This is a genomic window from Gordonia jacobaea (assembly GCF_965344965.1).
Classification (GTDB): domain Bacteria; phylum Actinomycetota; class Actinomycetes; order Mycobacteriales; family Mycobacteriaceae; genus Gordonia; species Gordonia jacobaea.
Map to the genome: position 1 here is coordinate 55,865 of NZ_CBDRLS010000007.1, position 57,671 is coordinate 113,535.

At 65.5% G+C, this 57,671-nt stretch carries 39 protein-coding genes (2 of these 39 running past the window's edge); 18 read left to right on the plus strand and 21 right to left on the minus strand.

Annotated features, from left to right (window positions below):
- From ACRVY7_RS20760 to ACRVY7_RS20775, 4 genes are all read left to right on the plus strand, one after another.
- A protein-coding gene (locus tag ACRVY7_RS20760; protein WP_431818475.1) for a TetR/AcrR family transcriptional regulator crosses the window boundary here: on the plus strand, window positions 1-67 show its final stretch. Its footprint begins 482 nt before the window's first position; 67 of the gene's 549 nt are visible here — the last part of the coding sequence; its start codon lies off the left edge, out of view; its stop codon occupies window positions 65-67.
- A 52-nt stretch (window positions 68-119) separates the two neighbouring features.
- Window positions 120-1,826 (plus strand): HNH endonuclease signature motif containing protein, encoded by a 1,707-nt coding sequence (locus ACRVY7_RS20765; protein ID WP_431818476.1) that lies wholly within the window; start codon window positions 120-122, stop codon window positions 1,824-1,826.
- 108 nt (window positions 1,827-1,934) lie between these two features.
- A complete protein-coding gene (locus ACRVY7_RS20770; protein WP_431818477.1) occupies window positions 1,935-3,932 on the plus strand; it encodes a galactan 5-O-arabinofuranosyltransferase in 1,998 nt (665 codons plus the stop codon).
- On the plus strand, window positions 3,929-4,681 hold the full coding sequence (locus tag ACRVY7_RS20775; RefSeq protein ID WP_431818478.1) for an MBL fold metallo-hydrolase: 753 nt from the start codon (window positions 3,929-3,931) through the stop codon (window positions 4,679-4,681). Before ACRVY7_RS20770 ends, ACRVY7_RS20775 begins: the two co-directional genes overlap by 4 nt.
- 53 nt (window positions 4,682-4,734) lie before the next feature.
- Here ACRVY7_RS20775 and ACRVY7_RS20780 read toward each other — a convergent pair whose 3' ends face one another.
- Window positions 4,735-5,595, minus strand: coding sequence for an SAM-dependent methyltransferase (locus ACRVY7_RS20780; protein WP_431818479.1), 861 nt, complete (start codon window positions 5,593-5,595; stop codon window positions 4,735-4,737).
- A complete protein-coding gene (gene aroQ / locus ACRVY7_RS20785) occupies window positions 5,595-6,056 on the minus strand; it encodes a type II 3-dehydroquinate dehydratase (RefSeq protein ID WP_049700301.1) in 462 nt (153 codons plus the stop codon). Before aroQ ends, ACRVY7_RS20780 begins: the two co-directional genes overlap by 1 nt.
- A 128-nt stretch (window positions 6,057-6,184) precedes the next feature.
- Between aroQ and ACRVY7_RS20790 the strand changes: the two genes are divergently transcribed.
- From ACRVY7_RS20790 to ACRVY7_RS20815, 6 genes are all read left to right on the plus strand, one after another.
- On the plus strand, window positions 6,185-9,550 hold the full coding sequence (locus tag ACRVY7_RS20790; RefSeq protein ID WP_431818480.1) for an arabinosyltransferase domain-containing protein: 3,366 nt from the start codon (window positions 6,185-6,187) through the stop codon (window positions 9,548-9,550).
- A 63-nt stretch (window positions 9,551-9,613) separates the two neighbouring features.
- On the plus strand, window positions 9,614-12,979 hold the full coding sequence (locus ACRVY7_RS20795; protein WP_431818481.1) for an arabinosyltransferase domain-containing protein: 3,366 nt from the start codon (window positions 9,614-9,616) through the stop codon (window positions 12,977-12,979).
- The gene (locus tag ACRVY7_RS20800; RefSeq protein WP_431818482.1) at window positions 12,969-16,337 is read left to right on the plus strand and encodes an arabinosyltransferase domain-containing protein; all 3,369 of its coding nucleotides are present in this window, start codon (window positions 12,969-12,971) and stop codon (window positions 16,335-16,337) included. Before ACRVY7_RS20795 ends, ACRVY7_RS20800 begins: the two co-directional genes overlap by 11 nt.
- A gap of 172 nt (window positions 16,338-16,509) precedes the next feature.
- Entirely contained in the window at window positions 16,510-17,286 is a 777-nt protein-coding gene (locus ACRVY7_RS20805) for a VIT1/CCC1 transporter family protein (RefSeq protein ID WP_431818483.1), read from the plus strand.
- A 313-nt stretch (window positions 17,287-17,599) separates the two neighbouring features.
- The gene (locus ACRVY7_RS20810) at window positions 17,600-18,040 is read left to right on the plus strand and encodes a hypothetical protein (protein ID WP_049700186.1); all 441 of its coding nucleotides are present in this window, start codon (window positions 17,600-17,602) and stop codon (window positions 18,038-18,040) included.
- A 119-nt stretch (window positions 18,041-18,159) separates the two neighbouring features.
- On the plus strand, window positions 18,160-19,326 hold the full coding sequence (locus ACRVY7_RS20815; protein WP_231894228.1) for a DICT sensory domain-containing protein: 1,167 nt from the start codon (window positions 18,160-18,162) through the stop codon (window positions 19,324-19,326).
- A 24-nt stretch (window positions 19,327-19,350) separates the two neighbouring features.
- Here ACRVY7_RS20815 and ACRVY7_RS20820 read toward each other — a convergent pair whose 3' ends face one another.
- From ACRVY7_RS20820 to glf, 13 genes are all read right to left on the minus strand, one after another.
- Window positions 19,351-20,901 (minus strand): acyl-CoA carboxylase subunit beta, encoded by a 1,551-nt coding sequence (locus ACRVY7_RS20820; protein WP_049700188.1) that lies wholly within the window; start codon window positions 20,899-20,901, stop codon window positions 19,351-19,353.
- Window positions 20,902-20,969: 68 nt separating this feature from the next.
- The gene (gene pks13 / locus ACRVY7_RS20825) at window positions 20,970-26,285 is read right to left on the minus strand and encodes a polyketide synthase Pks13 (RefSeq protein ID WP_431818484.1); all 5,316 of its coding nucleotides are present in this window, start codon (window positions 26,283-26,285) and stop codon (window positions 20,970-20,972) included.
- 234 nt (window positions 26,286-26,519) lie between these two features.
- A complete protein-coding gene (fadD32, locus tag ACRVY7_RS20830) occupies window positions 26,520-28,439 on the minus strand; it encodes a long-chain-fatty-acid--AMP ligase FadD32 (RefSeq protein WP_431818485.1) in 1,920 nt (639 codons plus the stop codon).
- A 274-nt stretch (window positions 28,440-28,713) separates the two neighbouring features.
- Window positions 28,714-29,700 (minus strand): LLM class F420-dependent oxidoreductase, encoded by a 987-nt coding sequence (locus ACRVY7_RS20835; protein WP_152930124.1) that lies wholly within the window; start codon window positions 29,698-29,700, stop codon window positions 28,714-28,716.
- A 210-nt stretch (window positions 29,701-29,910) separates the two neighbouring features.
- Window positions 29,911-30,921, minus strand: a complete 1,011-nt coding sequence (locus ACRVY7_RS20840; RefSeq protein ID WP_049700192.1) for a cutinase family protein — start codon at window positions 30,919-30,921, stop codon at window positions 29,911-29,913.
- The gene (locus ACRVY7_RS20845) at window positions 30,922-31,467 is read right to left on the minus strand and encodes a DUF732 domain-containing protein (protein WP_270485310.1); all 546 of its coding nucleotides are present in this window, start codon (window positions 31,465-31,467) and stop codon (window positions 30,922-30,924) included.
- A gap of 202 nt (window positions 31,468-31,669) precedes the next feature.
- On the minus strand, window positions 31,670-33,211 hold the full coding sequence (locus ACRVY7_RS20850) for an alpha/beta hydrolase-fold protein (RefSeq protein ID WP_431818486.1): 1,542 nt from the start codon (window positions 33,209-33,211) through the stop codon (window positions 31,670-31,672).
- 286 nt (window positions 33,212-33,497) lie between these two features.
- Window positions 33,498-34,514, minus strand: a complete 1,017-nt coding sequence (locus ACRVY7_RS20855) for an alpha/beta hydrolase (RefSeq protein WP_049700194.1) — start codon at window positions 34,512-34,514, stop codon at window positions 33,498-33,500.
- 472 nt (window positions 34,515-34,986) lie between these two features.
- Window positions 34,987-37,326 (minus strand): arabinofuranosyltransferase AftB family protein, encoded by a 2,340-nt coding sequence (locus ACRVY7_RS20860; protein WP_431818487.1) that lies wholly within the window; start codon window positions 37,324-37,326, stop codon window positions 34,987-34,989.
- Window positions 37,316-38,233 (minus strand): decaprenyl-phosphate phosphoribosyltransferase, encoded by a 918-nt coding sequence (locus ACRVY7_RS20865; protein WP_049700195.1) that lies wholly within the window; start codon window positions 38,231-38,233, stop codon window positions 37,316-37,318. Before ACRVY7_RS20865 ends, ACRVY7_RS20860 begins: the two co-directional genes overlap by 11 nt.
- Complete coding sequence (locus tag ACRVY7_RS20870; RefSeq protein ID WP_431818488.1) at window positions 38,230-38,970, minus strand: phosphatase PAP2 family protein; 741 nt, start codon at window positions 38,968-38,970, stop codon at window positions 38,230-38,232. Before ACRVY7_RS20870 ends, ACRVY7_RS20865 begins: the two co-directional genes overlap by 4 nt.
- Window positions 38,951-40,927: a glycosyltransferase gene (locus ACRVY7_RS20875; protein ID WP_431818489.1), complete on the minus strand. Its 1,977-nt coding sequence runs from the start codon at window positions 40,925-40,927 to the stop codon at window positions 38,951-38,953. Before ACRVY7_RS20875 ends, ACRVY7_RS20870 begins: the two co-directional genes overlap by 20 nt.
- The gene (gene glf, locus ACRVY7_RS20880; RefSeq protein WP_431818490.1) at window positions 40,928-42,142 is read right to left on the minus strand and encodes a UDP-galactopyranose mutase; all 1,215 of its coding nucleotides are present in this window, start codon (window positions 42,140-42,142) and stop codon (window positions 40,928-40,930) included.
- A 569-nt stretch (window positions 42,143-42,711) separates the two neighbouring features.
- Here glf and ACRVY7_RS20885 point away from each other — a divergent pair.
- Both ACRVY7_RS20885 and ACRVY7_RS20890 read left to right on the plus strand, forming a co-directional pair.
- Entirely contained in the window at window positions 42,712-43,290 is a 579-nt protein-coding gene (locus ACRVY7_RS20885; protein WP_431818491.1) for a PIG-L deacetylase family protein, read from the plus strand.
- 86 nt (window positions 43,291-43,376) lie between these two features.
- Window positions 43,377-44,099 carry a GAF and ANTAR domain-containing protein gene (locus ACRVY7_RS20890; RefSeq protein WP_431818492.1) on the plus strand — a complete coding sequence of 241 codons (723 nt, stop codon included), beginning with the start codon at window positions 43,377-43,379 and terminating at the stop codon, window positions 44,097-44,099.
- Between the two features lie 165 nt (window positions 44,100-44,264).
- Here the strand turns inward: ACRVY7_RS20890 and ACRVY7_RS20895 are convergent, their stop codons facing one another.
- Entirely contained in the window at window positions 44,265-45,839 is a 1,575-nt protein-coding gene (locus ACRVY7_RS20895) for a SpoIID/LytB domain-containing protein (protein ID WP_431818493.1), read from the minus strand.
- A 454-nt stretch (window positions 45,840-46,293) separates the two neighbouring features.
- On the opposite strand from ACRVY7_RS20895, the gene ACRVY7_RS20900 reads away from it, so the two are divergent.
- Together ACRVY7_RS20900 and ACRVY7_RS20905 are read left to right on the plus strand one after the other, a co-directional pair.
- The gene (locus tag ACRVY7_RS20900; protein ID WP_431818494.1) at window positions 46,294-46,881 is read left to right on the plus strand and encodes a peroxidase-related enzyme; all 588 of its coding nucleotides are present in this window, start codon (window positions 46,294-46,296) and stop codon (window positions 46,879-46,881) included.
- A 79-nt stretch (window positions 46,882-46,960) separates the two neighbouring features.
- Complete coding sequence (locus tag ACRVY7_RS20905; RefSeq protein WP_431818495.1) at window positions 46,961-48,133, plus strand: acyl-CoA dehydrogenase family protein; 1,173 nt, start codon at window positions 46,961-46,963, stop codon at window positions 48,131-48,133.
- A gap of 24 nt (window positions 48,134-48,157) precedes the next feature.
- Here ACRVY7_RS20905 and ACRVY7_RS20910 read toward each other — a convergent pair whose 3' ends face one another.
- Genes ACRVY7_RS20910 through ACRVY7_RS20920 form a run of 3 tightly spaced genes read right to left on the minus strand, consistent with a single transcriptional unit; the run spans window position 48,158 to window position 50,655 of the window.
- The gene (locus tag ACRVY7_RS20910; RefSeq protein WP_331436401.1) at window positions 48,158-49,036 is read right to left on the minus strand and encodes an HAD family hydrolase; all 879 of its coding nucleotides are present in this window, start codon (window positions 49,034-49,036) and stop codon (window positions 48,158-48,160) included.
- A complete protein-coding gene (locus ACRVY7_RS20915) occupies window positions 49,026-49,832 on the minus strand; it encodes a lysophospholipid acyltransferase family protein (protein ID WP_431818496.1) in 807 nt (268 codons plus the stop codon). The genes ACRVY7_RS20910 and ACRVY7_RS20915 overlap by 11 nt, the downstream gene beginning before the upstream one ends.
- Window positions 49,833-49,887: 55 nt before the next feature.
- Window positions 49,888-50,655, minus strand: coding sequence for a lysophospholipid acyltransferase family protein (locus ACRVY7_RS20920; RefSeq protein ID WP_431818497.1), 768 nt, complete (start codon window positions 50,653-50,655; stop codon window positions 49,888-49,890).
- A gap of 208 nt (window positions 50,656-50,863) precedes the next feature.
- Between ACRVY7_RS20920 and ACRVY7_RS20925 the strand changes: the two genes are divergently transcribed.
- From ACRVY7_RS20925 to nhaC, 4 genes are all read left to right on the plus strand, one after another.
- Window positions 50,864-52,507, plus strand: coding sequence for a Rieske 2Fe-2S domain-containing protein (locus tag ACRVY7_RS20925; protein WP_431818498.1), 1,644 nt, complete (start codon window positions 50,864-50,866; stop codon window positions 52,505-52,507).
- A gap of 39 nt (window positions 52,508-52,546) precedes the next feature.
- The gene (locus ACRVY7_RS20930; protein WP_431818499.1) at window positions 52,547-53,170 is read left to right on the plus strand and encodes a TetR/AcrR family transcriptional regulator; all 624 of its coding nucleotides are present in this window, start codon (window positions 52,547-52,549) and stop codon (window positions 53,168-53,170) included.
- Window positions 53,171-53,366: 196 nt separating this feature from the next.
- The gene (locus ACRVY7_RS20935) at window positions 53,367-54,740 is read left to right on the plus strand and encodes a lipase family protein (RefSeq protein WP_431818564.1); all 1,374 of its coding nucleotides are present in this window, start codon (window positions 53,367-53,369) and stop codon (window positions 54,738-54,740) included.
- A gap of 176 nt (window positions 54,741-54,916) precedes the next feature.
- Entirely contained in the window at window positions 54,917-56,434 is a 1,518-nt protein-coding gene (gene nhaC, locus ACRVY7_RS20940; protein ID WP_431818500.1) for a Na+/H+ antiporter NhaC, read from the plus strand.
- Here the strand turns inward: nhaC and ACRVY7_RS20945 are convergent.
- Together ACRVY7_RS20945 and ACRVY7_RS20950 are read right to left on the minus strand one after the other, a co-directional pair.
- Window positions 56,426-57,070, minus strand: coding sequence for a response regulator (locus ACRVY7_RS20945; protein WP_431818501.1), 645 nt, complete (start codon window positions 57,068-57,070; stop codon window positions 56,426-56,428). The two genes, nhaC and ACRVY7_RS20945, sit on opposite strands and share 9 nt — an antisense overlap.
- Window position 57,071: 1 nt before the next feature.
- On the minus strand, window positions 57,072-57,671 hold the 3' end of the coding sequence (locus ACRVY7_RS20950) for a hypothetical protein (RefSeq protein WP_431818502.1). Its footprint extends 1,659 nt past the window's final position; 600 of the gene's 2,259 nt are visible here — the last part of the coding sequence; the start codon falls outside the window, past its right edge — the gene reads right to left on this strand; the stop codon is at window positions 57,072-57,074.

Sequence of the window (57,671 nt, forward strand, 5' to 3'; positions counted from 1 at the left end):
ACTCACCAGACCGGGATTGAACGTCGTCGAGATGATTCGTCACACCGTCCGAAACACCGGCTGCTAACGCTTTCACCTGGTCGGACGGAATTGTCAGACCTCGAATGTATGTTCTGACTATGGCATCGGAGAACCCCGACGGCACCGGCCCGCTGACACCCGACGAATCACCCGTCGTGCCCGCGGCCAACAGTCATGCGCATACGCCAGCAGTTGACGCACCGACCTCCGAAGTCGAGACACAGCTGACACAGCTCGCCGACGACGAACTCCTCTACTCCCGTGAACTCGTCGAGGTGCTCTTCCACACCAACGCGATCAAGGCGTGCGCTGACTATCGCATGCTGCAAGCCGCAATCCTGCTGTACGAAGAACGCGAGGCCGAATACCTCCAGCGCATCGACGCTGAAATCGGAACCGGCGAGCACGCCGTCCCCGACGGCTGTACCGACCCCGAACAACTCGCCGCGCTCCTGACTCGGAACAACCAGAACCCGCTGGCCCGCTTCGGCCCCGATGGCCTGACCACAGCCATCGCCGAGCTCGGCGCCACCCTCTGCCTCACACCCGGCCAAGCCAAGAAGATGATCGAGACCGGCGCAGCACTGCGCTACCGCATACCCCGAACCGCAGAACTGTTGGCAACCGGCCGAATCGACCTACCCCGCTTCCACGAAGTCGTTGCCCGCACCGACAACGTCGACGACGCGCATCTCACCGCGGTCGATACCGCACTCGCCGCAGCAATCAGCGCACGAGAACCGATGTCCATGACCAGGTTTCGCACCATGATCGACGCCACCCTCGAACTCGTCGATCCCGACGGCGCCGCCCGCCGCCGCGACACCGCCATCAGCCGCCGCTACCTCCGCATCCGCCCCCACCGCGACGAGCCCGGTCAGTCCAGAATCGACGGCCAACTCCCTGCCACCGCGGCAGCGATCCTCGATACCCGGCTCGAAGCGATGATCGCCGACATCCACCCCGACGACCCCCGCACGCACACCCAACAACGCGCCGACGCACTCACCGCCCTCGCCCAGGGCCACCAGACCCTCCCCTGCACCTGCCCCGACTGCGCCACCGTGTCCGAGACTCCAAGCAGCCACAACGTCGACGACAAGCAGAACCCCGCAGCCACAACCGTCACGCACCCGGTCGCAGCAACTCAGAGCTCCACCGCCCTCGCACCCCGGCCGATGTTCCACATCGTGGTCAACCTCTCGACTCTCCTCAGCCACGACAACAACCCCGCGTTCCTCGACGGCCATGGCCTCATCGACGCCGACACCGCCCGCCGACTACTCGCCGACGCCACCCGGAACTACATCCATCCCAACCGCGTCACCCCCAACAACAAAGCCGCCTATCGCTATCCCATCCCCGAGAAACTGCGAGCCCTGGTCAAGGCAGGCGAACTCTGCTGCACTTTCCCCGGCTGCACCAACAGAGTCGCCACCGCCGACGTCGACCATGCCAAGCCGTTTAACCACGGCAATCCGAAAGCCGGCGGACTCACCGAGCGCACCAACCTGCGCCCCTTGTGCCGCTTCCACCACCGCCACAAAACCTTCGCCGTCGGCTGGCGCGACCATCAGACACCCATGGGCCGCGCCATCTTCCGGTCCCCGGGCGGCTACCACTTCGTCGGCAACGCGTACAACGGTCGCGACCTCTTCCCCGACCTCGACGAACCCGATCGCCCAGACCGACGCATCCCCGGACGGCTCGCCGCCGCTCATAGCGCGCGCATCAGACAACACCGCGCCGACACCCGCGCCTGGCGGCTCGCCAACGACCCCGACACCGGCGACCCTCCCTTCTGACCCACACCCGCACGAGCGACAGCCCCCAGACACGGTCTCGGGGGCCGCGCGCCGTCGCGCTGCGGCGTCCGGCGTGGGTCAGTACGGCCCCCTGCTAGAAATAGACGCGTGACGTCAACGCAGAGCCCGACCACCGACGACTCCAGTCCTCAGGTTGCTGCGACCCCACAGCGTCGAGCCAATCGCCATGTCCGCACCCTGATCGACCTGGTCATCGCGGTGGTCGTCGGGGCGATCGTGGCATTCGTCGGTCTCAAGGCCATCGACTCGGTGCAGTGGCCGGCGTTCAACTCGTCGAACGTCACCCGCTCGCTCACCACGGCGGGCCAGGTGGTGGCCGTGGCGATCCTGGTGATCGCGGCACTGCTGTACCGCTACGGCAAAGCGCGATGGCTCGTCACACTGCTGTCGGCGGCGGGCATCTCCGGGCTGGTCACCGTCACGCTCGGTATGCCACTCGGGGCGACGCGCCTTTACCTCTTCGGCCTCTCCGCCGACCAGCAGTTCCGCACCGAGTACCTGACCCGGCTCACCAGCAGTCCGCACCTGGCGGACATGACCTATCTGCACCTCGCTCCCTACTATCCGGCTGGATGGTTCTGGGGAGGCGGGCGCTATGCGTCGTTGATGGGTCTGCCCGGCTGGGAGGCGTTCAAACCGTGGGCGATCCTCTCGATGGCGGTCGCCGCGGCAATCGGGGTGGTGCTCTGGGCTCGCATGGTGCGCGCCGACCGCGGCATCGCGACAGCGCTCGCGGTCACCGTGGTGACGCTGATGTACGCGGGTCCCGAGCCGTATGCGGCGGTACTGATCATGGTCGGCGTCCCGATGCTGATCCCGATGCTCTACGGCCTGCGCGGTCGTTCCCGTCACGCCGACGGCCCCACCGCCTCGCTCCGCTCCGGCACGAGCTGGGCGGCGGTGGTGGCGACCGGCCTCTTCCTCGGTCTGAGCGCAACCTTCTACACGCTCTACACGGGACTGTTCGCGGGCGTCGCAATCCTGATGGCATTGGCGCTCATCGTTCACGGCTGGGTCAACGCCTCCAACAAAGCGCTACCCCGCGACGAAGTATCGAAAATTCGACGCGGCGTCGTGCTGGCGGTAGTCGGGCGGCTGGTGGTGATGGGCGTCATCTCCGGCCTCATCGCATTGACCGTGTGGGCGCCCTATCTCCTCGCCCGAGCGCGCAGTGAGCCCGCGAGTGGCGGCACCGCCGAACACTATCTGCCAGAACGTGGTTCGTTCTTGCCGTGGCCGATGTTCCACCTCAGCCTCGTCGGTGCGATCACATTCATCGGGCTCGTCTGGATTCTGCTCCGGTTCCGTGAGCGCACCATCGCCGCGGCGCTGGGCATCGCGGTCATCGGCATCTACCTGATGAGTCTGCTCTCGATGCTGGTCACTGCCGCGGGTACGACGCTGCTCGGTTTCCGGCTCGAACCCATCCTAGTCGCGGTGCTCGCGGCGGCCGGAGTGTTCGGGGTCGTCGAGCTCGCCCACTGGGCAGTCGGCAGGTTCGGTGACGTGCGCGTCGTGGTCGGCGTACTCGCAGCGCTCGCGGCAATCGCTGTGGCACAGAGCATTCCGGCCTATCTCTCCAACGAGATCACGACGGCCTACACCGACACCGACGGCTACGGTGACCGCGCCGACAAGCGTCCGCCTGGCGCCGAGTCGTACTACCCGCAGATCGACAAGCTCATCGGAGAGAAGACCGGACGCCCGGCCACCGACAACGTCGTCCTCACCGCGGACTACGGGTTCCTCTCCGTGTATCCGTACTGGGGCTTCCAAGGACTCACCTCGCACTACGCAAACCCGTTGGCGGAGTTCGACAAACGAGCAGCCACGATCGAGACCTGGTCCAAGGCGACGTCGGCCGACGACTTCGTTCGCCAACTCGACGCCGCGCCGTGGACACCGCCGAACGTCTTCTTGTTCCGCTACTCCGCGGACGGCTACGCACTACGCCTCGCCGCAGACGTCTACCCGAACGATCCAAACGTCAAGCGCTACACGGTGACATTCGACCCGAACCTCTTCAACGACCCCCGTTTCGAGGTCACCGACGTCGGACCGTTCGTCCTCGTGGTGCGCAAGTGAGCGCCTTCGAGATCACCGAGGTCGACGCCGCGTCGTCGACGGCGTATCTGGTGCACACGGCCGCGGTGAATTGGGTTCTGCTGCGCGACGATTCGGGCATCACACTGATCGACGGTGGATACCCAGGCAACGCCGACGACGTGGTGGCCTCGATCGAATCGATCGGCGCGCAGCCCACCGACATCAGAGCAGCACTGCTCACCCACGCTCACGTCGACCACATCGGAGGGCTCGCGAAGCTGGTGGACCGCTTCGGCTTCCCGGTGTTCGTCGACCCCGCCGAAGTGGCACACGCACACCGCGACCTCCTGCAACAAGCGGGTCCACTCGACATCGCCGCGGTCGCGTGGCAGCCACGCGCGTGGCGATGGCTGGCGATGGTCACACCCCTCGGCGTACTCAGCCGGGCCGGAATCGCCACCGCACAACCCTTTTCGACCGACGGCGCCCTCGACCTCCCCGGACGACCACAGCCGGTCGTTGCACACGGCCACACCGACGGACACAGCGCCTTCCTCGTCGCCGACGGCGCGGTGCTCGTCTCGGGCGACGCCCTGATCAGCGGCCATCCACTCTCCGGACACCAAGGGCCGCAACTACTCCCGCGCTTCTTCAACCACGACGACGCCGCGACCCGACGCAGCGTCGAATCGTTCACCGACCTCGACGCGACAGTATTGTTCCCCGGACACGGACCTCGTCTCGACGGCCCCGTCGCCGACCTGGCCCGAGAAGCCCTGACTCGATAACACCCGGCACGATAAACCGGCCCGATAGACCGGGGACAAAACTGAGCGATCCGTCAGGAGCGGTCGATCGTCCCGTGTCCGCGTTGGCGTCGAACACCCGACAGCAGCGTCGCGGACTCTTGCGCGCCGTCGGTCTCGGACAGCGAACGCCCATGAGCGGCAAGCACTTCGCGCGTATCCGAAAGCTCACAGTCCCACCCGGCGGCGTCGACGTGCTGCGCGACGTCAACATCGCTGCGCCACAACTTCCGCACATCAGCGAACGGGTCAGCAGCAGAATCGTCGACTACCGACGACGCGGCGCGGCGCACGGTCACCCCGATCCGTGAGCCGGACTCGGATGCCGCGGTGATGCCCTCGATCACGCGCAGGCCGAGTTCGTCGGGCAGATACACGAACAGCCCCTCGGCGAGCCATGCCGACGGCAAGTCGGCCCGAAAACCCTTGCCCTGCAGAGCGCGCAGCCAGTCGTCGGCCAGATCGGAAGCCACCACACGACGTTCGACGGTCGGAGCAAGACCCGACTGTGCGACGAGATCCTCCTTCACCTCGACCACCGACGGCCTATCGACCTCGAAAAGCTTTGCTCCCGAACCGAAATCGAGTCGGAATCCCCGACCATCCAGCCCCGACCCGAGAATCACGAACTGCGTGATGCCGTCGGCAACTGCGGCCGCGAACACCTCGTCGAGAAACACCGTGCGCGCGACGATCCAGTCGTACATCGCTCGAATCTTGGCCGAACCACGTTCATCGGTGCCGTCATCTCCGCCGAACTCGGAGCCGCGGGGCCGGATTCGCGCGATCGCCTCGGCCAGTGGGTCGTCGAACAATGCGTCGTCCCTCGACGATTCGGCGGCTCGCGCCCACGCGACACCCAGCGCCGTCAGTCCGAGATCGTCGAGATCGGCCATCAGCCCAGGACCTCCACGAGGCGTCGAATCGCGAACTCGTAGCCGCGGATGCCATAGCCGATGATCACACCCGAGGCCAGCGGCGACACGAACGAGTGGTGTCGGAACTCCTCCCGCTTGTGCACATTGCTGATGTGCACCTCCATGATCGGAACGTCGGGGATCACGAGCGCGTCGGCGAGCGCGACAGAGGTGTGCGTCCACGCGGCCGGGTTGATGACGATCCCGCTGATGTTGCCGCGCGCCTCGTGCAGCCAGTCGATCATCTCGCCCTCGTGGTTGGTCTGCGCCGCGCGCAGGCCGTAGCCGAGTTCACCAGCGGTGCGTTCGGCTAGTTCGACGACGTCGGCGAGCGTCGCCGAGCCGTACACCTCGGGCTGTCGAATCCCGAGCGTGTTCAGGTTGGGCCCGTTCAGCAGCAGGATCGGCAGCGGTTCGGTATCCGTGGCGTCGGTCGACATGGTTGCAAGCCTATCCACCGGCACCGGGCCCGCGTCCATACTCTCCGGCGTCCACACCCACGAGCCCGTCAGACCCACGAGCGACCGAGAGTTCGCGACGTCGCATCCGGCCGTTAGGATCACTGCTTGTGCAATCGCAGACCGTGAGACGAGCGAAACTCATCGCGATCGTCACCGGCCTGCTCGGAGTAGTCCTCGCGCTGGCCACGCCATTGATGCCGGTCAAGCAGACCACGGCGGAGATCAACTGGCCCTCCACCGGCAGCGTCGAATCCAGCGAGATCGGGTCGGTCTCGGCACCCCTCATCTCCTATGTACCGATCGACCTCGACGTCTCGGTTCCGTGTTCGGCAGCCGAGCGGCTCGGCACCGACGATTCGGTCTTGCTGTCGACGACCCCCAAGCAGGCTGCCAAGTCGGCCGAGCGCGGCCTGTTCATCCGCCGCACCGGTAACCCCGCCGACTCTCCGGACAAGCAGAGCATCGAAGTCGTGGTCCGTAACGTGCCACTCGTCTCGGCCACGCTCGCCGACATGCGCTCGCAGGGGTGCCGCGACATCGTCGTCCACGCCGATTCCGACGCCGTGACCGCCGAGTTCGTCGGCATGACCGCACCCGCCGACTCTTCCGAATCCGGCAACACCACGCTGATGGGGACCACCAAGGGACGCGAGTCGCAGAGTTACAGCTCCGACCAGCGCCCACAGGTGACAGGACTGTTCACCGACCTGTCCGGAGCGGCGTCGGAACTGCCAGGTCTACGCGCACACGTGACCATCGACTCGCGCTATTCGACGGCCCCGACGATCCTGAAATGGCTCGTCCTGATCGTCGGCATCGTGTGCACGCTGCTGTCGCTGTCGGCACTTGCCGTTCTCGATTCGACGGACGGCCGCAAGCACCGTCGAATCTTCCCTGCGAAGTGGTGGCGACTCAACGCACGCGACTATGTGGTGATCGGCGCCCTGATCGTCTGGCATTTCATCGGACCCAACACGTCCGACGACGGCTACCTGCTGACGATGTCGCGGGTGGCACAGAACAGTGAGTACACGGCCAACTACTTCCGTTGGTTCGGTGCACCCGAGGCGCCCTTCGGCTGGTACTACGAGGTCTTCGGCCTGATGAGCCACATCTCTCTCGCCAGCCCGTGGGTGCGAATACCGGCTCTGCTGTGCGGTATCGCGTCGTGGTTGATCGTCAGCCACGAGGTGCTGCCACGGCTCGGCCGTGCCGCGATCAGCCGACCCGTCGTCGGCTGGACGGCAGCCTTCGTCTTCCTCGCGTCGTGGTTCCCGTTCGACAACGGCCTGCGACCGGAGCCGATCATCGCGCTCGGCGCGCTACTGACCTGGTGTTCGGTCGAACGCGCAATCGCGACCGGACGGATCCTGCCCGCCGCAATCGCGTGTCTCATCGGCGCGTTCAGTCTCGCCGCCGGCCCAACGGGCCTACTCGCCGTCGCCGCGCTCATCGCGGGAGCGAGACCGATCATCTTGGCCCTGATCAAACGTGCCCGGGCGATCGGCGGCGGATTCTGGTCGTACGCAGCACTGCTCGCACCGGTTCTCGCCTCCGGGACGTTCGTCATCTTCGTCGTCTTCTCGAACCTGACCCTGCGCGCGTTCTCCGACTCGTCGAAGATGAAGACCGCATTGGGGCCGTCGGCGCACTGGTACAACGAGATCGATCGGTACTCATCGCTGTTCGCGTTCTCCGCCGACGGTTCGATCGCACGACGCTTCGCCGTCCTCGCGATGATCCTGGGCATGGTGGTCTCGGCAGCGGTACTGATCCGCAAGTCGCGCATCCCCGGCACGGCAGTCGGCCCTGCTCGACGCATCGTCGGCATCACATTCGCGTCGCTGGTGTTCCTGATGTTCACGCCGACCAAGTGGACGCACCACTTCGGCGTGTTCGCCGGACTCGCCGCGGCGTTGGCCGCCATCGCCGCCATCGCCGCGAGCAACAAGGCCATGCATTCGCGGCGCAACCGCACCCTCTTCGCCGCGCTCGTGCTGTTCATCGCGGGTCTGGCGTTCACGGCACCCAACTCGTACTACTACGCGTCGGCGTGGGGCATGCCGTGGGGCGTCGGCCAGGTCAGCTTCGGGTTCTCGGTGAGCAATGCACTGCTCTACGTCTCGCTGCTGCTGTTGTTGGTCGCGCTGTGGTTCCACTTCCGCGAACCGTTCACCGGAACCGACCCCCAGGACACGACGCTCGAAGAGACCGACACCGGACAGCGCTGGTATCGCAGGGCGATCGACTCCGTCGCGGGTGCCCCGCTCGCATATGTCGCCGCCGCCGTGGTGATCTTCGAACTCGTCACCGCGGGATTCGCAGCCGTCAACCAGTCGTCGTCGTTCTCGGTTCCGCGGTCGAACATCGAGGCTCTCGCGGGCAAACAGTGCGGCATGGCCGACAAGGTGTGGGTGGAACGCAACCCCAACGACCACATGCTCTCGCCCGTCGACCCGACTCTGACCGATCCCCTCGCGGGTCCGTCGACCGTGGACCCGAACGCATCCCGGCCGCCGACAACCGGATTCACGTCGAACAGCGTTCCCGAAGACCTCACCACGCAGGCGAGCGCGGGCTCGCTCGGCGTGCTCGCAGGCAACGCGACGTCGACCAACGACGTCCTCACCGCCAACAGCGGCGGAACCGGCGGTGGAGAACTCTCGACGGCCGGGGTCAACGGCAGCCGCGCGCGTCTTCCGTTCATGCTCGACCCGGCCCGCACACCCGTCGAGGGCAGCTACTCGACGACCGATCAGGTTCCCGCTCGTCTGACCTCCGGCTGGTACGCACTGCCTGCCGACTACAAGAAGCAGCCGTTGCTGACCTTCTCGGTCGCCGGACGCTACGACAATCCGAACCTCTTGCTGGAGTACACAACCGACCCCGTCGGGTCGTCGACCCGCGACGCCGACCTCAAGCCGACCGGCGAGACCGAGATGATCGACCCGGGGCCGCAACCGTCGTGGCGCAACGTCCGGATCACCACGTCGTCGCTCCCCGACGACCTCACCGCGGTGCGGATCGTCGCCAACGACGACAATCTCTCGGCGGATCGGTTCATCGTGGTGACCCCACCGCGACTGCCCCACATGGAGACGCTGCAAGAGGTCGTCGGAAGCGAAGACCCGGTACACGTCGACTGGACGTCGGGTCTGGTCTTCCCGTGCCAGCGGCCGTTCACCCACCACTACAGCGTCGCGGAGATCCCGAAGTGGCGCATCAGGCCCGGCGCCGACCTCGCCGCGGCCGTCTCGGCGTGGCAGGACTCCTATGGTGGCGGTCCGCTGGGGTGGCTCGAGGTGTCGCAGCAGCCCGAGACCGTCGCGACCTACCTGCAGGGCGACATCGGCCGGGATTGGGGAGCTCTCGAGCGCTACGAGCCCTACGGAGACGTGACGACCCTCGCTCCCATCACCACGGGCACCGCAACGCGCAGCGGGTTGTGGAGTCCCGCACCGATCAGGCACTGACCCGCAACCGCTGATCGCGGCAGCGGGCGGGTGGCGCGACGTAATCGCCTAACATCAGTGACCGTGCCTGCGACAGCCCCGCCAGCCGAGTCCGATGCTTCGCCACCGGCCGACAATTCGACGATCGGCTCACGTCGCACCGTCGGGCTAATCGCCACGGTCTCCGGACTACTCGGTGCCGTGCTGTGCGTGCTGATCGGATTCCTACCCGTACACAGCACCGACGCGTCGTTCTCCTGGCCGCAGGGTCAACAACTCGCGCCGACGACGTCGTCGGTGACCGCCCCGCTGATCGCGCAGACCTCGCAGTCGCTGGACGTCCGCATCCCGTGCCGCGTCCTCGCCGACGTACCGGCGGGCAAGTCGACGCTCATCATGTCGACGATGGCCGTATCCGCACAGGACTCCAAGGCCTCAGCCCTCTACGTGACCGCGGGCGACACCGTGACCGCGACCTTCCGCAACTCCGTCGCGGCGTCGGCGCCGAGAGCCGATCTGGGTCGCTGTAGCGAGTTGCACGTCTGGTCGTCGCCGGACGGACCCGGCGCGCAGTTCGTCGGCCTCGGTGCCGCCACAACCCTCGACCCGGACAAGCGCCCGCAGATCGACGGTGTGTTCAGCGACCTGACGCCCGACCAGGCTCGAGCAGCCGCCGACGCGGGGATGCGGGTCGACATCCGCATCGACAATCGCTACGAGAGCTCGCCGACGACACTCAAGACCGTCCTCATGGTTCTGGCAGTGCTCGCGGTGCTCGTCTCGCTCGTCGCACTCTTCCTGCTCGACCGGATGAGCGACGACGTGCGGCACCGAGCCCGACGCCGCGCCGGGTGGCTGCGCATCCTGCGTCCCCGCGCCACCGATCTGACGGTCACCGCGGTACTGGTGATCTGGTTGTTCCTCGGGGCGGGCAGTCCCGACGACGGGTACATCCTCAACATGGGGCGCACGGCGTCGTCGTTCGGTTATCTCGCCAACTACTACCGCTGGTACGGAATCCCCGAGGCTCCGTTCGACTGGTACTACTCGTTCCTCTCCCACTGGTCGTCGATCTCGCCGTCGATTCTGTGGATGCACATCCCCGCGCTGATCGCGGGACTCGCCTCGTGGTTCGTGCTGAGTCGAATCCTGTTGCCCCGACTGGGTTCTGCTATTCGACGCAGCGGCTGGGCGCAATGGTCGGCAGCACTGGTCTTCACCGCGTTCTGGCTGCCGTTCTGCTCCGGTCTGCGTCCCGAGGGAATCATCGTGTTGGGCTCGCTGCTCACGTGGTGGGCGGCCGAACAGACTCTGGCAACTCGCAAACTGTTCCCGGGAGCCATCGCAGCGGGTCTCGCGGCATTCACTCTTGCCCTCGCGCCACAGGGCATCATCGGCGTCGCGATCCTCATCGCCTCCTCCCGCGCACTGCTGCACGTACTGCTCGTGCGCAGGCGTTCCGACGGTCTGCTCCCCCTGCTCGCACCTACCATCGCCGCCGGACTTCTCGTGTTGGTCGTCGTGTTCCGCGACCAGACGATTGCCACGGTGATCGAGGCGATCCGCGTCCGCTACGTCGTCGGACCCGTCATCGGTTGGTATCAGGAGTATCTGCGCTACTACTTCATCTCGGTCGTCACCGACGACGGAGCGCTCACCCGCCGCGTCCCCGTACTGCTGCTGTTGGCGGGAATGGTCGTCACCGTCGCAGTGATGTTGCGGCGCGGGCGCATTGCCGGTGTCCACGCCGGCCCGACATGGCGACTGATCGGCGCCGTCGGCGTGACCCTGGTGCTGTTTGCCTTCATCCCGACGAAGTGGACGATTCAGTTCGGGGTGTTCGCCGGACTCGCCGCCGCGATCGCAGCGATCGCGACTCTGGCTGTCGCGCAATCTGCCGCACGCTCGGCACGGAATCTGACGGTCTTCGTCTCGGGACTGTTCTTCGCCCTCGCCGCCGCGATGGCCGGTTACAACGCCTGGCCATTCGCCTACGAATACGGCATCTCGTGGTTCGATCGCGCCCCGATCATCGCGGGCAGACCGGTGTCGACGCTGTTCTTGATCCTCGCCGTGATCGCCGCCGGAATCGCGGTGTGGCAGCACCTGCGACTCGACTATGTTGAGAACAAAGGGCTTTCGCATACGACGGACGGCCCCGGCGAGACGCGGGCTGATCGTCGACGACTCTTCCTCGCGTCGTCGCCCATCGCGCTCATCGCCGGGCTCATGGTGATCGCGGAGCTGCTGGTGTTCGCCAAAGGGGCGGTATCGCGCTATCCGGCGACCACCGTGTTCGCCGAGAACGTGAATACGCTGCGCGGCAACAACTGTGGCATGGCCGACGACGTGCTCGTCGAATCCGATCCCAACACCGGCATGCTGCGACCGGCCGACGGACGCACGGCGACGCAGGCACTCTCGGGAGCGACCAGCGGACCGGACGCGGCAGTCGGATTCTCCCCCAACGGAATTCCCGATGATCTCTCCCCGGAGCCCGGCAGTCAGCGGCCAGGCCAGATGAACGTGGCGGCAAGTCCCGCACGACCGTTCTCGATCACGGGCGGATTGGGCGCGGGCACCACGGGTGGCCGCGGACCCGAAACCGTCAACGGTTCGACCGTCGCACTTCCGTACGGACTCGACCCCGCGACGACGCCTGTCCTCGGCAGCTACGGCTACGCGGGCGAAGCCCGTCTGACCACCGACTGGTACGACCTACCCGCCGATCGCGCGAAGACCCCGCTGCTCGTGGTCTCGGCCGCGGGTGCGATCTCGACGGTCGACACCTTCGGGGTCACCAACTTCGGGCAGAAGCTGGTCGTGCAGTTCGGCACCAGGGGACCCGACGGATCGTTCACCCAGATCGGACCCGACATCCTCCCGATCGACCCAGGACCGGTCATCTCCAACCGGCCGTGGCGCAACCTGCGCGTACCCATGAGTGCCGCGCCGCCGAGAGCATCGGCGATGCGAATGTCGCTGCTGGACAACAATCTCGGGCAGTACCAGTCCATCGGCATCACCCCGCCACGAGCGCCGCAACTGCAGACACTCCAGCAGGTCGTGGGATCACAGACTCCCACACTGATCGACTTCATGGTTGCCGCCCACTTCCCGTGCCAGCAACCGATGCGGGTGACCAACGGGGTGGCGGAGATCCCGCGCTGGCGCATCCTGCCCGACTACCCCTTCGCCAACTCACAGTCGAAGACCTGGCAGGCGGGGGTCGACGGTGGCCTGCTCGGCATCTCGGAGACCACGACGGCCGCGCAGGCCGTCCCGACGTACCTCAAGGACGATTGGACGCGGGAATGGGGTGCGTTGGAACGACTTTCGCCACTGACCCCGGACGCACCGTCAGCACAGCTACAGACGTCACAGACCACCCGCTGGGGATGGTCACACGATGGTTCGATCAGGGTGGAGCCGCAGTCCGATGACAACTGATCCGACACCACAGACGCCGACCGAGACCACGGAGCCCGACGAACCGACCACCGGGGCGCCACGAAGTTACCGCCGAGCGCAGATCATCGCTGCCGTCGCGGGCGTGCTCGGTGTCCTTCTCGCGGTTGCCACTCCGCTGCTGCCGGTCACCCAGTCGACAGCGGCCCTGACATGGCCGCAGGGTGAGGGCGTCGGCAACGTCGCCGCACCGCTCGTCTCGTTCGTTCCCGTCGACATGGATCTGCGGGTTCCGTGCTCACTCGCCCGTGATCTGCCCGCGTCGGGTGGCGTCCTGATGTCGACGACGCCCGCGGGCGGTCAGGACGCCAGCGCGCGCGGATTGTTCGTCCGCGCCGACGCGTCGACGATCACCGTCACCGACCGCGACGTCGTGATTCTCTCGACCGAACGCGCAGCCGCTCAGGACAATTCGTCGTGTGCGGTGGTGTTCCACGCCGACGAGCGCGGGGTGAACGCGAAGATCGACGGTACGTCGGCAGGTGCGGGCAGCCTGTTGACGTACTCGACTCCCGACCACGAGATGCGCCCGCAGATCGTCGGGGTCTACACCGACCTCCCCGAGTCGGCGTCGCGCGACGGCCTGTCGATGCACGCCACGATCGACACCAGATACGTGAGTTCGCCGACGCCGCTCAAACTGGCCGCGATCATCGTCGGCATCATCATGACGTTGCTGTCTCTTGTCGCCCTCGGCGTGCTCGACTCGCGAGATGGCAGGGGCCACAGACGATTCCTGCCCGCCGGCTGGTTCACCATCCGCGGCCCCGACCTCGCGGTACTCGCCATACTCGCGTTCTGGTGGTTGGCGGGGGCCAACACGTCCGACGACGGCTACAACTTCATCGTCGGACGCATCACCGGCGATGCCGGCTACGCCGACAACTACTTCCGCTATTTCGGTGTGCCGCAGGACCCCTTCGGCTGGCACTTCCAGGTGATCTCCGCGATGACGCACGTCAGTCTCGCCACACCGTGGATGCGCCTGCCCGCCTTCCTACTCGGACTTCTCGGATGGTGGCTCATCTCCCGCGAGGTGATCCCGCGGCTGGGACGAGCGGTGCGCACCAGCACTCCGGCCGTGTGGTCGGCGGCATTCGTCTATCTCGCACTCTGGTTGCCCTACAACAACGGTCTGCGGCCCGAACCTGCGGAAGCGGTCGGCGCACTCCTGACGTGGTGCTGCGTCGAACGTGCCATCGCCACACGCAGATTGCTGCCGTATGCGGTCGCCGTCGCCGTCGCCGCGTTCACCCTTGCACTCGCTCCCGGTGGTCTCATGGCCGTGGCCGCCCTGCTCGCGGGTGTCCGTCCCATCGTGCGCACCATCGTGACCCGACGTCGGCGCGACGGCCTGCTCCCCATGCTCGCGCCGATCTTCGCGGCCGGAACCCTTGTGCTGTACGAGATCTTCGCCGATCAGCCGCTCGCCCCGCTCATCGCGGGCAACAAGGTGGCCACCGACGTCGGCCCGACGCTCGAGTGGTGGCAGGAGCCGATTCGCTACTACTACCTCATCCTGCCCACCGCCGACGGCACGCTCGCACGCCGCTACGGCGTGCTGATCATGATCCTGTGCCTCGTCGTCGTACTCCTGCGACTGCTGCGTAAGCAGCATCCCAACGGCATTGCGCGCGCACCGATCTGGCGGCTGATCGCGGTCACGCTCGGCACTATGTTCTTCATCGCTTTCACACCCACCAAGTGGACTCATCACTTCGGTGTCTACGCCGGAATCGCAGGCGGACTCGCCGCCGCCGCGGGCGCAATGATGGCGCCGACCATTCTGCGTTCACGCCGCAACCGCGCATTCTTCGCGGCAGCGGTACTCGCGGTCACCGGAATCTCGTTCGCGGGCACCAACGGCTGGTGGTTCGTCGGCAGCTACGGCATCCCATGGTGGGACAGGCAGCCGTCGATCGGCGGCGTGAGCCTCTGGTGGGTATTCCTGATCGCCGCGGTGCTCACTGCGGCGGCAGGTCTGTGGTTCCACCTGCGCGACGACTACACCGACGAACAGACGCGAACCGGACACTCCGATCACTGGTACAGCAAGCTGAAATTCTCTCCGCTGCCGGTCATCTCGATCTTCATGGTGCTGTTCATGGTGGCCTCGTTCGCGAAAGCCGCCTATGTGCAACGTGATTCGTGGTCGTGGCTGAACTCCAACGCCCGCGCACTCACCGGCAACGAGTGCGGCCTCGCCAATGACGTCCTCGTCGAGGCCGACGTCAACACGGGCATGCTCGCACCAGCTGCCGTCGACGGCCGCCCCGCGCCGAGCATCTCCGACGCTCTCGCAGGTGCTGGGCAGGGCTCTGCGGCTGTCGGATTCACCCCGAACGGTGTAGCGAACAAGCTGTCGGTCGACGCGACCGAGGACACGGACTCGTCGGGATCGTCGGGCGCCGTGAGTTCGGCGCCCACCAACTCTGCACCGACGGGCGCGGGTTCCGACGATCGCGACCAGACAACCGACGCCTCGCAGGGCGGCACCGAGGGCGGGCAGGGCGCGCGCGGCGTCAACGGCTCCACTGTGCGACTGCCCTTCGGACTCAACCCGGCAACCACCCCGGTACTCGGCTCCTACGGCGCGCCGTCGGGAACCGGTTCTGTGACAACCGACTGGTACCAGGTACCCCAACGCAGCGCCGACAAGCCGCTGCTCACGATCGCCGTCGCGGGCTCGGTCGACGCCGTCGACGGCGACGGACTGCGCAGCGACGGTCAGGACGTGACCGTCGAATTCGGACGCGTCGGGGCCGGCGGCACCGTGCAGCGTCTGGGCACGATGTCGCCGCTCGACGTCGGAACAGCTCCGACGTGGCGCAACCTCCGATTCCCCCTCGCCGATGCACCGCCACAGGCGACGCTCGCGCGGGTCGTCGTGCGTGACACGTCCGGAGCACCGTCGGAATGGGTCGCGGTCACCCCGCCACGGGTTCCGGCCCTGCGGACGCTCAACGAGGTTGTCGGAACCACAGATCCGGTCTTCATCGACTGGGTGTCGGGACTCGTCTTCCCGTGCCAGCAGCCGATGAAGGTGCGCAACGGCGTGATGCAGGTACCGCGCTGGCGCATCATGCCCGACGCCGAGGCCACCCAGAAGAACAGCCAGACCTGGATGTCGGGGACCGCTGGCGGGCCGCTCGGTATCACCGAGGCCATGCTCATCCCCACCCTGCTCCCCACATACCTGCGCAACAACTGGGGGCGCGACTGGGGCGGCCTGCAGCGGTTCACCGAGGTCGACCCCGCGCCACCGGCACAGCTCGAACTCGGCACCGCACGCCGATCGGGACTCTGGGACCCGGGTCCCATTCGGTCGAGCGGGTACTGACCGGGCGCCGGCGCGGCGTCGTAGAAACACGTGTTTCTGACAGACGCGAGCAAAGCTTCGCGTGCATGTGTCAGAAACACGTGTATTTGCGGGTCGGGTCGGGCCGTCCAGCGTGGTGAGGACATGATCACCTTGCTTGCGCCGACGCTGTGGGCGCGCATCATTGGTGCTCATGAGCGTCGACGATTCTTCGCACGCGGAACCCCCAGAGCACGCGGGCCCCGCGGAGGAGCCAGGGCACAGCCACGGTCACGGCGACGAGCCGCACGCGGGGTCGCTCGCAAACCGGCTGAACTGGTTGCGGGCTGGCGTGCTCGGGGCCAACGACGGCATCGTCTCGACGGCGGGCATCGTCGTCGGCGTTGCCGCCGCGACCACCGATCGTGCCCCGATCTTCACCGCGGGAATCGCGGGGTTGGCCGCAGGAGCGGTGTCGATGGCGCTCGGCGAGTATGTCTCGGTCAGCACCCAACGCGACACCGAACGCGCACTGCTCGACAAAGAGGCCCGCGAACTGGCCGAGCAACCCGAAGCCGAGTTCGACGAGCTGGTGGGCCTCTACGAAGCGAAGGGACTGACACATTCGACGGCATGTCAGGTCGCGCGTGAGTTGACCGAGCATGATGCCTTCGACGCGCACGTCGAAGCCGAACTGGGCATCGATCCGCACGAGCTCACCAATCCCTGGCAGGCGGCAGTCTCGTCGGCGGTGTCGTTCACGACGGGAGCAGTCCTACCCCTGATCGCAATCCTCGCGCCGCCCGCATCGATCCGGATTCCGGTCACATTTGTCGTTGTCCTGATCGCACTGGCGATAACCGGAGCCCTCGGCGCGATCCTCGGCGGCTCGAAACCGTGGAGACCAATGATTCGGGTCGTGATCGGTGGCGCAATCGCGATGGCCGTGACATTCGGCATTGGTCACCTGGTAGGCCATACCGTTACTTGACAGTCACCTACGACTACCTGTGCGGCGCTTGTGAGTGATCCAAAAATGGACTTCTACCAGCAAGTTCAGGCTTACCTTGCTTGCCGATGACTCACCCGAGACACGCACGCGATCCGATTCCGAAGTGGTCACATTTCAATTAACAAAGATTTGGTTCGCATACCGCAAAGATTCTCGTGGCCTACCGTTGAGTATGTAAAGAAACCGCGTGAAACCGCAACAGAAAAGGCTTGTACGTCCAGCGAACCGAATTCTGCTGAACCGCTTCCGCAGTGGACCTCCGACAAGGGTTCACCCTCCCATTGGAGCGACGATGAGCATCCTGGATCACACCTCACACGACCTCTCCCCGCGCGAGCACGGCTACGAGACAAACGACTTCGGCGAGATCGTCGGGTTCGAGCACGCGGAGCTCGAAAAGACCGCTCCTGAGCACTATTTCGATCCGTTCGTCGAACAAGCAGACACCGGCGACTTCCCCTCGCTACGTGCCGACGCCTCTCCGGTTTCGACCTCTGGTACCGACCCAAAGGTGGGTCGCGAGTCCACCACTGGAACCGTGCCCGCCCCCGACAACCACGAGGAACACAGCACCCTCCTCATCGCCGGACTCCTCCCCATCGGCTGTCTGTGGATCGGCATCACCGTCGACAGCCTCTTTGATTCCGTTGCGCTCACCGCCTCCATCGTCGCGGTGTTTGCTACTCTCACGCTCGGAGTGCTCGTCGCATCAGCACTTCACGACAGCGAATAGCGCGGTCCGACCGCGCCGTAGATGTCGGGGCGACATCGACGCTCCGTCAGAGAGCGTGAGGGATGAGCCAAGGTCTGACGAGTACCAGGGGCGGGGACGCAGCGTCGATCTTCCAGGGTATGGAGTTGAGGCTTCAGTTCAGCCCGGTCTTCGAACTGTCGGGCGGGAGCCTGGTCGGGGCAAGTCTCGAGCTCAGCGGCCCGAAGGGCACCAATTTCGACTCCCCGCGCGCTCTGCGTCGAACCGCGACGCTCATGGAACAGCGAACGGTCCTCGATTCGCGGAAGTTCGCATTCGCCGACTCCGCGGCGGCCAGACGCGTCTCCGCGGCTCTTCCGCTCTTCCTCGCCGTCGACATCGACCTCTACGATCCGGAGCGCACCTACTCAGATGGTGAGACCCTTGCGCTGCTGATCGAACCGCGTAGCGTCTTGCGGCGTCCGCAGTCGCGGCTCGCCCAGGTCGCACGGGCACGGCGAGACGGACGACTGATCGCCGTCGAAGGGGTCAGCGCGGATCGTCGAACGGCGACATTGCTCACGCTCGTCGAACCCGACGTCGTGCTACTGCACCCAGACATCCTCGCGCCGATTCCGACACCCGAAACCGCGCACCTTGCACACACGCTCGCCGCACACACCGAACGCACCGGTGCGATCGTCATCGCAACGGGAGTCGACACCGAGGCCGATCGGCGGACCGCTCAGACCCTCGGCGCCCGTTACGGGTTGGGCGCCCTGCACCCGCCGGTGTCGGATGCCGACGACCGTGTGCTCGGCTCGATCTCCGAACTCCCTCCGCTGCCTGCACGCACAACGCCGTCCACCGACGAGAAGACACCGTTCGCCATCGCATCGAAGTCAGGTGCGCCGCGGCTCGCCGACGAACGACTGCTACTCGAGATGAGCAAGGACCTCGAACGGACCGCGACCGAGGCGAGCGTCGCGGTGGTGCTCGGCACCTTCCAGGATCAACACCGCTTCGCACCGTCGACGTCGCAACGGTGGCGTGCACTCTCGGAAAAGGTGGGCCTCGTCGGCGTGTACGGCGAGGGAATCCGGCCCATGAGCGAGGGCAACATCCATTACGCACCACTGAGTTCCGACGACGCTCTCGTGGAGGAATGGAACGTCGCCGTCCTCGGAATGCACTTCGCCGCACTGCTTTCCGCACGCGAAATCCATGGGCGACGCCCCAGCGGTCGTCGCGAGTTCATGTTCGTCCAGAGCTACGATCGGACGATCGTGACGCAGGCGGTGCGAGTGATCTTGTCCCGCTTCACCTGACGCCCTAACTCTCTGCGAGCGAACTCAGATCGGCATCAGCAGATGCTTACGCGGAGTGCGCATCGTCTGCTTGTCACGCAACTGCGCCAACGCTTTTCGAAGCTGCAGCCTCGTCTGGGCGGGCTCGATGACGGCGTCGATGTAGCCACGCTCTGCGGCGAGATACGGCGTGGCCATCATCGTGTTGTAGAAGTCGATAAAGTCGCGTCGCACCTTGTCGGCGTCGTGCGCCGACATGCCCTCGGTCTGCCTACGTGTCAGCACCGCCGCCGCCGACTCTGCGCCCATCACAGCGATTTTCGCCGTCGGCCACGCGAAGTTGAGGTCGGCACCGAGCTGCTTGGAACCCATCACCGCGTACGCGCCGCCGTACGCCTTACGCAGGACGACGGTGACCTTCGGAACGTCGGCTTCGACGTAGGCGAACAAGAACTTGCCCGAGCGTCGAATGGTGCCCTTCTGCTCCTCCACCAGTCCCGGCAGGATTCCCGGGGTGTCGACGAGGAACACGAGCGGGATGCGGAAGGCGTTGCAGATGCGCACGAATCGCGTTGCCTTCTCGGATGAGTCGGTGTCGAGCGTCCCCGCCATCACGCTCGGCTGGTTGGCGACGACGCCGACGCTGTGCCCGTCGACGCGCGCGTAACCGGTGAGGATGTTGGGCGCGAACAATTCGCCGACCTCGTGGAACGCGCCGTCGTCGAAGAGCTTCACGATGATGTCGCGCATGTCGTACGCGGCGTTGTCGCTGTCGGGCATGAAATCGTTGAGCGCCAAATCGGACTCGGTGATCTCGGGCTCGAGGCCCGGATTGATGACCGGCGGCTCTTCGAAGCTGGTCGACGGCATGTACTGCAGGTACTCGCGTACCCACTCGAATGCCTGCTTCTCGTCCGGCGCGATGTGATGGATGTTGCCCCACCGCGCCTGGTTGTGAGCGCTACCGAGGTCTTCAGCCGAAATCTCTTCGCCCGTGGTCTGTTTGATGACGTCGGGGCCGGTGACGAACATGTACGACTTGTCCTCGACCGCGACAAGGATGTCGGTGTTCGCGGGCGTGTACACCGCGCCGCCCGCACACTTTCCGAGGATCACCGACACCTGCGGCGACAGACCGGAGAGCAGATCGTTTCGTCGACCCATCTCGGCGTACCAAGCCAGTGAGGTCACGGCGTCCTGGATGCGCGCACCTGCCGAATCGTTGATGCCGACCATCGGGCAGCCGATCTTGCCTGCCCACTCCATGAGCGCAGAAACCTTGCGGCCGAACATCTCTCCGACGGTGCCGCCGAAGACGGTCTGGTCATGGCTGAAGGCTGCGACAGGGCGGCCGTGCACCAGTCCGTGACCGGTCACGACGCCGTCGCCGTAGCCCGTGTGTGCCGCCCCGGGCATCTTGGCGAGCGCACCGATCTCGACGAAGGTCCCGGGATCGAACAGCATGTCGAGACGCTCACGCGGAGAACAGATTCCCTTACGCTCACGCTTCTCGATCGCCTTCTCGCCACCGGGTTCACGCGCCTGCTCCAACCGGACGCGTAGATCGGCGAGTTTGGCTGCGGTCGTGTCGGTCACGTAATTCTTCTTCCTCGGTGTCAAGTGCTGCGCGCCGGTTCGCTTCGCGTTCCGTCGCGATGTCGGTGCTAGTTGGTCGCCTTCGCCTCCACGGCGGCCAGACGCTTCGTCAGGTCGGCGCCGATCTTGGCGATGTACGGCTCGTCGACGATCGACAGGTGATCGCCGCCGATATGGATGATCTCCAGGTCGTCGACGACCTCGCCCCACCGACCGTCCTCGTCGATCTCCGCCCACTGGGGCTCGAGTTCGATTGCGCCGTCGTGCATCTTGTCGGCGCGGTAGAGGATCACCTTGCCGCTGTAGGGCTGCGGCGCGATGTTGGTCAAGGCTCGGTTGTCGACGAACGACGTCCGCTGGTGCTCGATGATGCCGCCGGGGATCTTGGTGCCCGACATCGAGACCATCTCCATGATGATCGCGAACTGGCCCTCGTCGTCGGCGTCGACGAGCCGATCCATCGGAATCGGGACGTCGGGGTCGAGATCGTAGTTGCGGATCGCGAAGTCTTTCCAGCGTTCGAGCCGTGCCCGCTTGTTCTCGGGGGTGTCGGGCACATCGTGGCGCGGTCGGACCACGTCGATCAGTCCGACGAACGCGACTTCTTCGCCCTCGTCACGCAAGACCTTGGCGCAGCCGTACGCGAGCGCGCCGCCGAGCGACCACCCGATCAGCACATACGGGCCGTGCGGTTGGACCTCACGCAACCGAGGCAGGTACTGCGCGACCCGCTCCTCGATGGTGCCCTCGACGCGGTCGAAACCGATCACCGGCTGATCTTCGGGAAGCCGCTTGAGCAGTGCCTCGTACGCCGACGTGTTACCGCCCGCGGGGTGGAATAGCAAGGCGGGCACCGGATCTCCCGCGGTGGGGTCGTACGAATTCTTACCGCTCGGCACCAGGCGCAGGTAGCGGATGAAGCCGTCGGTGTCGGCCGCGGCGTCGAGGAACTTGCGGACGTAGTCCGACATCTCCTCGATCGTCTCCGAATCGAGAATGTCCTCGACGTCGATGTCTCCACCGGTGCGCTCGTTGAGCTTGTCGGTCAGCTTCTGTGCGACGTCCTCTTCGAGCACGGGCAGCTTGTTGAAGATGCCCCCGGCCGACTTGCCCGTGATGACCGCGTACACACCGAACGTCAAGCGCTCCGCGGCATCTCGCGGCGGAACGTCGGAACCCGCCGCCTCTGCGACGGCCTGCTGGCTGGTGAGGTCCGGCGCAGGAGCCGCGGCCTCAGTGGCCTTGGCCGGCGCGGCGGTCTCCACCCGCTGATCGGCAGTCTCCCGCTGATCGAGCTCTTCTCGCTGATCGAGCTTGTCGAGATCATCCTTCGCGAGTTGCTCGTCGATGTAGGAGTTGAGCGCTGCGGTGTCGAGCTCGCCTTCGCCTGCGGCCTTGCCTGCGAGGTCGTCGAGCTGGTCGCGGTGGGTGACCGCGAACGCCACGAACTTCTCGACGTCGGACAGGTTCGCTTGGCGCATCGCCTGCAGTTGCAGTTGCGGAATATCGAATTCGTACTCGACACGGTTCTTGATGCGCACCGCCATGAGCGAGTCGAGTCCGAGTTCGATCAGCGGGATCTCGCGCGGTAGATCCTCGGGGTCGTAGCCCATCGACTCACCGACGATGATCGCGAGTCGATCACCAACGGACTCACCCGATTCCGGGTCCCACTTGTTGCCGATGTCGTCGACGACCTCGTCCTCGACCGTCAGCGACGTGTCGGTGTAGCCGACCTTCGCCGGGTCGATGGCACCGTCTGCGCGCTCGGCAGCGCCGTCGGCAGGTTCCGCGCTGCCGCCGCCAGCTTCTGTGGTGCCCGTGACGACCGCCTCGAACAGGAGGTGGAAGTTCTTGTCCCGCTTGGTGTGCACCGTCACCGACGCACCGCCCGGATGCGGACTCAGTGTGGTGGTCAACGAGCCGGTCTTCGGGAACTCGCCGTGGGTAGCTGCAGCGCCGACGCGCGCGTCGTCGAATACCTCTGCGGCCGCGGCACGAACCAACTCACGCGGATCGGTCACCGCAGCAGCATTGACCTCCCACGCGTGGCGGCCATCGGGAAGCGCGACGTGCGAACCGGGAATCCGCCCTGCCGTACCACCACTGGAGATCTGCGCGGTGAGCCAGAAGGGCTTGCGGTCGAAGCGGGTTCGCGGGATGTCGGCGTAATCGCCTGTGCCGAAAAGCGATCCGACGTCGACGGGATGACCGTGGACGTACAGCTTCATCAGTGCGTTGACGACACCGAAGCTCTCGTCCTCCTTGCGCCGCAGCGTCTCGATCAGCTCGGCGTCGTGCAAGCCTGCCGAGAAGGTCACTGCCGCAACGGAGATCAGCACCGCCGGGTTCGGCGAGAGCTCGAGGAAGGTCCGGTGCCCGTTCTCCACCGACTTCGAGATCGCCTGGCTGAACCACACGCTGTGGCGCAGGCCCTTGAGGAAGTAGTCGATGGTGTGCACGGGCTCGTGTCCGGCACGGTAGAAGGCCTCGCGATCGACCGAACTGTAGAAGCCTGTTTCGAGGCGCTTCGGCTCGATTCCGGTGAGCTCGTAAGACAATTCGCCGAGCAGCGGGTCCATCTGCGACGTGTGGCTCGCGCCCTTGGTCTGCAGTTTGCGACCCAACTTGCCCTCGGCCTCTGCGCGCGCGACGATCGCGTCGACCTGGGGCTCGGGTCCACCGATGACGGTGTGCGTCGGTGCCGCGTAGACGCAGATCTCGAGGTCGGGGAAGTCGACGAGTACGTCGTTGATGTCGTCCGCGCTGTACTCGACGAGCGCCATCAGGCGGATGTCGTCGCCGCTGAGCGTCGCCTCGCCCTCGCCCATGAGCCGCGAGCGCTGGCAGATGACGCGCGTGGCGTCTTCGAGCGAGAGCCCCCCACTGATGTACGCGGCCGACGCCTCGCCCATCGAATGCGGCACCAGCACACCGGGTTCGGCGCCGTGGTGACGCAGGAGGTCGGCAAGGGCAACCTGGATCGTGTAGATACCGACCTGGGCGGTCTCGATGCCGTAGGTCTGCTCGTCGTCGACGAACATCTCCGCGATGGAGTATCCGAGTTCGTTCTGCACGTACTCGTCGACGCGGTCGACGTACTTCTTGAAGATCGGATTCTCGAGGTAGAGCTGCTTGGCCATCTTGCGATGCTGCGAGCCGAAGCCCGAGAGCAGCCAGACCGCCGTTGCGGCGTCGGGCGAATCAGCCGAGTACACAAGAGGATTGGCTTTGCCCTCCGCGACGGCGCGCACACCCTTGACTGCGTCTTCGTGAGTGCGGGCCATGACGACCGACCGCGAACGACCGTGGTTACGGTGCGCGAGCGCGCGTCCGATATCGGCGAGGGGCGTCGACGCACCCTCGTCGGATTCGAGCCACTCGAGCAGGTCGGCGGCAGCCTTACGACGCCGCGACGGCAGGAATCCCGAAAGCACCAGCGGCACAACCGATCCCTCGACGGCGCACGGGGCAAAGCCGTCGGCGGGGTCGGCTTCGACGACCTCCGCAGGCGCGTCGTCCTTCTTCGCCTGCGCGGCCAGGACGGCACGCTCGGCGTCGGTGAGGAAGTCCTCGTCGTCATCGTCGGTGGTTTCGACAAGCTCAACCAGCGAGGAGGACTCAGCGTCTCCGGTGGTCGAGGTGTCTTCGCTGGTCGAGCTTGTCGAGACCACGCCCGACAGATCACTCGGCAGCGCCTCACGCACGACGACGTGCGCGTTGGTGCCGCCGAAGCCGAAGCCCGACACACCCGCGACGGCGTGGCCCGAGTAGCGCGGCCAATCCGTCGGCTCCTCGACCACCTTGAGGTGCCCGGCGTCGAACTGGATGTAGGGGTTGGGGCCGGAGTAATTGAGCGATGCCGGCAGCTTGTTGTGCTGCATCGCGAGAACCACCTTGGCGAGCGCACCTGCGCCCGCGGCGGACTCCATATGCCCGAAGTTCGTCTTGGCGGAACCGAGGAGTGCAGGCGCATCGGCCTGTCGACCGCGCCCGACGACGCGCCCGAGGGCGTCGGCTTCGATGGGATCGCCGAGCACCGTGCCGGTTCCGTGCGCTTCGATGTAGTCGACGCCGCGCGGATCGACAGCGGCGTCGGTGTACGCCGAGCGCAGCACCTCGACCTGGGCCTCGGGATTCGGTGCCGGCAGGCCGTTGGAGCGGCCGTCGGAGTTGACCGCCGAACCCGCGACAACCGCGAGCACGGTGTCGCCGTCGCGTCGGGCGTCGGCGATGCGCTTGAGTACGAACAGTCCGCCACCCTCGGCGCGGATCATGCCGTCGGCGTCGGCCGAGAACGCCTTGATGTGGCCGTCCTTGGCCTGCGCGCCGATGCTGTCGAAGCCGAGCGTCGCCGCGGGCGTGATGATCATGTTGACGCCACCGGCGAGCGCGACGTCGGATTCACCCGAGCGCAGGCTGCGTACGGCCTGATGCACGGCGACCAACGACGACGAGCACGCGGTGTCCATCGCGACCGACGGACCGTGGAAGTCGAAGAAGTAGGAGACGCGGTTGGCGACGATCGACGTCGACGTTCCGGTCAGCGCGTAGGCGGCGGTGTCGTGAGCGCCGTCGTCGAGGCCCATGGCCGCGAGAAGCTGGTAGTCGTTGGTCGACGTGCCGATGAAGACACCGACCGGCGCGCCCTTGAGGTCGCTGGCCGGAATGTGGGCGTCTTCGAGTGCCTCCCATGCCAGTTCGAGTGCGAGGCGCTGCTGCGGGTCGACCATCTCGACCTCGCGCGGACTCATCTGGAAGAAGTCCGCGTCGAAGCTCTTGACGTCGTCGAGGTAGCCGCCCTTGACGTTGGACTCGTCGATCACCTTCGCGAGGCGTGGGTCGGATTTGAACTCGGCCCAGCGGTCGTCGGGAAGGTCGGAGATGCCGTCGCGGCCGGAGATCAGGGCTTCCCAGGTGGAGTCCGGGGTCTGCCCGGCCTTGGGGAAGCGTGTCGAGAGGCCGACGATCGCGATGTCGTCGTCGGCGTTGCGCTCGCGAATCCAGAAGGTCTCGGCGTCGAGGTCGAGGCCCTCGTCGGGGTCGCCTTCGATGATGCGCTTGGCGAGCATCGCGATGGTGGGGTGGTTGTAGGCGACCGTCGCGGTCAGTACGACGCCGGTCTTGTCCTCGATGTCGGCGGCAAGGGCCACCGCATCGCGCGACGACAGGCCGAACTCCTCCATCGGACGGTCGTCGGAGATCTGCTCTGCGGAGATTCCGGTCGACGTCGCGACCCACTCCCGCAGCCAGTCGCGCAGTTCCGAGACGGTCAGCCCACCGGCGGTCTCGCCGTCGGTGCTCTCGCTGTTGACGCTGTCGGTGTCGGGGCTGTCGGCGTCGGCCGCAGGCTCGATGTTCGGCTCGTTGTTCAGTTCAGACATCGGTCACCAGACTACTTGGCGGCGCAGCCAGGGCTGCGCGGGTTGTGGGCAGATGTGGTCTCGACAAGCTCGACCAGCGGGGCGGGGGCTCGACCGGCGAGTGGTCTCGACAAGCTCGACCAGCGGGCGGGGGCTCGACCGGCGAGTGGTCTCGACAGGCTCGACCAGCGGTGGCCGCTCGACCAGCGAGTGGTCTCGACAGGCTCGACCAGCGGTGGGCGCCGTGGGGCCCAATCACACCGAATCGGGAAACGCATCCTGCTTGTATCCGCCGCGGAGTCGGCCGTCGACATATGCGGTCTTGGTGGCGCGGCGGGCGATCTTGCCGCTGCTGGTGCGAGGGATCGAGCCGGCGGGCACGAGCAGTACGTCGCGGGCCATGACGCCGTGGCGCTGAGCCACTGCGGCGCGGACGGTGTCGGCGATCTCCTGCGGATCGGTCTTCTTGCCCGGTCCGCGCTCGGCCACGATCACCAACTGCTCCGACGCGTCGTCGGCGTCGAATTTCAGTCCGCTGGCGGCGTTCTCGAAGACGACGCTCGGCAGTTGGTTGGCGGGAACGGCGAAGGCGGCGACAAAGCCGGGGCGCAGCGCGGTGCTGGCCTCCTGCGCGCTGTACTCGAGGTCCTGCGGGTAGTGATTGCGGCCGTCGACGATCACGAGGTCTTTGACGCGACCGGTGATGTAGAGCTCGCCGTCGAGCCAGACGCCGTAGTCGCCGGTGCGCATCCACTGTGCGTCTGCGGGCGCGCCGTCGGTGTGGCTGCCCTGTTCGAGCGGCGTGTCGACGGTGTTGTGGAACGTCGCCTCGCTCTCGTCAGCCTTGTTCCAGTAGCCGGCTCCGATGTTGAGGCCGTGCAGCCAGATCTCGCCGACCTCGCCGTCGGCTTTCTCGACGGCCTTTCCGGTCTCGTCGTATTCAGCGGCGTCGACGATCGTGGCCCACTGGCTCAGCGCGACCTGTCCACACGAGACCTGTGCGACCGCGTTGGGTGCGTGCTGGTCGACGACCTTCATGTGTCCGGCGTTGAGTTCGTCGCGGTCGACGTAGACGATCTTGGCCTCGTTGTTGCGCTGTGTCGCGGAGACGAACAGCGTGGCCTCGGCCATGCCGTAGCAGGGCTTGATCGCGGTCTTGGGCAGGCCGTACGGACCGAATGCGTCGTTGAACTTCTTCATCGAGCTGACGGTGACGGGCTCGGAGCCGTTGATCAGTCCGATGACGTTCGACAGGTCGAGGTGCTCGCCGTCCTTGGGCAGACCGCGTGCCGCGGCGTGCTCGTAGGCGAAGTTCGGGGCTGCCGCATATGTCTCGGCGCCGTCGCTTGCCGCTGCGAGTTCCTTGATCCAGCGGCCCGGCCTGCGGACGAATGCCTGCGGGCTCATGATCGTGATGTAGCGGCCGCCGAGCGCCGGAAGGATCACCGTGAGCAGGCCCATGTCGTGGAACATCGGCAGCCAGGTGACGCCGCGCGCGTTGCGGTCGATCTCGATGCAGTCGTAGATCTGCAGGCAGTTGGCCGCGACAGCCTCGTAGGTGATCTCGACGCCTGCGGGCACGCGGGTGGAGCCCGACGTGTACTGCAGGTACGCGACCGTGTCGCGGTTGTGGTCCTTACCCGCGACCGGTGCGACCCAGCTCGATCCGACGGAGTCGGGGACTGCGTCGACGGCGATCACGCGGGGACGTTCCTTGGCGGGCACGCCGGCGAAGAAGTCGCGTACGGCCTCTGCCGACTTGGTCGAGGTGAGGATTGCCGTCGGCTTGCAGTCGGCGAGCACCGCGGTCAGGCGATCGGTGTGGCCCGGCTCGTCGGGGCTGAAGAGCGGAACGGCGATGTTGCTCGCATAGAGCGCCGCGAAGAAACCGATCACGTACTCCAGCGACTGCGGAGCAAGAATCGCGACTCGGTCACCGGGCTTGGTGACCTGCTGCAGCCGTGCGGCGACCGCGCGCAGTCGCTTGCCGAACTGCGCCCAGGTGAGGTCTTGCGCCTCGCCGTCGCGTTCGCGGCTGTAGTCGATGAAGCGGTACGCCAGCGTGTCAGCCTGATCGCGCACGTTCCGTTCGACATAGTCGACCAGCGTCGCGTCCTCGTTGAAATGCAGGTTGCCGCTCTCATCGAGGAACTGCTCAAATTCTGTGTTCAGCATCCATTACTCCTGTGGCCCCCTTGTGGGACGCCACGTCCGTGCGCCTCGTCGGCGCGATGTCGTGGCACTCCCCGCAGGTACCACGTCTTTTGGGCGTCGCGTCCGCATCTATAACGCGTGACACGGTAGCCCACACTCGGCTACTCACCCGAATTCTTGGCTTTTGGTGGATTGCACCTTTACGACGTCGGAATTCCGACACATCCCGAGAGTCATTCGCAGGCGAATTCACGTCAGCCCATTCCGACGAATGCGAAATGGGCCGTCGATGATGTTACTCCCCCTTCAATTGTGCAAGCACAGGCGCAAACGCATCCATCTGAGTGGGGAAGACGCCCACGTACGACATCGTCGTGCGTCGACGCACCTCGCGGATCTGGTCGGCGATCTCCTCGAACGATCCGATCGCGATATAGGGCGACGTCAACACGTCGTCGACGGTGAACTCGGTGTCGTGGGCAATGTTAGGCGGGTACCCCTGCGCAAGCGCCTTGAGTGCCATTTCCGCAGTGGCCTCGCGGTCGTCGGTGATGACGATGACCGCGATGGTCCAGTTGAGCTCGATGTCGGCGAACCGGTCGCCCGCGACCTCGCGGATGCGGTCGACGCGCGCCGCCGTCCTCTCGATCGTCATGTCCGACAGCTTCATCTTGCCGTCGGGAGTGGTGCCCGGGGCGACGGAGATGATGTCGGCGTGCTTGGCGGCCAGGGCGAGCATCTTCGGTCCGCCGCCGCCAACTGCGATCGGCGGTCGCGGTCCCTGACGAGGCCGCGGACTGCCCTCGAGGCCGTGGATCTGGTAGAACTCGCCGTCGAAGTCGACGGTCTCGCCGCGCATCAGCTTATCCAGGATGGTCAGCGATTCGTCGAGCTTCCTGATGCGCACACCCGGCGACTCGAACTCGATCCCTGCCTTGTCGAACTCTTCCTTCATCCATCCCGCGCCGATGCCGAGCTCGAGTCGGCCCTTGCTCAGGACGTCGATCGTGTTGGCCTCCTTGGCCAGGATCGCCGGATGACGGAAGCCGTTGGCGAGCACGGAGGTTCCGAGACGGATGGTGCTCGTCGCCTGGCTGAGCGCTCCGAGGGCTGCGAGCGGTCCGACCTGGTTGCCCAGATGGTCGGGTACCGCGAACGTGTCGTAGCCGTACTCTTCCGCGGTCTGCGCCAGCTTCACGAACTTGCGGGCTCCGCCCTCGTCCTTGTTGCCCTCGCCGCCGGCTCCGAACCGGAACTTGCGCAGTTCACCGGGGTCACTCATCGTCGCCTGCTTCTCCTCACGCATCACTGCGGTTACCGGTCGCGTTGCCGGTTGGTCTGGTGGGCGTATATGCCCGACCGTCCAACGGTAATGCAGGTCGACGGCGCTGCCCAAACACGGCTCGACGGGACATACGACCTAGTCGAGCGCGGGCATGACTGCGAACGGGACGATCCGACGCCGCGTGACGGGCGCGACGTCGGATCTACATCAGTTGTGTGCGGGACGCGGGGCGTCGGCGATCACTTTGTTCGACCAGCCGTACATCCATTGCGTGGCGCTGACGCCGTCGAGCTGCCAGTAGCGCTTGGTCGCGTACATGGCGTGAACGGGATTGTTGATCGCGCCCGCGAGCTGACCGACCGCAGCGACCGGATTGGCGACGGTCGGCGAATCGCAGATGAGATCGCCTGGCGCACAGATAGATTGGACGCGGTCTCGGAGATCGCCGAAGCCACCGCTTCGTGGTCCGGTCATCGTGATCCCCGGCACGAGCTTGCCAATCCCGCTGAGCGCGACCTCCGCACCGACACCGTCGGGTGCGGGGCCGATATCGTTCTGCTGCCCCTTCTCGCGTCGGCCGTCGGCGATGAGCCCGACGCCGAGCACCAGGTCCTGATCCGACGCGGCGATCGGGCCGCGACCGTTGCCGATGTTGCTCGCGAGGTCGCCTCCGATGACCGCACCCTGCGAGAAGCCCATGATCACGTAGCGCGTCAGCGGGCACTTCTTGTTGGTGTCACGCAGTTTTGCCGCAGCGCGGTTGTAGCCCTGCTGTCGCGACACGTTGTAGTCGACCTGACGGTCGTTGAGATTGGTCGGGTTACGGAATTGCGCGATGTAGGGAACGGTGTAGACCTCGGTCCGCGAGGTCGGGTACTCGTTCTGCAACGCCGTGGACACCCGTCGCATCAGCGACGCCTTGTTGGCCGTCGGATTCATCGGGTCGTCGTCGGCCGACGATTCCCAGGTACCCGGTATGACCAGCGTCAACACGTCCGGACAGTCGGCGGACTGCGCCTCCGGACGTCCGGGTGACGGTGGAGCGCTGGTCGACGGCCCCTCGCCGCCGGGAATACTCGGCGGTCCGGGTTTGAGCAGGGTGATCACCAAGATCACGATCAACACGATCGCGATGACGGCGAGAAGGGCTAGGAGCAGTGCAATACGACCGAGTCGACGACCCTTACGTCGACCGGTGGCACCTCGCTTGGCCGTCACCTAGCAGTAATTGTCACGTGCGGCTTTGATGACCTTGTCCGCCTTCGAGTTCGCCTCTGCGACGTTCTTCGAACTCGGGCCGATCATCGCGGTCACGAAAGCCTTCACTGTCGTCGGATCGGCTCCCTTGGACTGCTGCGCACAGACGTACTCGGCGCTGTTGAGCGCGACGGAGTTGTCGGAGTCGCCTGCGAAGCTGATGTTCTGGTCCTTGAGCGCCTGCAGGTACTTCTTGCCCTTGTTGCTCACCGGCTCGCCGCCGGGGCCGGGAAAGTTCTCCGGCACCTTGGTGCCGCTGTTCGGTGCGGTCGCGGGCAGCGTCGTCGAACCCGACACCTTGGTGCCGTCCGACGCGGCTTTCGACGACTCGGTCTCTGATTCCGACGACTTCGCGGCCGACGACGACGGAGACGAGTACATCGACGTCGTCGTGACGGGGTCACTCGTGATCGGAGCACTTGCTGTCGAGTCGTCCGAGCACGCGGTCAATCCGCCTGCCAGAGCGAGTCCGGCCACCATCACACCCAACCCGAAGAACTTCCTCATCATCACTTCCTCATCACAACCCGACCGGTCGTTGTCGGCACCGTGCCAGGCTACTCCGAACGCAAGACCTCACAGACCACCACAACGACGTCACCTGCGAAAACGCCGCGATTCCTCAGCGAGATCTCAGCGCACCCACACCCGGCGCCGAGGCTGTGCCGATCAATCGAACACACTCGGCACCGGGTGAGACTGCGCGCGGTCATTTACCGATGACCGTCCCGCCATTGGCGGTCCAGGAAATCTTGCCGCGCTCGAACGTGTTGAAGCGTCCCTTGCCGTCCCTGGTTGGCAGTTCGTCACTGGTCGGCAGACCCAGTTTGCCGCCGGGACCGCCGATCGAGGCGTATGCCCCACCGATCGCGCCCGCGACCTCCTTGGGCCCCTTGGGACCCGTGATCACGCGGCCCTTGTAGAAGTCCTGTGCGCGTCCACCCGGTACCGCGTACTCAGGGGTGAGGCAGCCGCCCAGCTTGTTGGCGTCTGCGACCTTCTTGAACGCCGCCGACGCACGGCACGCGACCTTGTCACCGCCGAGTCCGAGCGCCGCCGCAGCCTGCGGCCACGCCTGCGCCATCTCGAACTCCCAGTAGGCCCAGGTGTGGGTTCCGGACGGTCGGTACACCGCCTGCCCCGGGATGCCGAGCTGGTTGAGCTTGATCGCGAACTGCTGCGACGTGACACGGCTGAGCAGTTCCAGACCGACGCCCGAGTAGTTCGTGGCGAGCAGCGGGATATCCGACGGCTTGTCGTGTGGTCCGACGAGTCCGTTGCCCGACGAGACGTAGAGGCTCGTTCCGCGAAGCTTGTCGGCGATCAGGAACGGGTCGTGCTCCTTCCATGCCGGATCGCTCGGCGGTCCGAACATGTTCATCGAGTTGTAGCCACCGCCATCGCGCTGAGCGAACTGGATTGCCTGCGGCATACCCGTCGACGTCAACTGCAGAATGCCCGAGAACGACGCCGCGAACTTGTAGAAGCCCGGATTGCGCGCGGCCAGCATCATCGCACCGGTGCCACCCATGGAGAGGCCCTCGATGCCGCGGACGTCCGTCGAACGCCAGTCGCCTTCGATGATCGGGGGCAACTCGTGGATGAGGAACGTCTCCCACTTGTAGGTCTTGCCGCGGTCGGGCTGCTTCCAGTCGGTGTAGAAGCTCGACTCACCGCCGATCGGCAGGACGACGTTGACGTTCTTGTCCTTGTAGAAGTCGACGATGTTGGTGTTCAGGACCCACCCGCTCTGGTCGTCCTGCGCACGCAGGCCGTCGAGCATCGTCAGTTGCGGGAACTTGGCGTCCGGGCGGGCCCACCAGTCGCGCGCCAGCAGGATCTGCACCTGGATGTCGGTGTTCATCGCGGGCGAGTGCACCCACAGCGCGACGCGGCGGTCGGTGTACCAGAACACCTTCGTGACGCGTGCGGGCTGCGCGGGCGCCGCTGCAGGCTGCGCGGGTGCTGCCGCGGGCGGCGCAGGCTGAGCGGGGGCCGGCGCTGCGGGTTGGGCTGGCGCTGCGGGTTGGGCCGGCGCTGCGGGTTGGGCCGGCGCTGCCGGGTTGGCAGGGGGCGCGGCGGGCGGATCAGCAGGCGCCGACGCCTGGCCCGCCATCGTCACGCCGACTGCCACGGCGATCGTCGCCGACACCGTGGCTGCGAAACGCGTGATCCGACGTCCTCGTCGCCACCCCTGCTCGTTCGTCACCCGATCCCCCTTCGCGCGATCAGCGCGTACCGCTCGACGCATTCGATTCCCACTCCTTCGCACCGGTGGGGCGGAACTCCGCTGTGCACGCGTCTACGCACACCTCAGAAATCACACAAATCCCACTAGCCACATTTTGCCTCAGGTGTTTCTTACCCTGTCCCGACGGTGAATCCACGCGCGACGCGCTGAGGCGGATGAGATTTCTGTGACTTGTGATGCAGATGGGGTCAGTCGACGCGGCGCTTACGAGGTCGGCCACAAACGACGCGACCCCGACCGGGAGTCCCGGTCGGGGTCGCGTACGAGTAGAGCGTTACTGATCAGATCAGCGGAAGAAGCCTCGCTGGTAGGCGCTCCACACCATGTCCTGCCAGTAGCCCCACGCGTGGGTGCCATTGGCGTCGTAGGTCATCAGGTTGATGCCCTGCGTGAAGGCTGCGACCTCGAATGCCTTGCGCTGTGCCAGCGCCAGCACCTCGAGCGTCGAACCCTTGAACAGGTCGTCGAAGACGTTCGGCAGCGCGTTGTAGCGGCCGAAGAGTCCGTTACCCGATCCGGTGAAGACCTTGAGGTGATGCATGCGGTTGATCAGCATGAACGGGTCGTTGTCGTACCAACGCTGATCCCACGGGGGACCCCACATGGCGTCGACGTTCCACGGCTTGGGATCGACGTCGAGCATGGCCAGTCGAAGCATGGTGTGCATGCCCGGCGCGCTCAGGAAGTCGTAGCCCGAGAGCGAGCCTGCCGCGTAGTAGAGATCGGGGCGCTTGGCCGCGAGGACCAGAGCCGCGTTACCACCGGACGAGATGCCCATGATGGCGTACTTGCCGCCCTTGCCCTTGAAGCCCTTCTGGCGCAGAGCCGGCGCGAGGCGGTTCTGGATCACGCACTCCCACATGTAACGACGCTGCTGGCCGTTGAAGTTACTCGGCGCGTTCCAGTTGGTGTAGAAGCTGGCAGGTCCGCCGATCGGCTCGACGACGTTGACGCCGCGGTTGACCAGCTCCTGGACGTTGGTGTTGATTTCCCAGCCCGAGAAGTCGTACTGGGCGCGCATCCCGTCGAGAAGGATCACGGTGCGGGTGTTGCCCGGCTTGAACCAGGAGCGCACCTTGACCTTGCCGGGAGCCATCGACTTGTTGCCGAAGGCGCCGTTGGTCGGCATGCCACAGGCGTCGATCCACCACTCGCTCTTGCCTGCGGGTGTTCCGTTGACACGTGCATCTGCGGTACCTGCGCCCGTGATGACCGACGCGAGACCCGCGATCGTCATCAGCGCGACTGTCACCGCAACCAACCGGCTACGCATCCGGAATCCACCGCGTTTCCCGGGCGTCATCGCTCCCGACCTCACCGCTACTCCCATCGACCAAACTCTCCTCTGTTACCAGTCCCCATGCGCCCCACAGGACACACCAGGCACCAGATCGTTACGTGCGCGATATCAACCCGACCGGCTTGGCTACCCCTGGACTACGTTCCCACCCGTCACATGCGGCCTCCGCACGACCTGTGCGAGACACACCCTGCGAGTGCAATACACACCGAATCCGGTGCAATGCACAACGACTCGGGAGCCTATTGCATAGTCCAACACACTGACAATCAGTGTGACCGTCGCCACATGGACCGTCTTACGACGTCGACGTGGTGCCGATCGACCAATACCGCTCGGTCTTATCTCTCATCGCTTTATCAGGCTCCGACGTTACCTATCCGATACATAACAGGACAAATCTGTCATGCGCTTAGCCACCCTTAAGGTGTCTGACCTGCACAGATCGTTGGGTGATTTGTCCAGATTGTGACGCTCATCTCGGGTGCATGCGGGGCGGAACGGGCAGTCCGCAGCGCTGGAGTTCGTACTCCGGGTTGCGCTGAATGCGGTAGTCGGAGAAGCCGAACGACTGAGGCAGATTCTTCTTGAAACGCTCGAAGGACCACGTGTCCTTGTACGACTCGATCCGATCGACGGTCTGCGAACACGTCAGCGCTTCCTTCGCTTGCGCAACCATGTCCTCGTCGAGGAAGCCCGGCAGCACCGGCCATTTGGGATAGGCGCCGGACTCCGCGATGACCCACTCGGCAGGCAGGTTCTTGTCGTGCCCGATGCGACCGTCCTCGAGGCGTTCGGTGTGTGCGGCGATCGGGTACGCGAGGCCCATCTGGTCGATCACGCGGACGTCGAGCGGAGCGTTCATGCTCGTCATCCCGAGATTGAGGAAGTAGACGGTCGCCTTGCGCTCTGACTGCGGGGTGTTGTCCGGCAGCTTGGCCACGTACCACTCGTCGTAGTTGTTCGACGGCAGGATCACTCCACCCTGCGTGCGGTACTCGTCGATCCGCTCGACCATCGCACGCATGCGCGGGTAGTCGAGGTAGTCGGCTGCGGTGACCGGGTTTTCATTGCCCATGTTGGTGACGTAGAACCGACGCTCGTCGACGATGCCGCTGCGTCCGATGTCGATGCCCGCGTTGGGCAGCACCTTCTCGTGGCAGACGATCGCCCACACGAGCGTCGTGATCCACAGCGCAGCCATCACGGTCGCGCCGCCGAGTTGCACCATCACGCGTCGGCGCCGACCCCGGTCCTTCACCGCGTCGACGCCGCGTCCGAAGGCCGCGCGGACATCGGCAAGAGCGGGCAGCGAGAGCGGTATGACCATGACCGGGAGCAGGATCGTGAACATCGGCGTCAGCAACACACGGCCGTGCATGAAGTCGCCACCCTGGCGCAGCCAGTAGACGCCGACCACGAATCCCGCGACCACGATGGCCACCGTGACGGTCGTCGGAGTCTGCAGATTGCGTGACCATCGTGACAGTCGCTCGCGGACCGTCGGGCGTTCCGAGTCCTTCGACGTGTCCTTCGACGACGCCGCGGCGCTCGAGTCGTCGCGTGTGGCCGCGCGGTTCATCCGGATGCCCACGACGATCAGGACTCCCGCAACGATCGCGAGGACGACGGGAAGGACAAGCGTGTACGGCCCGAAGAGGTTGCCGAGATAGACGAAGCCCTGATGCCACTTGGACCCGCTCGCATCCTTCGCGACGGCGGGGTTGGGAATGAGCAGTGCGTAGTAGCCCATCCGGAAGATCTGATAGCCAACCGGCAACACCGCGGCACACAGCACAACGCCGACGCGCATCTTCCACGTCAGCGGCGCCAGGAAGACCAACAGCAAGGCGATTCCGCCGACCACGGCGAGTTCTGGCCGGATCAACGGGGCGAGACCAGCCCAGAATGCGAGGAACAGCGTCGCCGCTGCTCGTCGGTAATCCGCGTTTCTCGGCGCGCCCTCCGGTGCCCCACCGGACCGTCTTCGGGACCACGCGATCAGCAGACACCAGAGCACCGCGACCCAAAAGATGCACAGCCCGTTTTCCAGACCGCTCGTTGCGAAGTCACGCGCGGGTGGGATCGCGATGTAGATGATCGCTCCCAGCGGCAACAGCAGCGTGATCCCGGTTGCAGCGGGACCGGTGATGCGCGGTCCGAGTAGTCGTGCCGTGCCATACATCGCGATCGGGATCGCAGATACCGAGAGCACCAGCGCGACCCACAGGGCGACGTATTCGAGCTGACCGTCGGTCACCCATGCCCAGAACCACAGCAGGTAGGTCCACGCCGTCGACGTGTTCGCCTCGACACGCTCGCCCGCATTGAACACCGGACCGTTGCCTGCGAAGAGGTTTCGCAGCGTGCGCAGCACGATCAGACCGTCGTCGGCGATCCAGCGACGCTGCCACGCACCGATCGCGAAGAAGGTTGCGACCCCGATGGCCCCGATCAGGAAACTGACTGTCGCCGTCCACTCACGCGGACCCCACGACGACAGAAATCGCCGACGCCCCGCTCCCGGCGGGGGGCCGGCGGCCGCACCGTCGTCGGCCTTCTCGCTCTCGTCGTCATCAGGGCCAGGGTCTTCAGGGCCTGGATCATCAGAGCCGACATCAGCTCCGGCGTCCTCGCCGACGGGACCGGGTTCCGGATCGGCGGCACCAGACCTCTCACCGATGACGGGGATCACCATCGTGACGTCGGTGCCCAAGGCTCGGTCGGCGTCGTTATAGGAGTCCGAAGTGCCGGGGATCTCTCGAAGTCTGTGTCGCCCCGCGCGAACGGGCTCGTCACGAACGTCAGACGACATAGACCGCGACACCAACACAGACGATCCATGCCAGCGCCAGGATCTGCAGAATGCGGTCGCCGAAGGCGATCTCTTCGGGTTCGCCCGCGGTACCGCCGTCGACGACGACGGCATAGCGCAGAATCGCGATGGTGAACGGCACCATCGAGATGGCGTACCACACGTTGGTGTCGTGTCCGGAGTTTTTGTCGAACGCCCACAGCCCGTAGAACGCGACGACGAGCGTCGCCGACAGCGTCCACACGAAACGCAGGTAACTCGTCGTGTAGTACTGCAGCGATTTGCGGATCTTTGCGCCGGTTCGCTCGGCGAGAACCAGCTCGGCGTAGCGCTTGCCCGCTGCCATGAACAGCGATCCGAAGGCCATGACCAGCAGGAACCACTGCGACAGTTTGATGTCGGTCGCGGTACCACCGGCGATCGCACGCAGCAGGAACCCGGACGAGACGATGCAGATGTCGATGACCGGCTGGTTCTTGAGCCCGAAACAGTAACCGAGCTGGATCACCAGGTAGATCGCGATGACCACCGCGGTCTGCCAGTTCGCTGAATAGGCGATCAGCAGCGACGCCACACCGAGCACCACCGCGAGTACGTACGCGAGCTTGACCGGCACCACGCCTGCGGCGATCGGCCGATAACGCTTTGTCGGGTGGTTGCGATCGGATTCGACGTCGATCGCGTCGTTGATCAGGTAGATGCACGACGCCGCGAGACAGAACGCCACGAAGGCGATACCCGCGCGGCCGAGCACGTGTGCATCGGTGATGCTGCCCGCGGCGAGCGGAGCTGCCAGCACCAGGACGTTCTTCACCCACTGGCGTGGGCGGAGCGCCTTGATCAGGCCGTCGACCCGGTTCTTGGGCGGGCCGACCTTCTTGCCGTGCTCGATGGGCTCCTCGCTCATGCCTCTCCTCGGTTCCTGATCGCCCACGCGGCCGCGGTCCGTGCGGTCTGCCCGGGCACCAGTGCAAGTGCACCCGCTCGGGCCGCCACACGCGCGGTGCGCGTGGCACGCGGATGCCCTGCAGCCGTGCGCGATGCCTGCTCGAACAGCGTGTCAGCACCGATGACGGCTCCAGCACCCAGTGCGCCGAGTGCGGCTCCCGCGGCGACGTCGCTCGGATAGTGAACCCCGAGCACAAGCCGCGAGGTGAGCATAGGTGGCACCAGAAGTGCCGGTAGCAGGTAGGGCGGCAAACCGGCGGCCCTACCGATCAGAATCGACGCCGCAGTTGTCGACGTCGCGTGCGACGACGGGAAGCTCAGCTTGCTCGGCGTCGACACCCCGATGCGGATTCTGGGATCGTGCGGCCGGGGGCGTCGGACGATGCGTTTGATGATCACCGACGCCGCGTGCGTCCCGAATGCTCCGACTCCGGCCTCGACCCACCGACGTTGCGCCGTGGCGTCGCCCCGACGACGAGCGACGGCGTACCCGATTCCCGAGATGGCCAGCCAACCGAGCGAATGCTCTCCGAAATGCGAGAGGGCCCGCGCTGTCGGGAGCACACCGGGACGGTCGTAGAGCGCATCCTGGATGGCGATCAGCGCGTCGACCTCGCGGCTCTCGCCGCGACTGACAGCATCGTTCGACGACTCGTCGCGTTCCGCGACGTCCCGATCATTCGATTCCGAAGACACCCGCCCAGCTCTCCTTACTGGTCAAGTCCTGATGAGCGGCGCGGTAGCGCTGCGCCATCTCAGGAAACCTCTCGTTGAGTTCACGCACCAGGGCAGCCGATTCGCGTGCGAGCGCGATCATCTTGTCGCGGTCTCGCTGGCGATACACCACTCCCCGACCATCTGCCGTGGTGACCGTGACGCCGTCGACCCGCCCGAGCGAGAACCACCGCGCCTCGATGGGCGGGTAGTTGGCTTGCGGCACCTCGTGATGACGAGGGTCTGCCGGGCGCAGGTTGTTGACCACCGACGCCGCGAGCGCCTTGATCTTGCTCACCGGATTGGTCGGCACGTTGACACCGAGATGCGTTGCCTCCCCGCTGGTTCGAGGCAGTTCGGTTGCCGAGGGCAACACGACCGCGTCGGGGTACTGCTTACGCATCTCCGCGATCTTGGGAAGCGCGGTCGGCAGCAGATCGCGGATGTGATCGGGACCCGCGAGGAAGTCGCGGATCGCTTCGTTCTGAATTGCGACCGTCGAATATTCAAGGCTCAGAAGATGTTTGGCAGTCGCCTTGACCATCGACTGCAGAATCCCCTTGATCGGACCGTCGTGATGGATCGAGGCGACGACGAGCCGGTTGCGCAGGTGGAAGTACGCCTGCCAGTCGATGGCGTCGTCCTTGTCGCTCCAGGCCATGTGCCAGATGGCGATTCCCGGGATCGTCGCCGTCGGGTAGCCCGCTTTCGCGGCACGCAGGGCGTACTCCCAGTCGTCCCACTTGATGAACAACGGCATCGGTAGGCCGATCTGCTCCGCGCATTCACGCGGGATCATGCACATCCACCAGCCGTTGCCCTCGACGTCGATCCGACGATGCAGGTTCTTGGAATTCTCCCTGTCGCGCAACGGGTACTGCGCGAAGTCGTGGTCGTACTCGACGAAGGGCGCGGCCGTCCACATGAAGTTGTGGTGATTGATCACCTCACCCATCGAATGCAGGTGACTGCGGTCCTGCAGGTTGAGCATCTGACCGCCAACGAGCATGGGCGACTTGGCAAATCGCGACATCGCGAGCGCGCGGAGGATGGAATCCGGCTCGATCGCGATGTCGTCGTCCATGTAGAGGATGTACGGGCTGTCGGTGAGCCGCAGCGCCTCGTACATGATGCGCGCGTAGCCGCCCGAGCCGCCGAGGTTGCCCTGGTCGAAGATGTGCAACCGATCGCCGAGCGCCGCGGAAGCTTCCTCGTAGCCGGGCTCGTCGACCACATTGCGCGTGCCCTGGTCGGGCATCAGCACGGCGTCGATCACCGCGTCGACCAACGGATCCGACGTGAGCGCGGCCAGTGCATTGACCGCGTCCGTCGGCCGGTTGAAGGTCGGGATGCCGACGGTGACGCGCTTGGTCTCCGGGCCTGTGGCCGCTGCGACCGCCGAATACCAACCCGCCGAGACGATTTCGGTGTCGGTATCGGTGGTGACGTCGAACCAGATCCATCCGCCGTCCTCGAATGGCCCGAGGTCGAGCTCGAATTCGATGACGCCGTAACCATGTTCGTCGGTGGGCACCAGGTCGCCGCCGATACCGATACGCGAACCGTCGACCTTGGAGCGGTAGAGGTCCACGCGGCACGTGCCGCGGACCTCGACGCGCAGCACGACCGACTTCAGGACCGACCAGCGTCGCCAATACGACGCCGCGAACGCGTTGAAGTAGGTCTCGAAGCTGACCTCCGACTCGCCTGCGAGAAGCACAGACGCCCTGGTCGGCGCGTGGGCACGACGAGTGTTGTTGTCGGACTCCACCTGATAGAGCGAGCGCACGTCGATGGGCTCACCCGGCCGCGGGAAGATGACCCGCTGCAGCAGTTCAACGGCCTTCGACTCGGGAACGCTCGGCGCCGTCGCCGGCTGCGCCCCGGTGGTCTCGATCGTCTCGACAGACGTCGTTTCGTTGGAAACAGTCACACTCATCTACTCCGCCTCCGCCAGCGGCGCACCGTCACTCAGGTGCGGCGCCAGCGTGTTCTCGAACATGGTGAGCGCACTCGCGATCGCCATGTGCATGTCCAGGTATTGGTAGGTGCCCAACCGGCCGCCGAACAACACCTTGGCGTCTGCGGTCTCGGTCTTGGCGAGCTCCCGGTAGGCGGCGAGCTTGTCGCGGTCCTCCGGGGTGTTGATGGGGTAGTACGGCTCGTCGTCGTCGTTGGCGAATCGGCTGAACTCGCGCATGATGACGGTCTTGTCCGTCGGATAGTTCTTGCGCTCGGGGTGGAAGTGTCGGAACTCGTGGATGCGCGTGAACGGGACGTCGGCGTCGTTGTAGTTCATCACCGGGGTGCCCTGGAAGTCGCCGGTTGCCAGCACCTCGGTCTCGAAGTCGAGGGTGCGCCATCCCAGGCGTCCCGCCGAGTAGTCGAAGTACCGGTCGAGCGGGCCGGTGTAGACGACCGGTGCGTCGGGGTTGGCGGCGCGGATCTCGTCGCGGATGGCGAACCAGTCGGTGTCGGTGCGCACCTCGATGCGGTCGTCGGCAGCCATGTTCTCCAGCCACGCGGTGTACCCGTCGACCGGCAACCCTTCGTAGGTGTCGTTGAAGTAGCGGTTGTCGAAGGTGTAGCGCACGGGCAGCCGCGTGATGTTCGACGCGGGCAGGTTCTTGGGGTCGGTCTGCCACTGCTTGGCCGTGTACGCCTTGATGAACGCCTCGTACAGCGGGCGCCCGATCAGGCTGATCGCCTTCTCCTCGAGGTTCTTGGCGTCCTTGGTGTCGATCTCGCTGGACTGCTCGGCGATCAGCGCGCGCGCCTCATCGGGGCTGTAGTACCGGCCGAAGAACTGCGACACCAGGCCCAGCCCCATCGGGAACTGGTACGCCTGGCCGTCGTGCAGCGCGAACACCCGGTGCTGGTAACCCGTGAAGTCGGTGAACTGATTGACGTAGTCCCACACCTTCTTGTTCGACGTGTGGAACAGGTGGGCGCCGTATTTGTGCACCTCGATGCCGGTTTCGGGCTCGGCCTCCGAGTATGCGTTGCCGCCGATGTGCGACCTGCGCTCGACCACCAGAACCCGCTTGTCGAGCTGGGTCGCCGCGCGCTCGGCGATGGTGAGACCGAAGAACCCGGATCCGACGATGATCAGATCGAAGGCGGAGTTCGACGCGACGGTGCTATTGGTGGCCACGGGTGTTCAGGGTAACGGACCCGACAACGGAGCTATCCACACACGCAGGGGAGTCGTCCACACACGCGGGGGCAGCGTCGTCGACGCATGCAGGGTCGAGGAGGTCGACACACGCGAACACCCTGAGACGACGTCGCGAGTCCCCTATTCGGATGTGATGTGCCCCGAGCACACAATTAAGGCTGGCCAGGGCCGGTATGATCAATACATCGGGCTGTAGAAAACGGCTCACCGAAGACTGTGCGACGCAGTTTGTGTACCGCTGTTCGAGTACCGCGGATTGCGCAACTCCCCGAGGAGTCCGCCAATGACCTCCCAGCACATCACCCCACCAGTCTCTCCGCGTAGTTCTTCGACGTCTGACGTCCCGATTCCGCCCCGCACACCGATGACCCGGTTCTTTCCCGCGCCGACGCACAGTCAGCCACCGCAGTCGTTCGGCACCCCGGAACCGGAGTGGCTGACCTGGGCTGGCTTCGCAGAGCTGGCCACAGGTTGCCTTCGACATCGATCGCCTCGTCGTCGTCGCAGCTCATCCCGACGACGAGATCCTGGGGGCCGGTGGCCTGGTGCATGCCGCGGCGGCGAACGGCATCGAGGTGGTCACGATCTGCGCCTCCGACGGCCATGCGACCCACCCCGGATCGCCGGAGCAACTGGCAAACCGTCGACACCTCGAACTCGACACCGCGTCGATGCTGCTCGGCCTCGACCTCCCGCGGTGGGGCGGCCTCCACTCGGGAACCCTCGAGCAGTACCCCGACCGGCTCGACGCGATGATCACCGACGCCCTCGACGACCGGCCGGGCGCCCGAAACGGCGTCTTGGCCGTCTGGGATCACGACGGCGAGGCCGATCACGAAGCCGTCGGCCAGGCCGCCATGCGTGTCGCAAAACCACGCGGTATCCAACTGTGGATGTACCCGATCTGGCTCTGGTACTGGGCACACCCCGGCGACGCGAATGTGCCGTGGCACCGTGTGCAAACCATCGGCGTCTCGCCGATCGTGATGGCCGTGAAGAATGCCGCTGCGCGATCCTTCGCGGAGCAGAAGCGTCCCCGCAACGCGGACGACAACCCACAGCCCATTCTCGGCAGCTCGATCACGTCGCATCTCCTCCGGGGTACGGAGTATGTTTTCGGCTGAAAGGTCGCGGCCAAACGTCTCTGCACAGCACCAAATGTGCGCCTGTGACGAAGTGCTGTGTGGATGCCTTGCCGAAGGAGTAACCGTTGACTGACCTCACCTCGCGGACAGACGCACCGACCACGTGGACGGGCACTGAGATCGCACAGAAGAGTTCGGAGATCGCTCGCATCGTCGCGCAATTGCAGTCGGAGAGCACCGACAGCGACATGCTGCTGCGCCTGTTCACCAAAGCAGCCGCCGAGGCGATCGGCTCTGACTACGCCAGCATCACGATCGTCACCAACGGTCGCATCGAGACGCCTGTGATGATCGGCGAGATCGCAGCGCAGTCGGATGCGCTTCAGCAGGAACTCGGCGAGGGGCCATGCATCCGCTCGGCCACCGACGACACCACGATCTGGATCGACGACATGCGTCGAGAAACACGATGGCCGACGTTCTGCGCGGCGGCCGCCGACCTCGGCATCGGGTCGATGGCGTGCTTCTGCCTCTACATCGCAGGCGAGGAGCGCGGCGCTCTCAATCTGCACAGCACCGTTCCAAACGCGTTCGACGACGAGTCGCGGGCACTCGGCCAGTTGTTCGCGGCCCACACCGCAACCGCGTTCTCCGCGGTCCGCGAAAAGGAACAGCTCCGCACCGCACTGAGTTCACGCGACCTGATCGGCCAGGCCAAGGGCATGCTGATGGAGCGCTACCGACTCACCCCCGACCAGGCGTTCAGCCTGCTCGCGCGGCTCTCTCAGGACTCCAACACCAAACTCGTCGAAATCGCCTCACAGGTCGTCGACGCCGGCCCGGAGTAGTCGGGCCCGGTTCGTCGGCTCGGGGGTCGTCGGCTCAGGTGGTCGGCTCGACGATGTCGGCTCGACGATCCGTATGACGTTCACCCCCGAAACCGGCCCGAACTGTCATACGGATCGAGCCGCCACGCCGATCGGGCCGCCACACCGCTGGCCCGGCCCGACCGCTCAGCGCAGCCGGTCGGCGCGCGGGAAGCCGAGCACCGGGACGCCGCCGCGCTGCTGGAAGTCGGCCAGGCCCTTGCCCGCGAGCGCGTGGGCGCCGGTCGGCTGGCTGAAGAACATCATCCCCTTCTGGAAGAGCTGCGTGACCCCGGCGCCGTCGGGCGTCAGCGTCGGGACGCCGACCGCCTGGCCGAGCGGCCCGGTGACGCCACCGAGATCACCGAGCTTGCCGTTGAGCGCGTCGGTCGCGATGCCCAGGAGCTTCGACGACCCCGGCACGAGGTTGTCGGCCAGTCCGGTCAGCGAGTCGGGGATCAGCGAGCCCAGGTCGGCGGAACCCAATCCGGCGCCTGCACCCGGCCCCGTCGGCGGTGTCACGATCTTCGGCTTGCTCGTCTGACCCTTCACCGAGAACCACGACGATTTGAGCTGCAGCTTGGTTCGGACGTCTTCGCCGGTCGCCTCGACGGTGCCGCCCGAGCCGGATACCCGGACCCGCAAGGCGCGTCCGTTCTCTGGCCCGAGTCCGTTGGCCTCGATCACCTCGAAACTGCGCAGCGCACCGACCCCGAAAGCAGACGCGATGCTCGCGCCACTCACGGTGGCGGTCCAATTATGTTCCGGCGCAATCGAATCACCCTCGTCGACGACGGCGGGGAAACGTCCACCCGCGGTGTAACCACCGGTCGACGCGGAGAACTCCGTGAACGCCGGCTGGCCGTTCTGCCGCAGGATCTGTCCCGCGGTCGCGTCGGCCGCACGATTGGTGCGCGGGTCCTCACCCGCGACTCCGCCGTACATCTGGGAGTTCTGCGTGTCGTCGATCTTCTTGCCGCCCGCGATGGCCGAGAGCGCGTAGCTCCGCGCGACGACGGCCTGCGCCTTGAGCGCTTCCATGCCGCCCGCATCGCCCCAGCTCGGAATGCTCTCCTTGGCGATCACACCCTTGACGTAGTCGTCGAGGTTCAGTTTGTTGACCACGCGTCCGCCGTCGAGCCCGAGCGAACCGCGGTACGCCGCGTTCGACCCGCAGAACTTCAGCAACTCGTTTCCGGGGCGATTGGTCGCCGCGTTGATCGGATCGACGAAGGTCGCGGGCACCGATTGCACCGCGCCGCCGCCACAGCCGTTGGTGATGGTCGCGGTTCCACCCGAGATGCTGACAGCCTGCCCCGGCTGCACCTGCACACTGCCCACACGCGCACCTGCGTCGGCGCGGACGTTGACCGCGGACTGCTTGCTCAGTCCGACGGTGATGTCGGGCCGGTCGGCCTTGCTCAGCGTCGTCCCGCCGTAGAAGTGCTGGAGGATCTTCGACGACGACCAGCCCTTCTTGGCGTACCCGTACGCACCCCACTGGCCCATGCCACGGCCGTGACCGTGCCCGTGCCCGATCAGGACCACGCCGGGGTCGGCCACGAGACCGATGTCGGATCGCGCAGAGAAGCCGTCGCCCGCGATGACCCCTCCCACCAGCAGCGCAGGGGCAACGGCACAGACGACCGCAGACGATGTTCGACGACGTCGACTCCCCGGACGCGCCCGGGAGACGAACGGATTCGACAGTCGGAGTTTCACGGCTGTCCGCACCTCCAGCGCGCAGTTGGTCAGACTCTCCCCATCGAGGCCTGTTACAGATGTGACTAATGGGACGTATGTGACCATAGTGATTCTTCTTCCAAATACCAACCTCAGGGCATAACAACCGCGTCACGAGTTGGACGGCCCCCTCGCCCCGACCACGCGCGCATCCACGCCGCCTGGGCGCTCCGTACGGCCGAGTGGGCGCTCCGTACGGCCGAGTGGGCGTTCCGCCGGCCGAGTGGGCGCCTCCTCGCGCCGACTGGGCGCTTCGTAAAGCCGACTGGGCATGCCCACTATTCGGATCGCCGCAGTTCTTAACCTGTCGGTCGCTTACGACGCTTCATATCGTTCGACGCACCACCGCGGACCCGTCTGCCGCACGGCATCACGCAGATCGACGATTCACCGACATCGCAACCACACCGACTCCACCTCCAGGGGACACCTCATGACAAACACGCTCGACGCCGCTCCCGAGACCCAGATCTCGCGCCTCACCGTGCCCGAGATCGACGACCTGCCCGACGACCTCCAACGCCAGATCCGTTCCATCGAGCGTCAATTGGGCTACATCCCCAACTGGGTGCGCGCGTTCGCGCTCGGTGGCGCACACGCCGCGCGGTTCAACGAGTACATCCTCGGACTGCTCGACCCCAACGCCGGCCTGCTCCCCTACGCCGACCGTGAACTGATCGCCACAGTCAGTTCTGCCGAAAACGGTTGCTCCTATTGCCGTCTCAACCATGCCGTGAGCCTCGGCGATGCACTCGGCGACAAGAAGCTCGGCACCCGAATCGCCGTCGACTACCGCGAGGTCCGTGAACTCACCGCCCGCCAGCGCACACTCGCCGACTTCGCGGCCACACTCTCGGTCCGCCCGGGCGAGGTCTCCGACGACGACCTCGACAAGCTGCGCGACCTCGGACTCGACGACGCCGCGATCTACGAGGCAATCCAGGTGGTCGCAGCCTTCGCCGCAGCGAACAGGTTCAGCATCGCACTCCAGGTACGCCCCGACGACCAGTTCTTCGACTGACACCTCGCTGCCCAGCATCGCCACAGCGGAAAACTCACAGCCAAGACTCCACAGCCGCAATTCCACAAGGGGAAACGCCATGACAGAGACAACAATTCAACCGACCACCACCGAATGGGTGATCCCCGAGGACACCCTCGAACGCTTCCGCGAGCGCGCCGTCGCCCATGATCGCGACAACACCTTCTTCGCCGACGACCTCGCCGACCTCTCCGAACTCGGCTACCTGCGCGCAACGCTGCCGGTCGAACGCGGCGGCCTCGGCCTGACGCTACACCAGCTCAACGCCGAGCAGCGTCGTCTGGCCACATTTGCGCCCGCCACCGCGCTCGGGATCAACATGCACCTGTACTGGGTCGGACCGATCACCGATCAACTCGCACAGGGCAATTCGGATGTCTCGTGGCTCGCCGACGAGGTCGCGGCAGGCAAGGTGATCGCGGCCGGACACGGCGAACCCGGCAACGACCTCGTCATCGACGATTCGACGACCATCGCGACTCCGGTCGAGGGTGGTTACCGCATCACCGGCCGAAAGATCTTCACCTCGTTGTCACCGGCGTGGGATTGGCTGGGTGTGCACGCCCGCGACAACTCCGACCCCGAACACCCAAAGATCGTGCACACCTTCATTCCTCGCGGCGAAGAAGGCGTCACCACCGTCGAGACCTGGGACACCCTGAGTGTGCGGGCAACTGCAAGCCACGACACCCTGCTCGACAACGTCTTCGTTCCGCACGAACGCACCGTCGGCGTCGTCGAACTCGGCGAGCAACCCACCGGATACGTCGCGGGTATCTTCCCGTGGGTACTTCCGGCGCTCGGCAACATCTACGTCGGAATCGCCCGCCGCGCACTCGATCTCGCGATCGCCTCGGCGACGTCGCGCAGCGCGCTCAGCCTCGACGGCGAGACCGTCGCCCACAAGCCGTTCACGCAGTATCACGTCGCGGAGGCCGAACTGGCACTCGAAGCCGTGACCGGCGCACTGGACGATCTCACCAAATCGCTCACCGCCGGTGAGGATCTCGGCGACCGCGCCCTCCTGCGCCTGTTCGCCGCAAAGGAGAACAGCACCCGGGTCGCCCGACAGGTCACCGACCTTGCGCTCGAGATCGCGGGAGCCGGTGCGCTGCATCGTCGTAACGAGTTGGAGCGGCTCTACCGCGACGTACGCGCGGGCAGCTTCCACCCACCGAACTCCGACGCGGTGCGCGCTTTCGTCGGGGCGTTCGCGCTCGGACTCGCCTAAAACCCCTCAGCTCGCGCGGTCGTTCTACCCGAACCACCGCGCGAGCACCCGCGCGACGCCGTCCTCGTTGTTGCCGACCGTCACTTCGTCGGCGGCGGCGATTGCAGCCGGATGCGCGTGTCCCATCGCAACTCCGTGCCCGGCCCAGGTGAGCATCTCGACGTCGTTCGGCATGTCACCGAACGCCACGGTGCGCTCGCCGGAAAGCCCTGCGAGGTCGATCAGTTTGTCGAGACCCGACGCCTTGTGCGTGTCGGGCACCGAGAGCTCGATCAGTCCGTTGTCGGTGGAGAAGGTGACCTGCGCGATGCCGTCGACCTCCGGCAGAAGTCGCCGCGCCATCTCACCACTGGCCAGATCGGGCTGTCGCACAAGAAGTTTCACCACCGGCTCCGAGTAGACCTCGTCGTCGCCTACCTCGATGTGGTCGGGGTTGAGCCACGCGTGTCGATAACCCGCGGTCGCCACGAACGGCGGTGTCGCAGCGTCGAATTCCGACGAGCCGACCCGTTCTCCGGCAACCCCGGCGTCGGGAAGACACCGCGCGATCACCTCGCGGAGCACCGCGAGCCGATCGGTTTGCAGCAGAGCCGAATACACGATCTTGTCGTTCGCGACGTCGTAGATGATCGCACCGTTGGCGCACACCGCATATCGCACGTTGACCGCGGAACCCGGGAATTGGTCGGTGATCTCGGCGATCCAACGAGGTGGCCTGCCCGTCGCAAGGACGAACTCGGTGCCGGCATCACACGCTGCTCCGAGCACGCCGATCGTGAAGGGCGACACCGTGTTCTGGTCGTCGATCAGGGTGCCGTCGACGTCACTGGCGATCAGTGTCGGCGGGCCGTCGAATCCGACTGTGCTCTCGCCGGTCGACGCTGCGGATGCGTCACTCACCATTGGCCTTTCGCTCGCGGGCAGCAGCCTTGCGCTCGGCTTCGTCCTTCTCGATGACCGCAGCCTCCTCGGGTGTGGGTGCCGAACCACCGAGTCGGTGGGGCACCCAGAACTCACCTTCCGGGTGCGATCCGTAATCGTGCTGAACACGCAGGAGTTGCTCGCGCATCACGTCTCGTAGTCGCGATGTCTCCTGCTCCGGATTACTCGCGGCCGCAACCGTTATCGGACTGCCGTAGCGCACGCGCACCGGAATCCGACTGCGCCCCATGTCACGTGTGCCACCCTTGGTCCACTGTCGCTGCGCTCCCCAGACGATGGTCGGAATCAAGGGCACTCCTGCCTCTGCAGCCATGCGCACCGCACCGGTCTTGAAGTCCTTGAGCTCAAAGCTGCGACTGATCGTCGCCTCCGGATACACCGCGACGATCCGACCCTCTCGCAGCGACGAGACCGCGCCCCGAAAGGCCTCGACACCTTGCGATCGATCAACGGGCACGGAGCGGGTGCGGGTGATCAAGAACCGCATGATGGCGACATCCATCATCTCGGACTTGATCATGAACCGCGTTCGACGCCCCGCCTGGTACACGCCGTACGCCGCGGGCAGGAAGTCGACGTAGCTCGTGTGGTTGATCACCAGGACCGCACCACCGTCGGCGGGGATGTTGTCGAGACCGTCGAATCGCAGGTCCATCTTCTGGCCGCGGACGATTCCGGTGGCGATCAGTTCGAGAACACGGAAGACCGGCTCCCGACGCGACGAGTCGCCGTTGTCACCTCTCGACTCAGAACTCACCCGTCCAGCCTATCGGGCAGCCCGCCGCCCACCTGAGGGCAACCACTCGGGGCACCTACTCCGGCGACGACTCGTCACGCGCCGCCCTGCGCGCGTCCCGGGCAGCCTTCTCCTCGGCGTCCAGGCGGTTGGCTTCCTCCAGCGTCGGCGCCGAACCTCCCAGTCGCGCGGGCACCCAGAACTCACCCTTGGGGTGCTCACCGTAGGCGTCCTGCAGTTCGAGCAGCTTCTCGCTCATCGACTTGTGCAACTGCGCGGTCAAGGTGTCGGGATCGCCGACCGGCTCGATCGGCTCGGCCACGCCGACCATGATCTTGTAGCCCGTGCGGCCCAGTTGCTTGGGGTATCCCTTGGTCCAGACGCGCTGCGCCCCCCAGATCACCGTCGGGAGCAGCGGCGCCCCGGACTCGAGTGCCATGCGCGCGGCACCGTTCTTGAAGTCCTTGAGCTCGAAACTCCGGCTGATCGTCGCCTCCGGATACACCCCGACCAGCTCGCCCTGCTTGAGGTACTCGACTGCCTGGTGATAGCTGTCGGCGCCATTGGCCCGGTCGACCGGGATGTGCTTGAGCGCCCGCATGATCGGCCCCGAGACCTTGTTGTCGAAGACCTCTTTCTTCGCCATGAAGCGCACGTACCGCTTGCCCTGGAGATACGCCGGGATGCCCGCGTAGGTGAAGTCCATGTAGCCCGTGTGATTGAGCGCAACCACGCCCGGCCCGCTCTTGGGGACGTTCTCGACGCCGGAGATCTCGAACTTCAGGCCTTCGGCCAGCCACAACAGTCGCGCGGTTGTGATCACAGAGGCGTACACGGGTTCCATGTGTCGAGCTTAGCCAGTGCCGCAACACCTGAGCGTGACTCATCTACACCCGCGGGCACATACGAGGAAGTGCGCCCTGTCACAGCGATCGAGAACGGTACCGAAGCCCCATGACGCGAGTTGCACGCAGTCGATAGATTGGATGGTCGAGAGCTCCACCGCGCGACCCGTAGAACTTCAGCCCCCGCGCGAACACGAAAGGCCCCACGTGCAGATCACCAGCATCGGACACGCCGGTTTCCACCTCCAGACCAACGCAGGCTCGATCCTCTGCGATCCCTGGACCAACCCGACGTACTTCGCGTCGTGGGTGCCGTTCCCCGACAACTCCGAACTCGACTGGAAAGCGCTCGGCCAGTGCGACTACCTCTACGTCTCGCACCTGCACCTCGACCATTTCGACGAGCGCAACCTGCGTGAGAACGTCAGCAAGGACGCGACGGTCCTGCTCCCCGACTACCCGGTCCCCGACCTCAAGCGCGAGCTCGAGAAGCTCGGGTTCACCAAGTTCGTCGAGACGACCGACTCGGTCAAGACCACGGTCAGCGGCCCCAAGGGCGACCTCGACATCATGATCATCGCGTTGCGCGCACCCGCCGACGGCCCGATCGGCGACTCCGGCCTCGTCGTCTCCGACGGCGAGACCACCGCGTTCAACATGAACGACGCCCGACCGATCGACCTCGACGTCATCGCCGAGCAGTTCGGCCACGTCGACGTCCACATGCTGCAGTACTCGGGCGCCATCTGGTACCCGATGGTCTACGACATCCCGAAGCGCTCCAAGGCCAACTTCGCCGCGCAGAAGCGTCAGCGCGGCATGGACCGCGCGCGCTCCTACATCGAACAGGTCGGGGCGACGTGGGTCATCCCGACAGCAGGCCCACCGATGTTCCTCGACGACGACCTGTTCGAGCTGAACGACTTCGGCTCCGGGATCGACGATCCCTCCCAGAACGCACGGCCGGGCGACGTGACGTCGATCTTCCCCGACCAGGAGACCTTCCTCGAGCAGATGGTCATCCACGGCACCGACGACGGCGAGCATCACCGCGGCCTGATGATGGTGTCGGGATCGACGGCCCGCTTCACCGGTTCGACGCTCGACGAGGTCAGCCACCCGTACGCCCCGCACGACGTGTTCGGCGAGAACAAGCAGGCGTACCTCGAGCAGATGAAGGAGAAGTTCGCACCGGTCATCGCCGCACAGAAGAAGACCTGGGCAGTCGACGACGGCGAGTCGCTCCTCGAACCTCTCCGCGAGTTGTTCGAGCCGATCATGGTGCAGTCGGACCTGATCTGCGACGGCATCGGCTACCCGGTCGGTCTGGTCATCACCCCGGACTTCCGTAGCAAGGACGGCGCCGACCACCCGCAGGCGCAGACCGTCGTGCTCGACTTCCCCAACCGCATCGTGCGCGAGCCAAAAGAGGGAGAGGGCAAGTACCGCTACGGTTTCCGCATCGCCCCCGAACTGGTGCGCACGGTGCTGCGCGATCAAGAGCCCGACTGGGTCAACACCATCTTCTTGTCGACGCGGTTCACCACGTGGCGCATCGGCGGCTACAACGAGTACCTCTACACCTTCTTCAAATGCCTCACCGACGAGCGAATCGCATACGCCGACGGCTGGTTCTCCGAAGCGCACGACGACTCGGCGTCGATCGTCAAGGACGGCTGGGAAATTCAACGCCGCTGCCCGCACCTCAAGGCCGACCTCTCCAAGTTCGGTGTGATCGAGGGCGAGAAGCTCACGTGCAATCTGCACGGCTGGCAGTGGGACCTTCCGTCGGGGCGCTGCCTGACGTCGAAGGGACATGAGTTGCGCTCCAAGCACATTGACGCGCCGTGACAATCCTGAGCGTGACAAGCCAACTGTGACAAGCGAACTGTGACAACGGAACCGGGCCAGCGCACGTACGCCGGGCGTCCCGTCGCCGACCGGCTGGCGGAGAGGCGTCGACGCTTTTTCGACGCGGCACTGGGCGAATTCGCCTCCGCCGGCTACGCCAAGTCGTCGGTGACGTCGATCTGCCGAGAAGCGGGCCTGTCGCGTCGACAGTTCTACGAGCTGTTCTCCGACCGCGAAGAACTCCTCGTCGCGCTCTACGACGAGATCCAGGGTGCCGCCCGAGATGCCGTCGCAACCGCGTTGTCGGAGAGCACTTCTCGTGACACGCACGTATTGGCAACCGCCGCGATGCGCGCCTACATGCGCTCTGTGGGCACCGACCCCCGGCGTGCCGAGGTGTCGTTCGCACAGATCGTCGGAGTCAGTCCGCGTGTCGAACAGCACAGACTCGACGGCCGCGACGAGTGGGTGTCGTACTTCGTGGCCGCGATGTCGGCCTTCGCGGGAAGGCCCACCGACTCGCGCACGGATCAGCTCGGAATCGCCTTCGTCGGCGCGCTCACTGCGATCGTGCACCGCTGGAGCCTCTCCCCCGATCCCGAGACGATCGACGACGTCGTCGAACTTCTCGCCGACGTCCTCCTGGCGTTCGCTGAAATCTGACCCCTCTGAGGATCCGACCAGCCTGTCGAGATCTGGCCAACTCCGCGCCGATCTTGTGTGCCACACCACACCGGAGTAGCTTCTCCCCACAGTGAGACGTTGGTGTCTCACTCATTGGCGACGAGGAGTCACCCAGGTGAGTCGGGAAACAGGTCACGCAGTCAGGCGTGTGTCGACAGTCGTGGTTGCGGCACTGATGGCGATCGGCATGATTGCGGGAGCGTTGACCTCCGGCGCAGGGCAGGCGTCGGCGGTGCCGGTCGCGCCGGCGCTCCCCTTCCCCGTTCCGCCGGCCATCCCCGAGTTCGACAAGAGTTTCTACTCGCCACCCGCGCAGACCGTGGCCACCAAGCAGCCCGGTGAGCTCATCGCGGCTCGACGAGTCAACCTGGCCGCGCTCTCGATCTTTCCGTTGAACGTCGACAGTTGGCAGTACTCCTTCCGCTCGACCAACACTCGCGGCGAGCCGATCGCCTCCGTCGCCACCGTGCTGAAACCTCGAGGCGGTGCGAAACCCGGTCCGTCCAAGCTCGTCTCGTGGCAGTCGGCCGAGGATTCGACGGCGCAGTACTGCGCGCCGTCGTATGCATTGCAGCAGGCCTCGATTCCGGGAACCCTGACCGGCTCGGTCGATTCCACATTTGAACTGCTCCAGATCACGTCGCTCGTCGCGGCCGGCTACTCGGTGGTGATCCCCGACCATCAGGGACCCGATTCCGCTTTCGCCGCAGGCCCTCTCGCCGGGCGCATCACCCTTGATGCGATTCGGGGTGCACGGAACTTCACGCCGCTCGGACTCAAGCGCGACCTGCGAGTTGGTCTGATGGGCTACTCCGGTGGTGCCATCGCGACCGGCTGGGCGTCGGAGCTTCACGAGTCCTATGCTCCCGAGCTGCCGATCGTCGGTGCAGCCGAAGGTGGCGTGCCCGCGAACATCCGCGCGCTCGTCGACCTCGCCAACAACAACGCGGCGTCCGGCCTCATCCTCGCCGGGGTGATCGGTGTCAGCCGCGAGTACCCAGAGCTCGCGGCTTTCCTACGCGCACATACCAACCCGCTGGGCAAGGCGCTCATCGCGGGCAAGAATCCCCTGTGCCTCTCCTACCAGGCGGCACTCGCCCCGTTCCTCAACATCAAGGGACTGATCGACGTCCCCGGTGACCCACTGGACTACCCGACACCACGAAAAGTGCTGAACGAGTTGAAGATGGGGCGAAACACTCCGACCTTCCCGATGTTCATCTACCAATCGAATCCCGACTGGATCGCCCCGGTTGGTCCGGTCAACACCCTCGTGAAGACCTACTGCGCAACGCCGGGAGCCGACATCCAGTACACGCGCGACCACTTCAGCGAGCACATCACGCTGGCCGTCGAAGGCTTCGCTCCTGCAGTCGTCTGGATGGCAGATCGCCTGAACGGCAAGCCCGTTCGACGCGGATGCCATACGAGCGACCAGGGAACGATGGCACTCAACCCCGACACCTGGCCCGCTTTCGTCAACCTCGTCGGCAACAACCTCGCAGCGCTCGTGGGGCAGCAACTCGGTCGAAACCCGGTGCACCCCTGATCGTCAACACCTGACACACCCAGCTGCACGAGAACAGGCAGCGCGGTTGTCCCCTGAATTGTGGTCACGCATTGTGCCCTGGACGCATGATGTCCGACGCCTCTCCGCGCGACAATTGGCGTGACATTCACTTTGGTGAACGTCATATGTCCACCACGCCAACGGACGGGGACGCGATGACCGAAAAGCACGACGACCGCGTTGATTCGGCTGACTCGCGGCCCGATCCACGCCCGCCGAGCCTCGCCGATGCACTGATTCCCATCATCGCGCTGGCCGTGCTGATCGCCGGGTCGCTCGCGCTCTTCGGACTCGACGCGCTCGACGGCCCGCTCCAGGTCGCACTCATCCTGTGTTGCGCGATCGTCACCCTGATCCTGTTCAAGAACGGGTACCGGTGGGATGACGTGGAGGAAGCCAGCCGGGGAGCGCTCTCGTCGATCACGTCGGCACTGTTCATCCTGCTCGCTGTCGGCGCGTTGATCGGTACCTGGAACCTATCGGGCACCATCCCGACGCTGGTGTACTACGGAATTCAGATTCTCTCGCCGGGCTACTTCTATGTTGCGGCGGCGCTCGTCTGCGGCATCATCGCCATGTCGATCGGCAGCTCGTGGACCACCGTGGGCACGATCGGAGTCGGACTCGTCGGCATCGCCGGGCTCCTCGGTGTGTCCACGGCGATCTGCGCGGGAGCAGTCATCTCGGGTGCCTATCTCGGCGACAAACTCTCGCCGCTGTCCGAAACCACCGTTCTTACAGCGCAGATGGTCAAGGTCGATCTGTTCACGCATATCAAGAACCAAGCGTGGACCTCGCTGCCCGCATTCGCGATCGGCTGCGTCGTCTTCGCCATCCTGGGCGTGGCCGGTCCGGCCGTGACACCCACTCCCGGGGAGGACGTCGAATTGGCGGGTCTCAACGGTGTGTTCTGGATCAACCCGGTCAACCTGATCCCCCTGCTGTTGCTGATCGTGCTGTCCATCCGCAAATGGCCTCCGTACCTCGCGCTCATCACGGCATCGCTCGTGGCAGCGGTCATGGCTCCGTTCACCCAACACGACGCGCTGACCGCATTCGTCGCAGGTTTCGAAGGATCGACGAACCCCGTGGTGGGCGCAATCCAGGCCGGCTGGAAAGCAATGGCCAACGGTTTCGAGGCCACCACCGGTGTCGCCGACATCGATCGGCTCGTGTCGCGCGGCGGCATGGACAGCATGTTGCTCACCATCTGGCTGATCATCGGCGCAGTCACCTTCGGTGCGCTACTCGAGAAGTTCGGCCTCATCAATCGGATCATCGATCCGATGATCGCGGCGGCACGCACGCGCGGTCGACTGTATCTGACGGTGTTCGCGACCTGCTTCGGTCTCAACGTCGTCGCGGGCGATCAATACATCGCGCTGGTCCTGCCAAGCCGTATCTATCGAACAGTGTTCATACAGAGACGTATTGCGCCAGAGAATCTTTCGCGGCTGTGTGCAGACAGCGCCACCGTCACCTCACCCCTCGTGCCGTGGAACTCCTGCGGCGCGTTCATGGGCGCTGTCCTCGGCGTCGCGACGCTCTCGTATCTTCCGTTTGCCGTCTTCTGCTATGCGAGTCCCATCCTCAGCGTGATCTACGGCTTCACGGGTTTCAAAGTCCGAACCCTCTCCACCGACGAGGCCGAAGCACTCGAGAACTCAGCCTGAGATATCCCGCCCGTCTCGCACCAAGAAGCCATCATCGACTGCAGCGCAATACAATTCGTGCCTCGTACGCGCACGGTGCCCCTGTGCCTCGTACTTCTGGCGCACACGGTCGATGTACTGCTTGGCGGTACTCGAAGCGATACCCATCCGACGTGCCACACTGTCGAGCTTCATCCCGCATGCGTACAGCCGCAGCGCTTCGATTTCCTTGGGAGACAGGTCTGGTCGCCCGGCGTCACGATCGGACAGCACAGCTCGAGCCAGCGTGGGTGTCATCCAGATCTCTCCCGTGAGGGCGGCGTCGACGGCAGAGTGGAGGCTGTCGAGTTCGTCCTGTTTGGACACCACGGCCGAACAGCCGGCACCGACCATGCGTCGCACATGTCGCGCACTGGCCAACGCCGACAACACGATCACCGCCACCCCGCGGCTCACGACCGACGCGACCACCTCGTCATCGGCGATTCCCGCCGCTCCCAGATCGAGATCGAGCACCATGACGTCGACGTCGTCGCGACCGGCAGCCTGGTTGAGGTCAGTGGTGCTGAGCACCACGTCGTGCCCCCACCCCGATAGTCGAGCGGCTACCGCTTCACGCACGAGTGTGTGGTCGTCGACAATCGCCAGCCGTGCCATGTCACGCTCCTCCTAATTCGACGATGCCGTCGCTGAATGTGTCTGCGACGACAGTCACCCGGACAGGCGAGTCCTCGTTGAAGACCCCGACAGTCACTCGCTCACCGCTGCGCGCGTCTCCGATGCAGTCGATGACGGCGCGGACGACATCGTCGGTGACGTCACCACCTGAGAGCGCCTCACCACCGAAGAAGTGCAGCGTGAGCAACACCTGCGCGCTCCGTGCCGACTCGATGACACCGAGCCAGCGGCTCTGCTGTCCGACCGGAGTCGCGATCAACGCTCGTAGAGCGCTTTCCTCAACGGCGGCGGCGGCGCGCACGTCGGGATCGTCCATGCGCTGCGGGCTCCGGACCAGTTCGGTGAGCAGGGCACGTGCCGGCTTCAACATCGAATACCCCTGCACCGCATGAAAGTTTATTTCCGCGGTGCGTCGTTCCAACTCCTCGCGCCGAAACAGTTCACTGCGGTGTTGGTCTTCTATCTCGATGGCAAGTGCCGCTGTGCGACTCCGAACAACGGCAAAGACCGCGATCAGCAATGCGTCGGCGAACAGCGTGACGACCGCCGACGATGTGGCATTCGCGGAGAACAGCATCGT

What these genes read in the sequence shown, in the direction of transcription:
- ACRVY7_RS20765 (WP_431818476.1), top strand. Translation starts at nt 120, where the DNA reads ATGGCATCGGAGAACCCCGACGGCACCGGCCCGCTGACACCCGACGAA.
- ACRVY7_RS20780 (WP_431818479.1), bottom strand. Translation starts at nt 5,595, where the DNA reads ATGGCCGATCTCGACGATCTCGGACTGACGGCGCTGGGTGTCGCGTGG.
- aroQ (WP_049700301.1), bottom strand. Translation starts at nt 6,056, where the DNA reads ATGTCGACCGACGCCACGGATACCGAACCGCTGCCGATCCTGCTGCTG.
- ACRVY7_RS20800 (WP_431818482.1), top strand. Translation starts at nt 12,969, where the DNA reads ATGACAACTGATCCGACACCACAGACGCCGACCGAGACCACGGAGCCC.
- ACRVY7_RS20805 (WP_431818483.1), top strand. Translation starts at nt 16,510, where the DNA reads ATGAGCGTCGACGATTCTTCGCACGCGGAACCCCCAGAGCACGCGGGC.
- ACRVY7_RS20810 (WP_049700186.1), top strand. Translation starts at nt 17,600, where the DNA reads ATGAGCATCCTGGATCACACCTCACACGACCTCTCCCCGCGCGAGCAC.
- ACRVY7_RS20815 (WP_231894228.1), top strand. Translation starts at nt 18,160, where the DNA reads ATGGAGTTGAGGCTTCAGTTCAGCCCGGTCTTCGAACTGTCGGGCGGG.
- pks13 (WP_431818484.1), bottom strand. Translation starts at nt 26,285, where the DNA reads ATGTCTGAACTGAACAACGAGCCGAACATCGAGCCTGCGGCCGACGCC.
- fadD32 (WP_431818485.1), bottom strand. Translation starts at nt 28,439, where the DNA reads ATGCTGAACACAGAATTTGAGCAGTTCCTCGATGAGAGCGGCAACCTG.
- ACRVY7_RS20835 (WP_152930124.1), bottom strand. Translation starts at nt 29,700, where the DNA reads ATGAGTGACCCCGGTGAACTGCGCAAGTTCCGGTTCGGAGCCGGCGGC.
- ACRVY7_RS20845 (WP_270485310.1), bottom strand. Translation starts at nt 31,467, where the DNA reads ATGAGGAAGTTCTTCGGGTTGGGTGTGATGGTGGCCGGACTCGCTCTG.
- ACRVY7_RS20850 (WP_431818486.1), bottom strand. Translation starts at nt 33,211, where the DNA reads ATGCGTCGAGCGGTACGCGCTGATCGCGCGAAGGGGGATCGGGTGACG.
- ACRVY7_RS20855 (WP_049700194.1), bottom strand. Translation starts at nt 34,514, where the DNA reads ATGACGCCCGGGAAACGCGGTGGATTCCGGATGCGTAGCCGGTTGGTT.
- ACRVY7_RS20860 (WP_431818487.1), bottom strand. Translation starts at nt 37,326, where the DNA reads ATGTCGTCTGACGTTCGTGACGAGCCCGTTCGCGCGGGGCGACACAGA.
- ACRVY7_RS20865 (WP_049700195.1), bottom strand. Translation starts at nt 38,233, where the DNA reads ATGAGCGAGGAGCCCATCGAGCACGGCAAGAAGGTCGGCCCGCCCAAG.
- ACRVY7_RS20875 (WP_431818489.1), bottom strand. Translation starts at nt 40,927, where the DNA reads ATGAGTGTGACTGTTTCCAACGAAACGACGTCTGTCGAGACGATCGAG.
- ACRVY7_RS20900 (WP_431818494.1), top strand. Translation starts at nt 46,294, where the DNA reads ATGACAAACACGCTCGACGCCGCTCCCGAGACCCAGATCTCGCGCCTC.
- ACRVY7_RS20905 (WP_431818495.1), top strand. Translation starts at nt 46,961, where the DNA reads ATGACAGAGACAACAATTCAACCGACCACCACCGAATGGGTGATCCCC.
- ACRVY7_RS20910 (WP_331436401.1), bottom strand. Translation starts at nt 49,036, where the DNA reads ATGGTGAGTGACGCATCCGCAGCGTCGACCGGCGAGAGCACAGTCGGA.
- ACRVY7_RS20920 (WP_431818497.1), bottom strand. Translation starts at nt 50,655, where the DNA reads ATGGAACCCGTGTACGCCTCTGTGATCACAACCGCGCGACTGTTGTGG.
- ACRVY7_RS20935 (WP_431818564.1), top strand. Translation starts at nt 53,367, where the DNA reads ATGGCGATCGGCATGATTGCGGGAGCGTTGACCTCCGGCGCAGGGCAG.
- nhaC (WP_431818500.1), top strand. Translation starts at nt 54,917, where the DNA reads ATGACCGAAAAGCACGACGACCGCGTTGATTCGGCTGACTCGCGGCCC.
- ACRVY7_RS20945 (WP_431818501.1), bottom strand. Translation starts at nt 57,070, where the DNA reads ATGGCACGGCTGGCGATTGTCGACGACCACACACTCGTGCGTGAAGCG.